We start from the raw sequence: 55,803 nt of genomic DNA, 5'->3' as shown, positions 1-55,803 counted from the left end.
ATTGCACGCTTCAGCCGTCAAACAGTATGCGCAGCAGCACGGCATCGAAGTGCTGCAGCCCTTGTCGCTGCGCATGGGCAGCCGCGACCCGCAGCGCGCGGCCGAAGCCAAAGCCGCCCACGAACGCCTGCTGGCGACAGACTACGATGTGATGGTGGTGGCCGCCTATGGCTTGATTTTGCCGCGCAGCACACTCGACATCAAACCCTGCATCAATATCCACGGCTCCCTGCTGCCGCGCTGGCGCGGCGCCGCGCCTATCCATCGCGCCATCGAAGCGGGCGACGATGAAACCGGCGTGACCATCATGCAGATGGAAGAAGGCCTCGATACCGGCCCGATGCTGGCCATCGAACGCGTGACCATCGAGGCCGGCGACTCGACCGCCACCCTGCACGACAAGCTGGCCGCCCTGGGCGGACAGATGATCGTCGCCACCTTGCGCAAGATGCAGCAAGCGCCACTGGTGGCCGTGCCCCAGCCGGAAGCGGGCGTCACCTACGCGGCAAAAATCGCCAAGGACGAAGCAGCGCTTGATTTTTCACAGGGGGCGCTGGAACTGGGCCTGAAAATCCGCGCCTTCAATCCCTTCCCCGGCGCCTGCGGCCAGGTCGACGGCGTGGCCATCAAGATCTGGGCCGCCGAGGTGCTGGAAGCGGACAGCCCGCAGCCGCCCGGCCAGGTGCTGGCGGCCGACGCCCAGCATGGCATCGTGATGGCCTGCGGCACGGGCGCACTGCGCCTGACGCATTTGCAAAAGCCGGGTGGCAAACGCTTGCCCGCAGTGGAATTCATCAAAGGCTTCCCGCTCGAAGGCAAGCGCTTCGTTTAACAAGCCAGCGCGCCATAACCCCACCGCACCCGCGAAAAAATCGCTGCTTGACATGATCTCGTGCAGTTAGAAAACCTACGCTACCTGTAAACCTGCAAAACGAATTAAAACCTCAGGCGCCCGCACAGGCCCTCCGGGCCAAGCGGACCCGAAAAATGTCGAGGGCAAGGCGCAGCGACGACGACAGTACGCATGTACGGCCAGGAGCTGCAACGCCGCCATCGGCATTTTCTCGGGTTCGCGTCTCCAGCCCGCCGTTTTTACGTTTTTAGCCTTTCAATGCACTGGGCAGCTTAACTGAACCGCATTACCGCTTCTTGCCCTGATTTATTTCCGCGCCACCGCCACCATGCGGCCACGCACGGACGACGACAGGCTCACTTCAAAGCGGCCGCCGGCCGGCAAGGCGCTGACATCAACCGAGGCGCTGCCGCCGGTCAGAGCGCTGGCGACGACGGTCTTGCGACCATCGGCGGCCACGTGCAGCACGGCTGCATACGGCTCGGCCTCGGCATTCCACGAGAGGACCAGCTTGCCGGCACTTTGCGTGGCATCAAGGCTGGCGGCGGTGGCGGCACGGCGTACCTGGCGCTCGAGCTTGCTGACCACCTTGCCATTGGCCAGCACATCGATATCGCTGATGTCGCCCGGATTGGCAAAGCTGACACGGAAGTGGCTGACGTCGGTGCGGCTGTCGGCCAGCATCTGCGCATCGAATGGCACATTAATGGTCTGTCCCGATGCCGTCAATATCCGCAGGCTGTATGTGGCGCTGCTGTCCGTCGCGTAGACACGGGCTGTGGCCGAGGCTACTGCCGGGTGCAGTTGCACGCCATGGGCGGTGATGCGGCCCGAAATCGTCAGGTAGCCATTCTCGGCAGGCATGACGCTGGCGCCGACGGAAGCGCCGCGCTGGTTCAGCGTATTGCGGTTTTCCAGGAATTGCTGGATGCGGGCATAGCTGTAGTCCGAGAACCAGGCCCCGCTGCAATAGCCCATCACGTCCTTCATCTGCCTGGTGCTGCCGTTGCTGGTGTAGGTGGCCTGGCTCAGCTGGCCGATGGCGGTGCCGTAGTTGCTGTTGTACAGTGGCTGGCTGCCCAGGTCACCGTTCGCATACGGATAGTCGGCGGCGGTATTGCTCGCCGAACCGCAGGCGACGTGCTGCAGCGCATGGTTGTGGCCGATTTCATGGATCATCGTCGTCAACCACTCGGGCCAGGCATTGCCAAAGGCATCCCGCGAGGCTGTATTGGTGGCGCTGGCGTCCAGGCCGATCGCCGACGGACTGGCGCGACCCGATGCACGGTCACTGATATAGGCCAGGCCAGCGGTGCGGCTGGCCGACATCTGCGTGGCGAAACCATAGTAAAAGGCGCTGCTGTCTTCCTGGCTGCGCGCCGCTTCGAGCTTCGGCAGGGTCTCGCTCCACCAGGTGTCGAGCGCACTGCTGCCCCCAACGTCGAGCGGCGCGCGCCTGGTGATGGTGATGTCGTCGGGAGCGTACGGATACACGCGCACGATGGCGGCGCGGATCACTTCCGGATCAGGCAGGGCGGAGGTGCCGTCGCTGGTGGTCAACGGCACCAGCACCAGGTGCATCCTGGCGGCCGACGACACCGCCGGCGCGGCTTGCTGGCTCACTTGCGTGCCATCGTTGCCGACGGCAGTCACGCGCACCTGCAGGCCGGGCTGTATCCAGCTGGCCGGCAGGGCCGCGCTGAAGTTGCCGTCGAAACTATACGCATTGCGCGTGGTTGGCAAGGTGGTGGGGCCGGTCAGCACCAGGCTGCCCAGGTTGGCGCCGGTCGACGAGGTGGCCGCCAGCGTGACCGCCGGGCTGCTGCGCCCGGCCAGGGTACCGAGCACCGACACGCGCACGGCGGCAGGCTTGCCACGCGTCAAACGCAGCGCCGCATCGCTGGCGCTCAGGTTCAGCACTTGCGAAAAATCGATGGCGCCCAGGGTGAAGCCGGCCACGGTGCCGGCATTGACGGCGGCGCGCGACGGCGCCGACAGCATCAGGTTGCCGGTGGCCGTGCTGGGCGCCGAGACGCGCAGTTCGGTGGCGCTGGCGCTGACGATGGTGGCACTGGTGGTGCCGATGGTGGCGCCGGTGACCTGATCCAGGTTGCTGCCGGCCACGGTGACGATCACATTGCTGCCGCTGATGGCGGTGCTGATCGAAGTCACGCTAACGGTCGGCAAGACCGTGAAAGCAGCGCTGGTTTGCGCTTCGTTGAAGCTACCGCGCACGGTCAGCTGGCCCGTCACGGCGCCGACCGGCACCACGAAGGTCACGCTGCTGTCGCTGCGGCTTTGCACGGTGGCAGCGCTGCCGTTGGCAAACACCACTGCCGTCACATTGCCCATGCCCGCGCCCGTAATGGTCACGCTGCTGCCCACTTCGCCAGCGCCTGGAGTCAATTGGTTGACCGTCAATGGCAGGTAGACCGTGATGGCCTGGCTGGTGGCCACCGTGCCGCTGGCAGTCACCAGGCTCAAGGCACCGGCCACCGGCGTGGCCGGCATCGCCAGGGTGGCGCTGGTGGCACTGACATTGCTGCTGGCCACGGTCACGCCGCCGATCTGGAAAGCCGTCACGCGGTCAAGGTTGCTGCCAGTGACAGTCACGCTGGAACCGATGGCTGCAGTGTTGGCCGAGACGGCCGTCACGGCGGACACCACCGCCGGGGCGGCCACAGGCGTAGTCGCCACCGCCGTGTCGGCACCACCTCCACCGCCGCCGCAAGCGGACAAACCCAGCATGGCGATCAGTGCAATCAGCAAGTGGTTTTTCATGGCTGGCATCCGTATCTGCGAAACCCGGCGGCAGGACAAGTGAAGGAGGTATCTGGCATATCGGTGGCTTTGGCGAGAATATTGATGCTAGGAATCCATATTATGATTGAATAAAATTCCTATGAACAACTATTAATGCGCTATCCAACATTAACAGCTTTCTCTTCCGGCAAAACAGACCGGCAGTCCTGAAGTGTTGCGCAGATGGCCTGCCGGCAAGCGTCAGGGGCTTTTGCCCGAAACCAAAACTGCCTGATGCCGTATAATTTTAGACCCGGTGTAATCAGGCGATTGCCACCTCCTGCCAGCCTATCCAGCCGGCACACTCCGTCGGCTGACCCTGCTGACCTGCATCGCCTTTCCACCGCGCCGCCGCCCGTTGCCTATTGAAAGCATGAAATGACCGATACCATGATCCCCGCCATGTCCCCGACCGAAGCCTCCCTGCGCGCCATCATGGCGCGCCGGATCATGATCCTCGATGGCGCGATGGGCACGATCATCCAGCAGTACAAGCTCGACGAAGTGGCCTATCGTGGCGGGCCGCAGGGCCGCTTTATCGACTTCGCGGCACCAGCCGACTCGGGCGCGCGCGAATTGTTCGTCAAAGGCAATAATGAACTGTTGACACTGACGCAGCCGCACATCATCCAGGAAATCCACGAACGCTACCTGGCGGCCGGCGCCGACCTGATCGAAACGAATACCTTTGGCGCCACCACCATCGCCCAGGACGACTATCACATGGCGCACCTGGCCTACGAGATGAACGTGCAGGCGGCCAGACTGGCGCGCGCCGCCTGCGACAAGTATTCCACGCCGGACAAGCCGCGCTTCGTGGCCGGCGCGCTGGGGCCGACGCCGAAGACAGCCTCGATTTCACCAGATGTGAACGACCCGGCCGCGCGCAATGTCACCTTTGACCAATTGGTGGCGGCCTATCTGCAGCAAACCCAGGGCCTGGTCGAAGGCGGCGCCGACGTGCTGCTGGTGGAAACCATTTTCGACACCCTCAACTGCAAGGCGGCGCTGTTCGCGATCGACCTGTTCTACGAACAGCACCCGGACGTGCAGCGTTTGCCCCTGATGATTTCGGGCACCGTCACCGACGCCTCGGGCCGCATCCTGTCTGGCCAGACCGTGCCCGCCTTCTGGAATTCCATCCGCCATGCGAAACCGCTGACGATAGGCCTGAACTGCGCGCTGGGCGCGGCCCTGATGCGCCCGTACGCGGAAGAACTGTCGAAAATCGCCGACACCTTCGTTTGCATCTACCCGAACGCCGGCCTACCCAACCCGATGAGCGACACGGGTTTTGACGAGTTGCCGGAAGATACCTCTGCCCTGCTGCGCGAATTTGCCGACGCGGGCTTTTTGAACATGGCCGGCGGCTGCTGCGGCACCACGCCAGAGCACATCAAGGCCATCGGCGAGCTGCTGGCGAACAATACGCCACGCACCATCCCGGCAAAAAGCCACGACCTGCGCCTGGCCGGCCTGGAGCCGTTCGTCATCAATGACGAGTCGCTGTTCGTCAACGTGGGCGAACGCACCAACGTCACCGGCTCGAAGGCGTTTGCGCGCATGATCCTCAACGAGCAGTATGACGAGGCCTTGTCGGTAGCGCGCCAGCAGGTGGAAAACGGCGCCCAGGTGATCGACATCAATATGGACGAGGCGATGCTCGATTCGCTGGCCGCCATGACGCGCTTTTTGAACCTGATCGCCTCCGAACCCGATATTTCACGCGTGCCCATCATGGTCGACTCGTCGAAATGGTCGGTGATCGAAGCGGGCCTGAAATGCGTGCAGGGCAAGGCCATCGTCAACTCGATTTCCATGAAGGAAGGCGAAGCGGAATTCCTGCGCCAGGCCACCCTGTGCCGCCGCTACGGCGCGGCCGTGATCGTGATGGCATTCGATGAAAAGGGGCAGGCGGACACCTTCGAGCGCAAGATCGAGATCTGCGCGCGCGCCTATCACCTGCTGGTTGACGCGCTCGACTTCCCGCCGGAAGACATCATCTTCGACCCGAACATCTTTGCCGTGGCCACCGGTATCGAAGAGCACAACAACTACGCAGTCGACTTTATCAACGCCACGCGCTGGATCAAGGAGAACCTGCCACACGCCAAGATTTCCGGCGGCGTGTCGAACGTATCGTTCAGCTTCCGCGGCAACGATCCGGCCCGCGAAGCGATCCACACCGTGTTCCTGTACCACGCCATCAAGGCTGGCATGACCATGGGCATCGTCAACGCCGGCATGGTCGGCGTGTACGACAACCTGGACCCGGAGCTGCGCGAGCGGGTGGAAGACGTGGTGCTGAACCGCCGCGAAGACTCGACCGAACGCATGATCGAATTTGCCGGCACGCTGAAAGCGGGCGGCGCCAAGGCCGACGCGCAGAACCTGGCCTGGCGCGAAGGCACGGTGCAGGCCCGCCTGTCGCATGCGCTGGTGCACGGCATCACGCAGTTCATCGTCGAAGACACGGAAGAAGCGCGCCAGGAGCTGTTGCACAACGGCGGGCGACCGATCCACGTGATCGAAGGCCCATTGATGGCCGGCATGGACGTGGTCGGCGACCTGTTTGGCCAGGGCAAGATGTTCCTGCCGCAAGTGGTGAAATCGGCGCGCGTGATGAAGCAGGCCGTGGCCCACCTGATTCCGTTTATCGAAGAAGAAAAGCTGCTGGAAGAAAAGCGCACCGGCATCGTTGCCAAGCCGAAGGGCAAGATCATCATGGCCACCGTGAAGGGCGACGTGCACGATATCGGCAAGAATATCGTCACCGTCGTGCTGCAATGTAATAATTTCGAAGTGGTGAACATGGGCGTGATGGTGCCGTGCTCGGAAATCCTGGCGCGCGCCAAGGTGGAAAATGCCGACATTATCGGCCTGTCGGGCCTGATCACGCCGTCGCTGGAAGAAATGGCTTATGTGGCCAAGGAAATGCAGCGCGACGACCACTTCCGCATGCTGAAAATTCCGCTGCTGATCGGCGGCGCCACCACCAGCCGCGCCCACACGGCCGTCAAGATTGCCCACAACTACGAAGGCCCCGTGATCTACGTGCCGGACGCCTCGCGTTCGGTGTCGGTGGCGCAGTCGCTGCTGACACCCGAGCAGCGCGACAAATACGTGGAAGACATCGAACTCGATTACGCGCGCATCCGCGAGCAGCACGCCAACAAGAAGGCGCTGCCGATGTTGTCTTTGGCCAAGGCGCGCGCCAACAAGATGGCGCTGCCGTTTGACGGCGCCTGCACTCCCGTGAAACCGAAGTTCATCGGCCGGCGCGTGTTCAAAAATGTCGACCTGGCCACCCTGGCCCAGTATATCGACTGGGGCCCGTTCTTCCAGACCTGGGACCTGGCAGGCCCCTTCCCCGCCATTCTGACCGATGAGGTGGTGGGCGACGCGGCCACCAAGGTGTATGCGGAAGGCCAGGCGCTGCTGAAAAAGCTGATCGACGGGCGCTGGCTGACGGCCAACGGCGTAGTGGCGCTGCTGCCGGCCAACAGCGTCAACGACGACGATATCGAAGTCTATACGGACGATACGCGCAGCACCGTGGCGTTCACCTACTACGGCATGCGCCAGCAGGGCGTGAAACCGGTGGTCGACGGCGTACAGCGGCCGAACCAGTGCCTGGCCGACTTCATTGCACCGAAGGACTCGGGCGTGAAAGATTACATCGGCATGTTTGCCGTGACGTCCGGCCTGGGCATCGAGAAATACGAAAAGCGCTTCGAAGACGCGCATGACGACTACTCGTCCATCATGCTCAAGTCCCTGGCCGATCGCCTGGCCGAAGCGTTTGCCGAATACCTGCACGAACGCGTGCGTACCGACTTGTGGGGCTATGCCACCGGCGAACAGCTGAGCAATGACGACATGATCGCCGAAAAATACGTCGGCATCCGCCCGGCGCCCGGCTACCCGGCCTGCCCCGAGCATACGGTCAAGCGCGCCATGTTCGACGTGCTGCAGGCCGAAGAGATCGGCATGCAGCTGACCGAATCGTACGCCATGTTCCCCGGCGCAGCCGTGTCCGGCTTTTACTTTGCCCACCCGGAATCGAAATACTTCGTGGTCGGCAAGATCGATGCAGACCAGGTGGACGATATGGTCAAACGCCGCGGCGTGCCCAGGGAGGATATAGAGCGCTGGCTGGCACCGAATTTGTCGTAAGGTGAAAAAAACCCGCACAAAAAACAATGTGCGGGTTTTTTTAAAGACTTTCCGGGACTGCACAGCATCTGACAAAACCGTAGCGAGCGGAAAGGAGAGGTGGCTGAGAAGCGCAACCGTACGAAGGTACGGTGAGCATCGCAGGCCGCCTATACCGACGCGCAGTAGGTTTGGTCAGATGCCATCAGAGCGCATACCTTACTACGTTATCACTCCACTCGAACGCCGCCATTTCCAGCTCGACCAAGTCATCCGGCGACATCGCCAGGTCACGTAGCGTCGGCACGATTTCGCCTTCCATGTCGTCAATGCGTTCAATGCATTCTGCCAGGCGCAGCAAGTCGCCATAGAAGCCGCCGCGCGACAGCAGCGCTTCGGACACTTCGTCGATCACTTCGATACGGCTCAGGATATCGGCCATCGGCACGGCAAACAAAGTATCCATCAGCGACATGATGCCAACCGTAAAGGCGATATCGGCCGAGTGGGCGTGGTTAGGACGCAGTTTGCTTGCCAGCAATTCGAGCAGGCGACCGCGCGTGGTGGCCAGCATCAGCAGCGGCGTCATGCTGTGGCCGCGCTGGCCTGGCTCCGCATACAGCATGATCTGCAGCCAGCGCTGCAACTGGCGGCGGCCCAGCACGCTGACGGCCTGGCTCAGCGAATCGATGCGCTGGCGCGCGCCGACGGCGGGCGTATTGACCAGGCGCAGCAAATTCAGCGCCAGCGACACGTCGCGCTTGATGGCGCGCTCGATGTCCATATTGTCGGCGTCCGAGACGACCAGGGTCATCAGTTCCATTACGGCCAGCTGTGACGGCGACAGCTTCTTGCCCGTCATGATGGCGGGCTTGGCAAAGTAATAGCCCTGGAAGTAATCGAAACCGAGGTCCAGGGTAGACTTGAATTCTTCGCGCGTTTCAACCTTTTCGGCCACCAGTTTCTTTTGCTCGCCCTTGAAGCGCAGCGCCAGGCTGGTCAGGGTGGCAGGTTCGACCTTGCGCATGTCCATCTTGACGTATTGTGCCAAAGGCAGCAGCTCCTGCACTTGCGTCGTATCGGCCACCACGTTTTCCAGCGCAAACACAAAACCATGGCCGGCCAGTTCGCTGATGCGCGTGCGCAGTTCCGGCGTCACCTGCATCGATTCGACGATTTCCAGCACCACTTTTTCGCGCGGCAAAAAACTGAAGATGTCGCTCATGATCACGTCGGCGTCGACATTGACGAAACCGAGCGCGTCACCGACCACCTTTTCCATGCCCAGCTGCGAGGCATGGGCAATCACGCTGGCCGTGGCCGACAGGTCGCTGGTGATATTGGCAGGCCCGACCGGAGCGTTGCGAAATAGCAACTCATAGCCGAACAGGGCCTGGTTGCGGTCGAGGATGGGCTGTCGCCCCAGATAGAACTCGCGCACGCGCAAGGGTTTCGGGGTGATGTCGTTGCTGGAAATATCGATCATTAAATCTTCATCAATCACGTCGAGTGACACTGGCGGCGCCACGCCTGCGTCAGGGTTCACTATTGACCATACCTTGCGCCCGCGCTGTTGACTATTCTGGCAGCATTGCCCGGTATTGTCGTCAACAAATTAAATCACGGGCGCCTCTTGTACCGCGCCGTCTACAAACAGCTTCAATTCACCGGGCGCAAACGCCGTCCACTGCTCGTTGGTCGTCAATGGCTGCGTGACGATCACGGCCACCCGGTCCTGCGGCGTGGTAACCTGGGAAAAGTCCACGCTGAGGTCTTCGTCGGATAGTTTAGCAGTTGGAAACGGATGCTGTCGCACCAGATAGTGCAGGCTGGTCGAGCAATGGGCAAACAACGCCTCGCCGCTCGACAGCATCATGTTGAAGGTGCCGTGCGCTGCGATGCCGGGCAACAACTCGGCCAGCGCCGCATGCAGTTGCGACAAGGCGGGCGGCGCGTCGCCGAAGCGCGCGCGCAGCTCCTGCAGCAGATAGCAGAACGCCCGTTCGCTGTCGGTGCAGCCAACCGGCCGATAGCTGCCGTTCAGCACAGGATTGAATTGTTTCAAGTCGCCGTTGTGGGCAAATACCCAGTAGCGGCCCCACAGTTCGCGCACAAAAGGATGGCAATTTTCCAGCGCCACCTGGCCTTGCGTGGCCTTGCGGATATGCGCGATGACATTGCGCGACTTGATGGGATAGCGTTTGATCAGCTCGGCAACCGGCGAGGCGATGGCCGCCTGGTGATCAACAAAATGGCGCACGCCAGCGCCTTCGAAAAAGGCGATGCCCCAGCCGTCGTGGTGGGTATCGGTATGGCCGCCGCGCATGGCGAAGCCGGTAAAACTAAAGACAATGTCGGTCGGGACATTGCAATTCATTCCGAGAAGTTGGCACATGGTTTGTTTGCAGCACGATAAGCCGCCCACCATACCATGCACCCACGGGAATGGGTATGGCGGCGATAGCCACCAACCCCGAAACGATTAGTGCAGCAGCACCGGCTGGCTCATCAGGGAATCGTAGCTGCCGAGGAATTCATCAATTTCTTCCATCGTCGGTTCGCTGGCGATCAGCTCGCTCACATCGCGGCGAAAGTTTTGCGCCAACACGCCGGCGATAAAGGTTTCGCGCTTGCCGCTCTTGTCGACGATTTCATAGCCGCCGAAACGCAAGGCGTCCAGATTGCGGTCGGCGCCGAATTCCACGACGCTATATTGCTCGCTGTTATAGATCAGGTTCATTGTGCGTCCTTCGCTCAAGCAGGAGGAACTCCTGCGGTTTCAGAACAGAGGTGGGGACCAGGCCACGGCATTTCAAGCGCGATCCCGCTCTGCAGGGAAAGTAGTTGTAACGAGATGCAAACTGCGTGCAAACTGCGATCGGACGGTTACGGCAACAACGGGCTATCGGTGATGACCAGCTCGGGCTCCAGCGCCAGCCAGGCATCGTAAGGACTGGCGGCAAGCCAGTTGCGCAATTGCTCTATATGCGTGGCGTCTGCCAGGCTGATGAACAAATGCGCGGGCGGATGGCGCAGAAGACGATTCAATGTTACACGCAATACCAGATTGCCGCTGCAGCACAGGCAACCGGGTGCAATGCGCAGCAAATCCAAGGCGGCGGGAGGGGAAGTTTGTTCGGCCAGGTCGGCCAGGAGGGAGTTGCCGTCAGCCAATCCTTCGAGGATCACGGCATTGCTTTGCTGCGGTGGCAAGGCTAGGGCAATGATAGCCTCGCGATCGCTGGCGCGGCCACCGCTGACCAGGGTCAGCGGCGTCAAGGGCCGCGCCGGGGCTGTCACAGGTTTTTCTTGGCCAGCTTGCCCGGTTCGACGCCCAGTTGCTTGAGCTTGCGGTACAGATGGGTACGTTCCAGGCCCGTCTTTTCCGCCACGCGGGTCATGCTGCCGCCTTCGCGACCCAGGTGGTGTTCGAAATACATGCGTTCGAAGGCGTCGCGCGCCTCGCGCAGCGGCAGGTCGAACGACAGATTGTAGCCATGGCCTTCGGCCTGGGCCGGTGCGGCGATACCTGGACGCACCATCATCTGTTGCGGCGCGCTGCCGCCAAAGCTCGGCACGGGATGGCTGCTGCTTTCTTCGACCGGAGCGCTGACTACCGGGCGCGGCGCAGCGGCCGGCGCGCGCACGGTTTCCTGGGCGCGGCTCAGGCCTTGCTGCACGGCTTTCAACAATTTTTGCAGGGCAATCGGTTTTTCCAAAAAGTTGAGCGCGCCGATGCGCGTCGCTTCGACCGCCGTATCGATTGTGGCGTGGCCCGACATCATGATCACCGGCATGGTCAGCAAGCCATCGCGCTGCCATTCCTTGAGCAGTGTCACGCCGTCGGTATCGGGCATCCAGATGTCCAGCAGCACCAGGTCGGGCGCACCGGCGGCGCGTGCTTCGCGCGCCTGCTGCGCATTTTCGGCCAGCTGGATAGCATGGCCTTCGTCACCCAGTATCTCCGAGAGCAACTCACGGATACCCATTTCATCATCCACTACGAGTATGTTTGCCATTCGTGTCTTGCCTTCCTCATTTCGCCGCCCCGCGCACCCAAACGGCACGCGGCGGACAACTATGATTTTATTGGTGTTTTAGATACTAAACCAGACGTGTTCGCCAGCAACATGCTATGCCACAGCGTCGGGAGCTAACTTTAACAGCAAAATGACAACTGAAGCGCCACTGCTGTCCTCGCGATTCTCGATATCGATGCGCCCACCGTGCTCATCGATAATTTTCTTCACCATCGCCAGGCCCAGGCCCGTGCCGCGCGCCTTGGATGTGACATACGGCTCAAACGCGCGCGCCAGGATCTTTGGTGCGAAACCGGGGCCGTTATCGGTGATGGCCATGCGCACGGCGACGTTCACGCCACCGTCCGCACTGCGATAATGAATTGCTTCGGTGCGTACGTCAATGCGGGGACGGGGACTACCCTGAGGCAAATCCGTCATCGCGTCCTGCGCGTTCTGCAGCAGGTTGTGGATCACCTGGCGCAGCTGGGTCGGATCGCCCATTACCATCGGCAGCTCAGGCGCCAGCACCGGGTGGATAATGTCGCCGTCGTCGCCGCCCAGGTAGAGGTTCAGTATCTCTTCGATCAGCTCGTTCAGGCGCAGCGGCGCAAGCACTGCCGGCGGCGTACGCGCGTAGTCGCGGAAGTCGTCGACCATGCGCTTCATCGCATCGACCTGCTTGACGATGGTGCTGGTGGCGCGGCCCAGCAGGTCGGCGTCACTTTGCTCCAGCTTGCCTTCGAGCTTCATCTGCAAGCGTTCGGCCGACAGCTGGATCGGCGTCAGCGGGTTCTTGATTTCATGCGCCAGGCGGCGCGCCACCTCGCCCCAGGCGATCGAACGCTGGGCCGAAATCACGTCGGAAATATCATCGAACACGACAATATAGCCGCTGCCGGACTCCACCGGCAGGCGCGAGCCGCGCGCCAGCAAGGTAATGTCGTGCTCGTCAGCACTGCTGCCCGGACGGCGTGGAATCTCGATCTGGCGCTGCCAGTGCAATCGCTGCTGCAGGTTGCGCCCGGACGCTGACTGCGCGCTCTGCGCCGAAAAGGCGCTGACGATGGCCGTGCCGAATTCCTCGATGCCGGAAATACTCGTCAGGGGCTGGCCCACCATCGTCACACCCGCGTGCTGCAAGATACGCTCCACCGAATCATTGCAGGTAACGAGCTTGAAGTCACCATCGAGCACCATGACGCCGGCCGACATATTGGCCAGTACCGATTCCAGGTGAGCCTTGGCGTTTTGCAAGGCAGTGCGATTGCTTTCCACTGCCGTGCGTGCGTCGAGCAGCTGGCGCGTCATGATATTGAACGACTGCGTCAGGGTGCCCAGCTCGTCGCGCGAGGCAACGATAGGACGCGGCGACAGGTCGCCCTCGGCTACCGCGCGCGTGCCTTCGGCCAGCAGCAGCAGCGGCTGGGCCAGCTTGCTGGCAATCAGGAAAGCGCTGCCGATGGCGCCGAAAATCGCCAGCAGCAAAGTAAGGGTAAGAATTTCCATGTACATCTTGCGCAAGCCCTCGCGCGCCACAAAACGTTCCTTGTATTCGCTGTAGGCGCCGCGCAGCATCTCGCCATTGGTGGCCAGCTTGGGCGGCACCGTTTGCAGCAATTGCAGGTAGCGTGGCGATACGGATGGCCCCGGCACGGCCACCAGCACCCGCAGGCGCAGGCTGGCAGTTGCGTCCGTCCCCTGCGGGGCGGGGCGCATGCCACCACCGCCCGATTCCGTGCCATCGTCATGCAACTCGGGGCCGCCCTCGGCCGAGGCATAGCCAGCCGGCAACGCTGCCTGCGCCAGCATGGCCGAGCTGGGCAGGTCAGCGCCACTGTGCGGGCCGGCGCTGGCCAGCAGCACGCCGTCACCGCTGACGATCATGACGTTCTGCATGCCCTCTTCGCGCAGCAGGCTGGTCAGCACAGCGGGCGCGGCAGCGGGGTCGCTGCGCATGTCGGCCACCGCCTTCTTGCCGCGCTGGTCCAGTTCGACCAGCGCCGCGTCCAGCCCGGCGCGTCCCAGTTCCAGGCCCGATTCCAGCGCAGCTTCAATCTTCACGTTGAACCACGATTCGATCGAGTGCGAGACAAACTGCAGGGAAACCAGAAAGATGACCAGGCCGGGCAGGATGCCGACGGCGGCAAACAGCATCACCAGACGCATCATCAGCCTGGAGCCGAACTTGCCGCTTTTGTAGCGGGCATACAGCCGCGCCAGTGAAATGCTGACCAGCGCCAGCAAGGACACGGCAACGGCAGCGTTCAGGCCCAGCAGCCAGGTGTAATAGCGGTCGAAAAAACCGGAATTGTCGGAAGCCGACGCCAGCAGGAACAGCAGGATGCTGACGATGCCGCCGCCCACCACCAGCAGATAGCGCAATGCCTGGGTCACTACTCGGCCGTATACAAAAAGGTTTTTTTGTTCGAAGCCAGGCGCCAGTCGCTGTTGTTGAAGGCGTTGACCTGGATCGGCTTGGGCAGGTAATCGCGGTCCATGCCCATGCGCAAGGTGACGTTATAGGTCTGCCCCACTTTCAGCGCGCCGCGCGCCGCCACCAGCCAGCGGCTGGGCCGCCGGATCAGGAACAGCGCGTCGTCCAGGGTGGCGAAGCTTTGCTGCAAGCCGCCCAGCGACACGTGATACTGGCGCGTCAGCACGTTGTACGACAGCCGGCTGGTCTGGCGCGCAACAATCGCCTTCTCGTCGAACCAGTACCAGCGCGGCCGGGTCAGTTCGATTTCCGTCGTGAAAAACAGCGGCACGCCATGCTGCACAGCGTCGTCGAGGTCGTGATTGAGGTCGAAGGAATAACTGGCCGCCAGCTTGTAGCCTTCGTCGCTCGCTTCGATATAGGCACGGGTGATCTCGACCACATCGGCGGCATGCGCGCGTGGCGCCAGGCATGCCAGCATCAGCAACAGAGTCAGGAGGCGGAAAAATGTCACAAGCGTGCCGGTCGTATCCGTGGAAAAAGGGGCGACAAATCGCTCAAGCCGCATTTTTTTGAAATAGCGCATAGAACAAACCGTCATGGTCCTGTTCCGCGCTGCCGGTCGGCAACAGCTGGCCAGGGGCTGTCAAACGGGTCGCATTATTGCGCACCGCAAATGCTGCCGCTTGTGCTTCGGACTCTTGCGGCCACAATGAACAAGTCACGAACAACAATTTACCATCGGGGCGCAGCATCTGCCACAGATTGTCCAGAATTTTCGAGGAAAGTGTTGCAAGTTGCAAAGCGTCACCCTTGCGGCGCAGCCAGCGGATATCCGGGTGGCGGCGCACGATGCCCGAGGCCGTGCACGGCACGTCGGCCAGGATGCGGTCGTACTGCTGGCCGTCCCACCAGGCGCTCGATTGCGCATCCTGCGCCTTGAGGGTGGCGTGCAGGCCCAGGCGTTCCAGGTTTTCGGCGATGCGCGGCAGGCGCTTGGCGTCGGCGTCGATGGCCGTGACGTGTACGTCAGCCAGTTCCAGGAGATGGCAGGTCTTGCCGCCGGGCGCGGCGCAGGCGTCAAGCACGCGCATGCCGTCCTGCAGATCGAGCAGCGGCGCGGCCAGCTGCGCGCCGGCATCCTGCACCGACACCACGCCCTGCTCGAAACCGGGGATCAGGGCCACGCCGACCGGCTTGTCCAGGCGCACGGCAAACGGCCCCACCTGGCGCGCAGCGATGCCGGCGTCAGCCAGCACGGCCAGGTAAGCTTCCACCGTGCTCTTGCGGCGATTCACGCGCAGGGTCAGTGGCGGCACCGCATTGCCGGCCGTCAAAATGGCTTGCCAGTCGCGCGGATAGGCCACGCGCAGCGCGTCGATCCACCACTGCGGATAATTCCATTGTGCCAGCGGCTGCTGCAAGGCCGCCTCGAGCAGGGATTTGCGTTCTCGCAGAAAACGGCGCAGCACGGCGTTGACCATGCCCTTGGCGTGCGCCAGGTCGGGGTGCGAGGTGGCCACCGTGACGGCCTGGTCGACCACCGTAAATTCTTCATACGGCTGCTCGCCGGGCTCGGCCGACATCAGGGACAGTGCGCAGCACAGCAGCGCGGCCAGCATCGGCGGCTCGGGCGCCTTGGAAGTCATCAGGCCGACCAGGGTTTCGCTGCGGCCCAGCTGGCGCATGGTGCGATACGAAATATCCTGGATCGCGCCGCGCGCCTGGGCGCTGGCGTCAGACTGTGCAAACACCTTGGCCAGCGCTTGCGGCAGGGCCGTGCCGGTGCGCACTTGCGCCACGGCATTGGCCGCGCCCAGCAGGCAAAAAGCCAGCGAATCGGCGCGCAGGTCGGGTTGGAAGCCTGGCTGCAAGACAGGTTTCAGGTCAGGGTGGTAGCTGGGACGCAATTTTGCGGCGACTGGCGCGGCGGCAGGCGCTGGCCTGGTTTTCAGTTTCAGCGTGGGGCGCTTGTTCATAAATTATCCGGTGTGGCTGCGCGCGGCGGAATCATCACGGCCGCGCGTCATCGTAAAGGAACGATTGTAGCGTTTGTCAGGCCCTCTGCACCAAGCGATTGCAGCGATCCGGGCAATTCGCTGCAAAAAAGTGCATATATACAAGCGGAACTGGCCAGGTTGATGTTTTCATGCACCAGTGAACGACGCGCCACCCTGCCCTGCGGCGTATTGTTCCAGCCGGCAAACCAGTATAATTACTGCAGTCCGGGCGACGGCATCGACCTTCGTCCGTTTTGCTTTCTGATTCATTCTATTCAATCTTAACGCGGTTCCACCGCCATCCTGCTCATGCTCGCCCAACAGAAACAAGAAATCATCGCCCTGTTCCAGGCCGCCCTCGCTCCCGTCCTGGCCGGCACTTCGCTTGCGCCTGCCGTGGTGCTGGAGCGACCACGCGACGCATCGCATGGCGACGTCGCCTGCAATATCGCCATGCAACTGGCCAAGCAGCTGAAACAGAATCCGCGCGAACTGGCGCAAACCATCGTCACGGCCGTGCTGGCCAACCCGGCCGGCAAGGGCCTGGTCGAGGCGGTGGAAATCGCCGGCCCCGGCTTTATCAACGTGCGCGTGTCGAACGCGGCCAAGCAGGCGGTCGTCAAGACCATTCTCGCCGAAGGCGCCAATTACGGGCGCAGCACGGCAGGTGCCGGCAAGCAGGTGATCCTGGAATTCGTCTCGGCCAATCCGACCGGCCCGCTGCACGTCGGCCACGGCCGCCAGGCGGCGCTGGGCGACGCGCTTTCTTCCTTGTTCGACGCCCAAGGCTACCAGGTCACGCGCGAGTTCTATTACAACGACGCCGGCGTGCAGATCCAGACCCTGGCTACCTCGGTACAGGCGCGCGCACGCGGCTACAAACCGGGCGACGCCGAGTGGCCCGAGTCAGCCTACAACGGCGACTACATCCTGGAAATCGCCGACGATTTCAAGGCCGGTAAAACGGTCTCGGCCAGCGACGGCCAGCCTGCCACCGCGAATGGCAATATCGAGGACATTGATTCGATCCGCCCGTTTGCCGTCACCTATTTGCGCAACGAACAGGACATCGACCTGCAGGCCTTTGGCGTGAAGTTCGACAATTACTATCTTGAATCGTCGCTGTACAAGGACGGCAAGGTCAACAGCGCCGTGGAGACTCTGGTCAAGGCCGGCCACACCTATGAACAGGACGGCGCGCTGTGGCTGCGCACCACCGACTATGCGGACGACAAGGACCGCGTGATGCGCAAGACCGACGGCACCTACACGTATTTCGTGCCGGACGTGGCGTATCACCTGGTCAAGTGGCAGCGCGGTTTCGTGCAGGCGATCAATATCCAGGGCAGCGACCACCACGGCACCATCGCACGCGTGCGCGCCGGCCTGCAGGCGCTCGACATGGGCATCCCGCAAGGCTACCCCGACTACGTGCTGCACAAGATGGTTACCGTGATGAAGGATGGCGAAGAGGTGAAAATCTCGAAACGCGCCGGCTCCTATGTCACCGTGCGCGACCTGATCGAATGGTCGGGCGGCGGCGATATCGCCAAGGGCCGTGACGCCGTGCGCTTCTTCCTGATCTCGCGCAAGGCCGACACCGAATTCGTGTTCGACGTCGATGTGGCCTTGAAAACCACCGATGAAAATCCGGTCTATTACGTGCAGTATGCGCATGCGCGCATCTGCCGCATCCTGGAAAACTGGGGCGGCGACGAGGCCACCATCGCTGGCGCCGATTTGTCGTGCCTGAGCGCGCCGACCGAAGCGACGCTGCTGGCAACCCTGGCCGCCTACCCGGAAATGCTGGCGCGCGCGCAAGCCGAACTGGGGCCGCACCAGGTGGCGTTCTACCTGCGCGACCTGGCCGCCAACCTGCACAGCTTCTATTTCGCGGAAAAAGTGCTGGTCGAGGACGAGGCCGTGAAAATGGCTCGGCTGGCGCTGGTACTGGCCGCGCGCCAGGTGTTGCGCAACGGCCTGGCACTGATCGGCGTCTCCGCGCCAAACAAAATGTAATTACAAAGGTCTGAACCTTCATGAATCAAGCTTCCCGCTTCATTTCGAGCCGCCGCCAGCAGGGCAACACGCTGGTCGGCATCATTATCGGCCTGGTGGTCGGCCTGGGCATCGCCGTGGTGGTGGCGCTGGTGATCTCCAAAGGCAATTCGCCGTTCACCGACAAGTCGGGCAAGGCTGGCAAGTCAACCGAGCCTACGCCAGGCCAGATTGCCGACCCGAACAAGCCGATGTATGGCAACAAGGAAGCGGCGCGGGAAGCGGCGCGCGATTTCTCGAAGGAGCCACGCGAACTGGCCTTGCCGGGCCAGATCACGGCGCCGGCCGCACCACCTACCACGCCACGGCCACCTCCACCGGACGCGCTGCAGGAATTGATCGGCACCCTGAAAGACAAGCCGGCGCCGAAAGCCACGGTGGCAACGGCGCCGGCGGCAACTGCGGCGCCAGCAGCAGCACCGGCACCAGCCACAGCGCCGGCGCAGGCCAAGGCCGATGCCGCCAGCGACAAATGGATTTATTATCTGCAGGCTGGCGCCTTCCGTGACATGGACGACGCTGAAAGCACGCGCGGCAAACTGGCTTTGCTGGGCTTTGAAGCAGCCATCAGCGACCGCAGCACCGATGCCGGCGTGCTGCACCGCGTGCGTATCGGCCCCTTCAACCAGGTCGATGCCATGAACCGCGCGCGCACCAAACTGTCCGACAACGGCATCGATGTCGCCGTGGTCAGGAATTCCAAATAAGCCGAAAGAAGGAAGCAGCATGCGTTTTCTGAAAAAAGTATTGTTGGCCGCCGCCCTGTGCGGCGCCGCTGCGGGCGCCTTTGCCTCGCCGGCCGAGCCGAAAAATGGCGTCGAATATGAAACCCTGGCCACCGCGCAGCCGACCGAAGCGGGCAAGAAGATCGAGGTGACGGAATTCTTCGCCTATTACTGCCCGCATTGCAATGCGCTGGAACCGCAACTGGCGGCGTGGGTGAAGAAACAGGGCGACAATATCGTCTTCAAGCGCGTGCACGTGTCGCGCGACCCCAGCGTGGCGCCGCAACAGCGGCTGTTCTTCACCTTGCAGGCGATGGGCTTGCTTGATCAGTTGCATGCCAAGGTGTTCCACGCCATGCATGTGGAGCACAACCGCCTGAACACCGATGAGGCCGTGTTCGACTTCGTTGCCAGGCAGGGCGTGGACCGCCAGAAGTTCATCGATACCTACCGCTCGATGGGCATTTCCGGCCGCATTCGCCACGCCGACTCCATGATGCAAGGCTATAACGTCACCTTCTGGCCGATGATCGCCATCGATGGCCGCTACATCACTTCGCCATCGCAGGCCGACCAGGCCAGCCAATCGGCGAAGAACGAAGAACAGCTGAACGCCCAGGCCTTGACGGTCATGGACGTGCTGGTGGCCAAGGCCAAAGCGGAAAAGAAATAGACGTGAGCATCAGCTGATGCAAAGCGTCTTCATCACCGGCGCATCGAGCGGCCTGGGCGCCGCGCTGGCGCGCCAGTACGCCAGCGAAGGCGCGCAACTGGGCCTGCTGGCCCGCCGCGGCGAGGCGCTCGATCAACTGATCGCGTCCCTGCCCCGACCCGGGTTGCACCGCGCCTACGCCGTTGATGTGTGCGACCACGCCGCCGTGCAGCAGGCGGCCGATGCGTTTCTGGCCCATGCAGGGCGCATTGACGTGGTGATCGCCAGCGCCGGCGTCTCGGTGGGCACCCTGACCGAACATGCGCAAGACCTGTCGGTGTTTGCCCGGGTCATGGCCATCAACGTCACCGCCACCGCAGCCACCTTCGCGCCGTTCATCGCCGCCATGAAGGCACAAGGCAGTGGCCGCCTGGTCGGTATCGCCAGCGTGGCCGGCATCCGCGGCTTGCCGGGCGCCGAAGCCTACAGCGCCTCGAAAGCGGCCGTGATCAGCTACTGCGAATCGCTGCGCCTGGAACTCAAACCGGCCGGCATCAGGGTGGTCACCATTACGCCCGGCTATATCGACACGCCGATGACGCGCCACAACGCCTACCGCATGCCGTTCCTGATGCCGGCCGAAGCGTTTGCGCTGCGCGCTGCACGCGCGATTCGCCGTGGCGACAGCTATCGCGTGATTCCCTGGCAGATGGGTGTGGTGGCCAAGCTGCTGCGCCTGCTGCCCAATGCCGTCTACGACCTGGCGTTTGCCAACGCCCCCCACAAAGCGCGCCAGTCTTCGACGGACAAGCAGCCACTCCCATGACCTTTCACTCTGATCTGAACAGCGCAGCCATCGCCGCGCTTTGCGCCGCCGGCGCGTCCCATGTCGCCATCGAAGTGGTAGCCGAAACCGGCTCGACCAATGCCGACCTGCTGGCGCGCTGCGCGCAGCTGGCCGGCCCCACGCTGCGCATCGCCGGCCAGCAAACGGCGGGCCGGGGCCGCGCGGGAAGGCCGTGGCTGTCGCAGGCTGACGCCAGCCTGATGTTCTCGCTGGCCTGGCGCTTCAAGGGGCCGCTGCACGCGCTGGTCGGCTTGCCCCTGGCCGTCGGCGTGGCGCTGGCCGAAACCATAGGCGCACTGGGCGTGGCGGTGCAACTCAAATGGCCGAATGACTTGCTCAAGGACGGCAGCAAGCTGGCCGGCATCCTGGTCGAAACCCGGCAGGCAGAAGACGACGGCGTGTGGGCCGTGATCGGCTGCGGCATCAACCTGACCATGCCCGATGCGCTGGAACAGCAGATCGGGCGCAGCGTGTCGGCCGTGCCCTGGCTGGCGCAGATGGAGCGAAACGCGCTGGTTGCCGCCTTGCTCAGCCGCCTGGCCGGCGTGCTGGCTGAATTTGACGATACCGGTTTTGCGCCGTTTGCCGAACGCTGGAACGCCTTGCATGCCTGGCAGGGCCAGGAAGTGAAAATCCTCGACAACGGCCAGCCGCTGCAGCAAGGGAAAGCTGCCGGCGTCGACCGGCTGGGCCGGCTGCAGCTGCAAACCGAGGCCGGCCTGGCAGACATCATGTCCGGCGATGTCTCCTTGCGCCTGGTGCAGGAGTAAGCGCATGCTATTGCTGATCGACGCGGGCAATACCCGCATCAAATGGGCGCTGGTAGCGCACGGCGCACCGCTGGGCGGCTGGCTGGCCAGCGGCGCGGTGGCGCATGCGCAGCTCGATACCCTAAGGCCGCATTGGGCGCCACTTGCCATCACCGAGGTGCTGCTGTCGAACGTGGCAGGTGCATCGATCGGTTCGCGCCTGCGCGCCATGCTGCCCGTTCCAGCCCATGATTTTGTATCGCTGCCGCAACTGGCCGGCGTGCGCAACGGCTACCGCAACCCGGCCCAGCTCGGTTGCGACCGCTTTGCCGCCGCCATCGGTGCGCGCACGCTGGCGCCGGATCAAGCCGTGATCGTCGCCAATTGCGGCACCGCCACCACCATCGATGCCATCACCGCAGACGGCGTGTTTTTGGGCGGCATGATACTGCCGGGACTGGCCCTGATGGCCAGCTCGCTGGCGCGCAATACGGCGCAGTTGCCGCAGATCGCCGATGCCGCCCCGCTGCCAGCCGGCTTTGCCGACAATACCGACGACGCCATCCTGTCGGGCTGCCTGGCGGCGCAAACCGGCGCCATCGAGCGCGCCGTGCGCATGCATGGCGCGCAAGCCTGTCTGCTGTCGGGGGGCGCCGCGCCACGCATCGCCCGGACGCTGGCATTGCCGTTTCAACTGGTGGACAATATCGTCATGCTCGGCTTGCAGACAGCAGCCAGGGCAAACCGTGCGCAAGGAACACAACCATGCTGAAATTCGTCTTCTGGCTGCTGGCCGCCATCAACCTGCTGGTACTGGCCATCGGCCAGGGCTACCTGGGCAGCTTTCGCACCGAAACGCGCGAACCGGCACGCCTGAAAAACCAGTTGCACGCCGAAAAATTCACCTTGCTGACACCAGCCCGGGCGACCATGCCGGCCGAAGCTGCAACGCCGGCCCCGGCACCCGCCGCGCCGCAGGTGTTCGCATGCACCGAAGTGGGCAACTTCGTGCTGGCCGATGCACGCAAGTTCGAAGCCATGCTGGAACCGTTGAGCCTGGGCGAGCGCCAGTCGCGCTACAACGTGGCCGGCCAGGATATTTCCAGTTATATGGTGTTCATTGCGCCGCAAGGCAGCAAGGAAGGCGCCGACCGCAAGGCCGGTGAACTCAAGCAGCTGGGCGTGACGAATTACTTCATCATGGGCGAAGGCAGCCCACAGCGCTGGGGTATTTCACTGGGTGTGTTCAAGTCGGAAACCAGCGCACAAAGCCATCTGGCGTCGCTGCAGAAACAGGGCGTGCACAGCGCCCGAGTGGCGCCGCGCTACAGCGCCAGCAAGCAGCTCGCCTACCAGTTCCGCAACCTCGACGCGGCCACGCGCACGCGGCTGGCCGAGATCACGAAACAGTTCGACCAGCAGGAACTGCGCAGCTGCAAATAAGTACCTGATCAAACCTACTGCGCGTCGGTATCGACAGCCTGCGATGCTCACTGTGCTCCAGCACAGTTGCGCTTCTCAGCCGCCGCTCCCTTGCGCTCGCTACGGTTTGATCAGGTACTTGTACACCATCAACGTTCAATCACGATCGGCTTGACGCCCGCCGATGCCGGCAGGCTGGCCGCCGCGCGCGCCGCATCGGCGCGGCTGGTGAAGGGGCCGCCGTACAAACGGAACAGAGGGCCGGCCGGCACCACATCGAGATTGCCCAGCATCTGCGCATACGGCGCCAGCTGCGCGCGGCCCGCTTCCGCATTGTCTGCACGCGAGTAGGCGCCCAGCTGCAGATAAAAGCCGGTGGCGAGCGCGCTGGGCGCGGGCGCCGCCACGGTCGAGTCGACCATCGCCATGCTGGTGATTTCCGGCTGTACGACGGCACCCATTTCCGGTTCGCTCTCAGGCGGCGTATCGATCGACCTGGCCACCACCGACGGCACCGGTTTCGGCGCAGCGCGGACCGCCAGGATGGCATCGATCTGGGCCGGCAGCAGCCGCTCGACGAGCACCTGGTGGCTGCCCTTGCCGAGGAAACCCAGTTTCAGCGCCGCCGTGTACGACACGTCGATCACGCGCGTGGGGTGGAACGGCCCACGGTCGTTGATGCGCACGATCACCTGTTCGCCGCTTTCGAGGCTGGTCACGCGCGCATACGACGGAATCGGCAAGGTCGGGTGGGCGGCCGTCATCTTGTACATGTCGTAGATTTCGCCTGACGAAGTGCGCTGGCCGTGGAATTTCTTGCCATACCAGCTACCCGTGCCGCGCTGGGTAAATGGCTCGTTGTCGGTGATCGGCGTATAGGTCTTGCCGAACACCACGTAGGGACGATTCGAGCGCGTCGAATAGGGCTCGTTGCGCACTTCCGCATCGGGCACGTCGCGCAGGTTGGCCGGCGGATTGTCGCCCGGGCCATCGTCCTTGTAATAGCCGCCACGGCCGGAGCCGGCGGCCGGCAAGACCGGCATGGTCGGGTCCTGGCGCACGGGAATCTTCACCTTGCCAGCGTGCGGCATGCTGACATTGCCGGACTTTTGCGGCGCCGTGCCGCAGGCAGCCAGTGTCAGCAGCACCGCCAGCTGCATGGCAAGACCCGGACCGCGCGCATGCAAGGTGTCGAGAGGCGCGCGCATCACGTCTGCACCAGCTTGCGGTGGCGTTGTATGCTCATCAGGATGCCGGTGGCCACGCCCAGCGTGATCAGGGCGGTGCCGCCATAACTGAGGAAAGGCAAGGGCACGCCGACCACCGGCAGGATGCCGCTGACCATGCCCATGTTGACGAAGGCGTAAGTAAAGAAAATCATGGTAATCGCTCCTGCCAGCAGGCGAGTGAAAAAACTGGGGGCATTGGCGGCGATCATCAGGCCGCGGCCCACCAGCAGCAAATACATCAGCATCAGGATCAGATTGCCGACCAGGCCGAATTCCTCGGAATACACGGCAAAAATAAAGTCGGTGGTACGTTCTGGCACGAAATCCAGGTGGGCCTGGGTGCCGTGAGTCCAGCCCTTGCCCGTGATGCCGCCCGAACCGATACCGATAATCGACTGGATGATGTGAAAACCCTTGCCCAGCGGGTCCTTGGTCGGGTCGATCAGCATCATCACGCGGTCGCGCTGGTAGTCATGCATGTGCGACCAGGCGATCGGCAGGTAGCAGCTGACGGCAATCGCCAGCCCCAGCATGATACGCCACGGCAGGCCGGCCAGGAAAATCACCGTAAAGCCGGCCGCCACCACCAGCAGCGAGGTGCCCAGGTCGGGCTGGCGCGCAATCAGGTAAACAGGCGCGAGCAGCAGCACGGCCGCAATGGCGAACGACTGCCAGCGCAGGGCGCCCGCATTGTGCTGGAAGAACCAGGCCAGCATCAGCGGTGCGGCGATCTTCAAAAATTCCGACGGCTGGATATCGATCACGCCGATATGCAGCCAGCGCCGCGCACCGAGCTTGATGGTACCGAACAGCGCCACGGCAATCAAGAGCAGCACCGCAATCGTATACGCGGGCACGGCGATGCGCATCATCATCTGCGGCGTCACATTGGCCGTCAGCCACATGACGAAAAAGCACAGCACGATATTGCGCAGGTGGTCTTCGATCTTGCCCGGAATGCCGAGACTGGCCGACGCCAGCGTCAGCAAGCTCGTTGCCAGCAGCATCAGGATGATCAGCATCAGCGGCGGATCGAATACCGCCAGATAAGGTTTGGCGCGCCGCCACAGCGAGCGCCGTTCGTTAATGGACATGCGTTTCCTTATTGCGTCGCAGGCGGCGTGCCGCCCTGTTCATCCGTGATTTCTTCGAGCGTGCGCACTTCGTCGACGTCTTCCTTCGGCACCTTGGTGGTGTCCCGGTCCTTTTCGCCCGGGCGCTTGCCCAGCAAATAGTAGTCGAGCGCCTTGCGCGCGATTGGCGCGGCCACGCCGGCGCCAAAGCCGGCGTTCTCGACCACGATGGTCAGTGCGATGCGCGGCTTGTCGGCTGGCGCAAAGGCGCTAAACAAGGCGTTGTCGCGCAGCCGCTCGGCCAGCAACTTGGCATTGTACTTCTCGTTCTTCTTGATGCCCACGACCTGAGCGGTACCGGTCTTGCCACCCACCGTGTACTGCACACCGGCAAAGATCTTGGCAGCGGTGCCGCCAGCCTCGCTGGTCACGCCGACCATGGCGCGCTTGATGACGTCGATGTTTTCCTGTTTCAGGGGGATGCGATAGCTTTCCTTCGCCACCGTCAGGGTGCGCGCGCGCGTGGCGGGGTCTTCGATGATCTTCACCAGGTGCGGCTTCATCACCACGCCGTTATTGGCCAGTACCGCCGTCGCGTGGGCGATCTGCAGCGGCGTATAGGAATTGTAGCCGGAGCCATTGCTGACCGAAATCGTGTCGCCGCCCACCCATTTCTTCTGCTGCGCCGTCTTGAAGCGGTTGCGCTTCCACTCCGTCGACGGCAGCACGCCGGTCTTTTCGTTATTCAGGTCGATGCCCGTCAGCTGGCCGAAGCCGAACGGCTTCATGAAGTCGTGGATGGCGTCGATGCCCATGTCGCGGCCCAGCTGGTAATAATAGGTATTGCACGACACGACGATGGACTTGTGCATGTCGACCGTGCCATGGCCGCCGACCTTGTCGTCCCTGAACTTGTGGCCACCCAACATGAAAAAACCGGGATCCGAGATAGACTGGCTAGGCGTGCGCTTGCCCAGTTCCAGCGCAGCGAGCGCCATGAAGGGCTTGAAGGTGGAACCGGGCGCATAGGTGCCGGACAAGGGCCGGTTGACCATCGGCCGGTCCAGCGAAGTATTCAATTCATTCCAGCTTTGCTGATCGATGCCGTCGACGAACAGGTTCGGGTCATAGCCGGGCTTGGACACATAGGCCAGGATATCGCCGGTGACCGGGTCGATCGCCACGGCCGCGCCGCGCCATTCGCCGAACGCTTCTTCCATCACTTTCTGCAGCTCGATATCGATCGACAGGATCAGATTCTTGCCGGGCACCGCAGCCGTACGCGACAAGGTGCGCATGGCGCGCCCGCCGGCCGACACTTCCACCTCTTCGTAGCCGGTGGTGCCGTGCAGCTGCTTCTCGTAGCTTTTTTCCAGGCCTTCCTTGCCGATATGATCGGTGCCGTTGTAGTTGGCGGCGTCGTCGCCCTCTTCCAGCGCCTTCGATTCATTGCGGTTGATGCGGCCGATAAAACCCACCACGTGCGAGGCCACTTCGCCCATCGGATACTGGCGGAACAAGCGCGCCTGCACTTCGACACCGGGAAAGCGGAAGCGGTTGGCCGAAAAACGCGCCACCTCCTCTTCGGTCAGGCGGGTGCGCAGCGGCACGCTGACGAAGTTTTTCGATTCTTCCAGCAGCTTCTTGAAGCGGCGGCGATCCTTGATGTCAACCTGCACCAGGGTCGAGAGTTCATCGATTACGGAGTCCAGACTGGCGCTCAGTTTGGAGGGCGTAATTTCCAGCGTAAACGCCGAATAATTGCGCGCCAGGACCACGCCGTTGCGGTCGAGGATCAGGCCGCGCGTGGGCACGATGGGCACCAGTGCAATGCGATTGTCCTCGGCCTTGGTGGCGTAGTCTTCGTGCTTGATCACCTGCAGCCAGATAAAGCGCGCCAGCAGCAGAGAAAAGCAGACAAACACCAGCGCGCCCAAAATCGTCAGGCGCAGCCGGAAGAAATGCAGTTCGCGCTCGGTATTTTGAAGTTCAGTCATGACGGCTCACGGTCAGATCGGCCGGTTATGGTCGCGGTCCACGGCGCGGCGTTGTGGCGCCAGCAGCATCCAGGTAATGATGGGCCACAGGATCACGGCGATAAAGCTCTCGATGAAATTGAGCCAGCCCGGGGAGCGTCCCGAGACGATCAGCCGCGTCACCAGTTGCAGTGCCTGCGTCAGCAGCAGCAGCGGCAACACGTGCAGCGCCTGCGTCATGACGGGAAACCACAGCACGCGGCGGTGCATCATGATGGCGAAATAGGACAGCAAGGTATAGGCCAGCGCATTTTCACCGAGCAGTGTCGAATCGTGCACGTCCATCATCAGGCCCATGAAGAAGGCTACGCCGATGCCGACCTTGCGCGGCTGGTGGATGCCCCAGAACACCAGCACCAGCGCGACAAAATCGGGCACGCCGACAAAATGCCCCCAGGGCAGCAGGTTCAGCAGGAAAGCGCACAGCAGCGAAAAGCCGATAAACAGAGGGCTGACCGGCAGCAGGATGTAATGCGGGCGGTTCATCGCGTGGTCTCCGTCGGCGCGGTGGCCGGCTTGGCAGCCGGTGCCGGTGCCGTGGCCGCAGGTGCAGTGGCCGCCGGTGCGGTGCCTGGCGTGGTGGATGGGGCAGCGGCCGGCTTGGGTCCCTCCTTGATCGGCGCCATCTTGCCGGCGATCTTGCGGCCGACCTTGATTTCTTCGACCGGCGGGCGCGGCGGGATGTCGGGCGACGAGGTCAATATCAGCAACTGCGTATTGCGCTCGATGCCGGCCAGCGGCTGGCACACCACGCGGCCGAACGGACCGTGCGCATTGCGCTCGACCAGGGTCACGCGCGCCACCGCCAGGCCGGCCGGGTACAGGCCGTCGAGGCCGGACGTAATCACGATATCGCCGATCTGGATATCGGCCGTCGGTTCGGTAAAGCGCAGCTCCATGGTGCCGGACTTGCCGCGACCGTAGGCCACGCTGCGCACGCCGGTGCGCAGCAGCTGCACGGGAATCGCCTGCTCTTCATCGGTCAGCAGGGTCACTTCGGAGGTAAACGGGAAGACGCGCGTAACCTGGCCCACCACGCCCAGGTTGTCGATCACGGGCCGGCCCAGCTCCACGCCGTTCTGGATACCGCGGTCGAGCACGATCTTGCGGCTGGCCGCATCGCGCGTGTCGTACAGAATTTCGGCCAGCATGGATTTGACCGGCACGCGCTCGCGCGCTTCCATCAACTTGCGCAGATGGTTGTTTTCCACGATATTGAGCTGCGCCTGCTGCAGGATCTGCGCCGAGGCAATCTGTTCATGCTTGAGGTCGCGCACCTGTTTTTCCAGCGCCGACAGCGAGGAAAAATACGTGCCGACACCAAGCGCCACGTCGCGCGGCACCAGCGCCGCCATCTGCACCGGATACAGCACGGTGCCGACCGCCTGGCGCACGGCGGTCAGCGCGTGCATGCGCGAATCGACCAGCAGCAAGGCGATCGAAATGCCGGCGAACACCATCATCTTGACGCGGGCGGAGGCGCCCTGTTTGAAAAGTGGCGGAGGACTGTATTCCATGACTTCCAATAATCAGGCCAGGCGCAAAGCGCCAACGTGCGGACCCCGGTGCAACCCCGGCGCCAGAACCGGGCCGGATACTGTTCCGGCCTTTTCCGTCAGATTATTCGTAGGAGAAGATCGAGCCGAGCTTGTCCATACGTTCCAGCGCCATGCCGGAACCGCGCACCACGCAGGTCAGCGGGTCTTCGGCCACCAGCACCGGCAGGCCGGTTTCTTCCATCAGCAAGCGGTCCAGGTCGCGCAGCAGTGCACCGCCGCCGGTCAGCATCATGCCTTTTTCGGCGATGTCGGCGCCCAGTTCCGGCGGTGTCTGTTCCAGTGCGTTTTTCACGGCCGAGACGATATTGTTCAGCGGGTCGGTCAGCGCTTCGAGAATCTCGTTGGACGAAATGGTAAACGAGCGCGGGATGCCTTCGGACAGATTGCGGCCCTTGACTTCCATCTCTTTCACTTCCGAACCCGGGAAGGCCGAACCGATGGCCTTCTTGATCGCTTCGGCCGTCTGTTCGCCGATCAGCATGCCGTAGTTGCGGCGGATGTAATTGACGATGGCTTCGTCAAACTTGTCGCCACCGACGCGCACCGAACCTTTGTACACCATGCCGCCGAGCGAAATAATGCCCACTTCGGTGGTGCCGCCGCCGATGTCGACCACCATCGAGCCGGTCGCTTCCGACACCGGCAGGCCGGCGCCGATGGCTGCAGCCATCGGTTCTTCGATCAGATAGACCTGCGAAGCGCCGGCGCCCAGCGCCGATTCGCGGATCGCGCGGCGTTCCACCTGGGTCGAGCCGCACGGCACGCAAATGATGATGCGCGGCGACGGGCGGAAGAATTTCGAGTCGTGCACCATGCGGATAAACTGCTTGAGCATCTGTTCGGTGACGGTGAAATCGGCGATCACGCCATCTTTCATCGGACGGATCGCTTCGATATTGCCCGGTACCTTGCCCAGCATCTGCTTGGCTTCCTTGCCGACCGCCTGGATGGTTTTCTTGCCATTCGGGCCGCCTTCCTGGCGAATTGCGACCACTGACGGTTCGTCCAGGACGATGCCGAGGCCGCGTACATAAATCAGAGTGTTGGCCGTGCCCAAGTCAATGGCCAGATCGGTGGAGATATACCTGCGTAAAAAACCAAACATGAGTGTCCTGTAGCGCATCGAGCTGCGCAAAAGCTGTTTATGGGGAGTTTCAAAGCGGGCGCTTTCAGGCTCCTTCGAAAACCCGTACAGGCGTTTTTCGGCGGTTCGCTTGGCGCTTGCGCAATCGTTTCTATGCTGCGGCAGCAGTCCATCAGCGCCGGCAACGCATTAACCCGCCATTCTACCTTATAATTTGAATGCGATTTGCCCAAAAACCATGGAAAAGTGCGACTCCAGCCGCCGCGAGTTAGGCGGCATTCCGGAGTTTTTGTGAGCAAAAGAGCAGTAAATACCCGCGCTTTATCAAAGCGCCAACTTAAATTCTATGAGCGTCCCCGCGCGCCTTTCGCCATGTCCCTGACACTCTCCGATGTAAAACGCATTGCCCATTTGGCACAACTTGACATGGCCGACGACCAGGCCGCCACGTCCTTGGCCCAATTGAATAAAATTTTTGCGCTGGCAGAACAAATGCAAGCCGTCGATACCGATGGCGTGGCGCCGCTGAGCCACCCGCTGGCCGCCCATATGGACAATATCGCGCTGCGTCTGCGCGAAGACCAGGCCACCGAAACCAATCACCGCGACGACTACCAGGCCGTGGCGCCGAAAGTCCAGGACGGGCTGTACCTGGTACCGAAAGTGATTGAATAAGGCGGCGCTCGCCCTTTACGCTCCCGCTCTCGCCCATTTGCTCAATACACCAACTAGAAACGCCATGCATACAAAATCCCTCAAACAGCTGTCCGCGCTCTTGCAGAACAAGGAAATTTCCGCCGTGGCACTGGCGACGCATTTCCTCGACCGCATCGCCGCCGACGGCTCGAACGCCTTTTTGCACGTCGACCGCGCGCTGACCCTGGCGCAAGCCGAAGCGGCCGATGCGCGCATCGCCGCCGGCACCGCCACCGCCCTGACGGGCGTGCCGATCGCCCACAAGGATTTGTTTGTAACGAAAGGCTGGCGCACCACGGCCGGCTCGACAATGCTGGCCGATTACGTCAGCCCGTTTGACGCCACGGTGGTGGAAAAATGCCTGGCGGCCGGCATGGTCAGCCTGGGCAAGGTCAATTGCGACGAATTCGCCATGGGTTCCGGCAATGAAAACTCGGCCTTCGGCGCTGTGAAAAACCCGTGGGACGCCACCGCCGTGCCGGGCGGCTCGTCCGGTGGGTCGGCCGCCGCCGTCGCTGCACGCCTGACGCCGGCCGCCACCGGCACCGACACGGGCGGCTCGATCCGCCAGCCGGCGGCCTTTTGCGGCATTACCGGCATCAAGCCCACCTATGGCCGCGTGTCGCGCTTCGGCATGATCGCGTTTGCCTCCTCGCTGGACCAGGGCGGCCCGATGGCCCAGACTGCCGAAGACTGCGCGCTGCTGCTGAACGTGATCGCCGGCTTCGACGAACGCGATTCGACCAGCCTGACGCCGGAACAGGGCGGCGTGGCAGAAGACTTTACGCGCCAGCTCGAGCAACCATTGACGGGCCTGCGCATCGGCGTACCGCGCGAATACTTCGGCGAGGGACTGGCAAAAGACGTGGAAGCGGCCGTGCGCGGTGCGCTGGCGCAATACGAACAACTGGGCGCGACCCTGGTCGACATCTCGCTGCCAAACACGGCGCTGTCGATTCCTGCCTACTACATGATCGCGCCGGCCGAAGCATCGTCCAACCTGTCGCGCTACGACGGCGTGCGCTACGGCCACCGTGCCAGTACCTACAAAGACCTGCAGGACATGTATAAGAAAAGCCGCGCTGAAGGCTTTGGCGCCGAGGTCAAGCGCCGCATCATGGTCGGCACCTATGTGCTGTGCCACGGCTATTACGACGCCTACTACCTGAAAGCGCAAAAGATCCGCCGCCTGATCGCGCAGGACTTCGACGCCGTGCTCAATGGCCCGAACGCCGTGTGCGACGTGATCATGGGGCCAGTCGCACCGACCGTGGCCTGGGACCTGGGCGACAAGACCGATGACCCGGTGGCTGCCTACCTGGCCGACATCTACACCCTGTCGACCAGCCTGGCCGGCCTGCCCGGCATGTCGATTCCGTGCGGCTTCGGCGCTGGCGAGAAGAACAGCCGCCGTCCGGTGGGCCTGCAAATCATCGGCAATTACTTTGGCGAAGCCAGGCTGCTGAACGTGGCCCACCAGTACCAGCTGGTAACGGACTGGCACACGCGCGCGCCTGCCGGCGTTTAACTAGAAAAAAGCGAGAACACTATGCAATGGGAAGTCGTCATCGGTCTTGAGAACCACGTGCAGCTCACGACCGACTCCAAAATTTTCAGCGGTTCGCCGATCAAGTATGGCGCCGAAGCCAACACCCAGGCCAGCCCGGTTGACCTTGCGCTGCCGGGTGTGCTGCCGGTCATGAACAAGCAGGCGGTCGACCGCGCCATCCGTTTCGGCCTGGCCGTGGGCGCCACCGTCGCACCGCATTCGGTCTTCGCGCGCAAGAACTATTTTTACCCGGATTCACCAAAAGGCTACCAGATCAGCCAGTTCGAAGACCCGGTGGTGATCGGCGGCGCCCTCACCTTCGGCTACGAAAAGGATGGCGAATTCGTCACCAAGACCGTCAACCTGACGCGCGCCCACCTGGAAGAAGACGCCGGCAAGTCGCTGCATGAAGACTACGCGGGCATGAGCGGCATCGATTTGAACCGCGCCGGCACGCCGCTGCTGGAAATCGTTTCGGAACCGGAAATTCGCAGCGCCGCCGAAGCCGTGGCCTACGCCAAGGCCCTGCACTCGCTGGTGATGTGGCTTGGTGTCTGCGATGGCAATATGCAGGAAGGTTCGTTCCGCTGCGACGTCAACGTCTCGGTGCGCCCGGCAGGCCAGAAGGAATTCGGCACCCGCTGCGAAATCAAGAACCTGAACTCGTTCCGCTTTATCGAAGACGCCGTGCACGTCGAAGTGCGGCGCCAGATCGAGCTGATCGAAGACGGCGGCAAGGTGGTGCAGGCGACGCGCCTGTATGACCCGGACCGCAAGGAAACGCGCGAAATGCGCAGCAAGGAAGACGCCCAGGATTACCGCTACTTCCCCGACCCGGACCTGCCACCGCTGGTCATTTCGCCCGAATGGATCGCCCGCGTCAAGGCCGATATGCCGGAACTGCCGGCCGCCATGCGCGCCCGTTTCATCAGCGAATACGCGCTGCCCGAATACGACGCGCTGGTGCTGACGCAATCGAAAGCGATGGCCACCTATTTTGTCGCGGTAGTGGAAAAAGCCGGCAAGGACAACGCCAAGGCCGCCGCCAACTGGCTGATGGGCGACGTCGCCTCGACCGTCAACCGCGAAGGCGTGGATCTCGATGCAGCACCGGTATCGCCAGCCCAGCTGGCCGCCATGCTGAAACGCATCGCCGACGGCACGATTTCCAACAAGGCGGCAAAAGAAGTCTTTGCCGGCATGTGGGAAGCCAAATCGAGCGACGAACACCTGGTCGACGCCATTATCGACGCCAAGGGCCTGAAACAGATTTCGGATACGGGCGCCCTGGCAGCGATTGTCGACCAAGTACTGGCGGCGAACGCCAAATCGGTCGAGCAGTACCGCGCCGGCAAGGAAGCGGCCATCAATGCGCTGATCGGCCAGGCCATGAAGGCCTCGAAAGGCAAGGCCAACCCGGCCCAGCTGACGGAGCTGCTGAAGGCCAAGCTGGCTGCCTGATCTGAATCAGAACGACATGAAAAGGACGCTGCGGCGTCCTTTTTTTCGTCTTTCAGACAATTTTGTCTGACCGATTTTCCATCAAATGAAGGCACTTGAACGCCACTAAAAATTAAAGTATACATTTTTGTCTACAACGTATATTCTGATTCCATCGAATTTCACGCAAGAGAAAACCATGGCCAGACCTCCCGCTATTCCAAGACCAACGGCAGCCGAACTCGATCTGCTGCAAGCGTTGTGGCCACTCGGCGCCGCCACCGCCAAGCAGGTGCATGAGGCGATGGCGGTGGAGAAACCGGCCATCAACTATGGCACCGTGTTGCGCCTGATGCAGATCATGCATGGCAAGGGCTTGCTGATCCGCGACGAAAGCGCGCGCTCGCACGTGTATGCGCCGGCACAGGCACAGGACAGCCTGCAGACCAATCTGTTGAAGGACCTGATGCAGAAAGCGTTTGCCGGCTCGGCCAAGGCGCTGGTGCTGGCAGCCCTGCGCACCGGCGTGTCGCGCGCCGAGCGCGAGGAAATTGAAAAAATGCTCAGGGACGAGCAATCATGAATACCTTTGTGCAGGCACTGGGCTGGACCTTGCTGCACTTTTTGTGGCAGGGCCTGCTGATCGCTGGCGCCACCGCACTGGTGCTGGCCGTTTTGCGCAATGCGCGGCCTGAAGCGCGCTATGCGGTGGGCTGCGGCGCCCTGCTGGCCTGCCTGGCCTGGCCGGCGGCCGGCCTGTACCTGCGCCTGGCAGGCAGCGACAGCGCGATGGACATGTATGCGGGCGGGCTGCTGCCGGCCGCGCTGCTGGCGCCAAACAGCCTGCCCGACATGTCCACGCTGCTGCGCGCCGTGGTCGGCGTATGGGCCTTGTGCGCGGCCCTGCTGGCCGCCCGCATGGCGCTGGGCATGCTGTGGATACAGCGCAGCACCAGCCAGCCGGTGGGCAGGAACGCGCATTGGCAGGCGCGCTTGTCCGACCTGGCGCTGGACGCCGGCATCACACGACCGGTCCGGCTGCGCGTGGTACGCGATATCGCCAGTCCGCTGGCGGCTGGTATCTGGCGGCCGGTGGTGCTGCTGCCGGCGTCGCTCGTAACGGGCATGCCGCCCGAGCTGATCGAAGCGCTGCTGGCACATGAACTGGCGCATGTACGCCGCCACGATTATCTGATCAACCTGCTGCAAAACGTGATCGAGTCGCTGCTGTTCTTCCACCCTGCCGTCTGGTGGATTTCACGCGGCGTGCGCACCGAGCGCGAACATATTGCAGACGATTTCGCAGCAAGACAACTGGGCGAACCGCGGCGCCTGGCACTTGCACTTTCCGAACTGGAGCGTCTCCAGTTCTCCACCCACCACCTGGCCATTGCGGCCAACGGAGGAGTTCTTATGTCACGTATCACACGATTGCTGCGCCCCGCACCACAAGCACTGAACTGGAAGGCGGCCGTGCTGCTGCTGGCCCTGGCCGGCGCCTGCCTGGGCATTTATGGCCAGGCGGTGGCCGCCGACACGGCCCGCAAGGCCGATGGCCGCCCTGTGCTCGATTTCGGCACCTGCGCCAAGCCGCAGTATCCTGCCGATGCGCTGCAGGCGAAGCAAACCGGCACCGTCAACTTGTCGTTCCAGGTCAACGCCGCCGGCAAAGTCGAGGATTCGAGTGTGGTGCGCAGCAGCGGGCACCCAGCGCTGGACGAGGCAGCTCGCAGCGGCATTGCCAAATGCACGTTCAAGCCGGCACTTGCCGCCGGCAAGGCGGTCAGTTCGCCGGTGCAAATACAGTATGTCTGGACGCTTGAATAAGCAGGTGGGCCAGATGCGGGCGACACACCATCGTGACGATGTGTGTGTCCGCTTGCAGGTATGATCATGGCTATTGACACGCTCATAGACATTGCCATGAATAAAATCAAAACTGGTCTGGTCGGCTACGGCTTTGCCGGCTCCACCTTTCACGCACCCGTGCTGTCCACCGTCGACGCATTGGCACTGACAGCCGTCGCTTCCAGCAAGCCCGACCTGGTGCATAAGGACTGGCCCCATGCGACTGTCTACGCCGAACCGGCGCAGCTGTTTGCGGACGACTCCATCGAACTGGTAGTGATCGCCGCGCCCAACGAAGCGCATTTCAGCTTGGCCAAGGCGGCGCTCGAAGCGGGCAAGCATGTGGTGGTCGACAAACCCTTCACGATTACCAGCGTTGAGGCGCAGACGCTGATCGACCTGGCCAAACAACGCAAGCTGGTACTCAGCGTGTATCACAACCGCCGCTGGGATGGCGATTTCCTCACATTGAAGTCCTTGCTGGCGCAGGGCAAGCTGGGCCGCGTCACAAGCTTTGAATCGCATTTCGACCGTTTCCGCCCCGAGATACGACAGCGCTGGCGCGAGTCCGCCGCGCCCGGTGGCGGCCTGCTGTATGACCTGGGGCCGCATATGCTGGACCAGGCAGTGCAGCTGTTTGGCACACCCGAAAAAATTTATGCCGATATTGCCCTGCAACGCGATGGCGCCGAAGCGGTCGACTATCTGCATATTGTGCTCTACTACGAGCGGCTGCGTGTGGTGCTGCAGGCCGGCTGCCTGGTCAAGGCGCCGACGGCCCGTTTTGCCGTACATGGCGACCAGGGCAGCTTTGTGAAATTCGGAATCGATCCGCAGGAAGATGCGTTAAAGGCGGGCGGCAGGCCGGGCCAGCCAGGCTGGGGCGAGGATGGCGTGCGTGGCGCACTGCACCTGGGTACGCAGGCGGACGGCCAGTTCGACCATCTGGAGATGCAGCCGGGACGCTATCAGGACTTCTACCAGGGCATGGCCGAGGCTATCCGCAACGACAAGCCGGCCCCGGTAGCGGCCGAGGATGCGCTGCTGACCATGCGCCTGATCGAACTGGCGCTGCAAAGCGCCGGCGAAGGCCGCGTGCTGAAGGTCAGCGCCGAGGTTTAATCTCAGGCAGGGTGCTGGTTGGTTCCCGCCGGCCAGACCAGTTCGACTTTTGCGGAACTGCCGGCCTTCACCTGCACCTTGCGCTCCAGCGTTTTGCCGTCCAGGGTGGCGCGCACGGTGTAGCTGCCAGGCGCCAGGCGCGCCAGCAGATAGGGACCAGTGGCGGTGACGTCCAGCGCCAGCGCGCCTTTGGCGTCATGGATGGCCAGCTTCACGTCCGAAGCAAACTGCGCGGCCCCGCCGGCCTGCACGGAAAACACCAGGCTCAATGGCCACTGGCTGCTGGCGCTCTTGATGGCCGTCGATTCGTCGAGGCCCACGCCACCGCTCAGGTACTCCACCACGCCGCTCTTCTGCACGGCCGGCAGCGCGCCTTGTGCATGGGCCGGGCCATGCATCACGACAGACAATACAATCGCATTCAGTACAGCAGTGGCGCCAAGGGCGAGTCGGTGGTTTTGCATGGGGGTCTCTTCAATCTCGGGGTTGGCTGGGTTGGCTTAATACCGGCGCGTGGCTTCGGCAATCTTCTGGTCAGTCTTGAACTGGCTCAGTGCATACACCGCCCAGATGGTCGCTGGCAGCCAGCCGATCAGGGTGATTTGCAGGATCAGGCAGATGAAGCCGGCGATCGGGCGACCGATGGTGAAAAAGGTCAGCCATGGAAAAATCAGGGCTATCAATAAACGCATGGTGTTGTCCTCGTAGGTGCCTGTGTGTACTGTACAAGCCTCATTCTACGTGCACCGGATCGGCTTGTCCGCGCGCCACCGCACACTACTACGCCTTCAGATGCTCGATCAGCTGGCGCGCGTACAGGGGTAATTCACTGAACTGGCGCACGCAGATCGTCAGATTGCGTACGGACCAGAGATCAAGCAATGGCATGCAGCGCAGCGCCATCGTCTGCTGGCAGCGGCGCGCGGCCGACTGCGGCACCACGCTGATGCCCACGCCACTGGCAACCATGCGGCAGACTGCATCGAAACTGCGCAGGCGCACGCGCACCTTCAAGGGCCGGCCCAGGCGCGCCGCTTGCAGGGCAAGGTATTGCTGCAGCGCGCTGTCGTCGGCCAGGCCGATAAAGTCATGCTCGAGCAGGCTGGCAAAATCGATCTCGCCCTGCTCGCCGATGGCGCGTTGATGCACACCGTCCGCCGCCGCAATCGCCACCAGGCGGTCGGGCCGGAACAAAAACGTTTGCAAGCCGCGCATGTCGACCGAGTCGGAAACGATGCCGAGGTCGGCCAGGCCTTCCGAGACGCACTTGACGATATCGTAGCTGAGGCGCTCTTCCAGGTCGATGGTGAGCTTGGGATGGCTATCGAGGAAAGTGCCGAGCGCTTCGGGCAAAAATTCGCTGAGCGCCGAGGTATTGCACAGCAAACGCAGCTGGCCTTTCAGGCCGTGCGCAAATTCACCGAGGTCGCCGCGCAGCTTGTCCATTTGCAGCAGTACCAGCCGCGCGTGGTGCAGCAGGGTCTGGCCAGGCGGCGTGACTTCCACGCCGCGCCGCCCGCGCAGCAGCAGCGGCATGCCCAGCGCGTCTTCCATGCCGCGCACGCGGGCACTGGCCGACGCCAGCGCCAGATGGCTGCGCGCAGCGCCCGCTGTCAGGCTGCCCTCTTCCACCACGTGCACGAACAGCTGCAAATCAACCAGGTCAAAACGCATGGCCACCTCCTGCCACCATCTTATCAGCCTTCGTTTCAAACTGAGGCTGGCGCTGCGAAATCGCGCTTTTCACTATCGCGCCTGGCGCGCAGAATTTCGCCACCTTCATTCTGATTGAACCACCATGCAGACTTCATTTTTACTGGCCGTCGGCGCCAGCTTTATCCTCGCCGGCTTCGTCAAGGGCGTAGTGGGCCTGGGCTTGCCGACGGTGGCCATGGGCATGCTCAGCCTGGTGATGCCTCCCGTGCAGGCAGCGGCCCTGCTGATCGTGCCGTCGATGGTGACCAATCTGTGGCAACTGGCGGCCGGTCCGGGCTTGGCGAGCTTGCTGCGGCGCCTGTGGCCGCTGCTGGCCTGGTCCATGACCGGCACGCTGCTTGGGGGCGCGCTGCTGCCGCGTGACAGCGGCGCGTGGGCGGTGGTGGCATTGGGGGTGGCACTGATGGCCTACGCACTGGCGGGACTGTGCTCGCTGCGCCTGAATGTGGCGCTGCGCCATGAACGCTGGCTGGCGCCGCTGGTCGGTGCGCTAACGGGCCTGGTCACGGCCGCTACCGGCGTATTCGTGATTCCGGCCGTGCCGTATCTGCAGGGGCTGGGCCTGAAACGCGATGAACTGGTGCAGGCGCTGGGCATGGCGTTTACAGCATCGACGATGGCGCTGGCCGCCAGCCTGGCGCTGCTTGGCGATTTTCACCTGGGCGACGCCCGGGCATCCGCCTGGGCGCTGCTACCGGCTTTGGCCGGCATGCTGGCCGGCCAGTGGCTGCGCGGACGCATCGCGCCGGAGCTGTTCAAAAAGTGCTTTTTTGCTGGCCTGTTTGCGCTGGGACTGCATTCGGTGGCGAAGGCATGGCTGGGCTGATCATGCATCAACCATGGCACCCGCCATGCACGCTTCAAATACCGTAGCGCGTGCGGTAGGCAGAGACGGCTTCTTTGTACTTGAGCAGTTCCGGATCGGCGCCCTCGCCGTTCAGGTAGCCGAACAGGTCGTCGAGGTTGCCGATCGAGATGACGGGAATGCCATATTGTTTCGTCACTTCCTGCACCGCCGATGAGGGCGAGAGCTGGCCATCCGGGCCTGAACGCTCCATGCGGTCCAGTGCGATCAGCACGGCGCACGGTTCGGCACCGGCGGCGCGTATCATGTCCACCGATTCGCGCACCGAGGTACCGGCCGAAATCACATCGTCAATAATGACGACCTTGCCGGCAAGTTTGGCGCCGACGATGGTGCCGCCTTCGCCGTGGTCCTTGGCTTCCTTGCGGTTGAAGGCGAATGAGGTGTTGCGGCCCTTGCCGGCCAGCGCCACGGCAGTGGCCGAGGCCAGCGTGATGCCTTTGTAGGCGGGGCCGAACAGCATGTCGAATTGAACGCCGGAATCGAGCAGGGTCTGCGCGTAGAACTGGGCCAGTTCGGCCAGGGTGGCGCCGTCATGGAACAGGCCCGCGTTGAAGAAGTAAGGCGACTGGCGGCCGGCCTTGGTGGTGAACTCGCCGAACCGCAAGACTCCCTTGGATACCGAAAACGCGATAAACTGCTGGCGTAAATTATTCACATGAGCCTCATTTTTTAAAAGTGCCTGTATTTTAATCCGCGCGCAGCAGCGAGACAATCGCCACTTTTGCCCCTTTTCCTTTCCCTCCTATGCCAAAAATTATCTCCGCCAACCTGAACGGCATCCGTTCCGCCGCCAAAAAAGGCTTTTTCAACTGGATGGGCACGCAGACGGCCGACTTTATCTGCGTGCAGGAACTGAAGGCGCAATTGCCCGACATGACGCCGGAGTTTCTCAACCCGCACGGCTACCATGGCCATTTCCACTATGCCGAAAAGAAGGGCTATTCGGGTACCGGCGTGTACAGCAAGGTGCAACCCGATGCGGTGCATATCGGCTTTGGCTGCCCTGAATTCGACGCCGAAGGCCGCTATGTGCGTTGCGACTTCGGCAACCTGACCGTCATTTCCGTCTACTGCCCATCCGGTTCGTCCGGCCCCGAGCGCCAGGAAGCCAAGTTCCGTTTCATGGACGTATTCCTGCCGCATTTGCTGACGTTAAAGGCGCTGGGCCGCGAGGTGGTGATCTGCGGTGACTGGAATATCGCCCACCACGAGATCGACCTGAAGAACTGGAAGGGCAACAAGAAGAACTCGGGCTTCCTGCCGGAAGAAAGAGCCTGGCTCACGCGCGTGTTCGATGAGGTGGGCTTTGTCGACGTGCACCGTGGCCTGGACAAGCGCGAAGACCAGTACACCTGGTGGAGCAACCGTGGCCAGGCCTATGCGAAAAACGTCGGCTGGCGCATCGACTACCATGTGGCCACGCCGGGCATCGCGGCGCAGGCGCATACGGTCAGCGTGTACAAGGATGAAAAGTTTTCGGATCACGCGCCATTGATCATCGACTACACGATCCGCGCGTAAGAGTTACAGGTTGCGCCGGCTGTCGAATTGGCGCTGTTCGCCGCTCAAGGGGTCGACAAAACTGATCGCCCGCGCCATCAACTGCAGCGGCTGCGACATATCGTCCTGCTTGCACGGCAGCGCCACCGGATAAAACGCATCGTTGACAATCGGGATGCCCAGCGCGGCCAGGTGCACGCGCAGCTGGTGCTTGCGGCCCGTGTGTGGCTGCAAGCGGTACAGGGCCAACTCGCCACGTTCTTCGATGATGTCGATAATGGTTTCCGAGTTCGGCTCGCCCGCTTCCTCGCGCATGAGGAAGAACTTGTCGCCATCGACCATGCGGCTGCGGTAGGTAAACGGAAAATCGTGGCCGTGCAGGCGCGGCGCCAGCGCTTCATAGACTTTATGGATTTCACGGCGCTGGAACAGGGTCTGGTAGGCGCCGCGACTGGACGGTCGGCGTGAGAAAATCACCACGCCGGCCGTTTCGCGGTCCAGGCGATGCACTGGCGTCAGGTCGGCGCAATCGAGCTTCTTCTTCAGCCGCGTCAATAGCGTTTCTTGCACAAAGCGCCCGCCCGGGGTCATCGGCAAAAAATGCGGCTTGTCGACCACCAACAGATGCTCGTCTTCGAACAGTATCTGTTCCTGGAACGGTATCGGCGTTTCACGTTCCAGTTCGCGGTAATAAAAGATGCGCATGCCGCGCCGGCAGGCACTGCCGGGCAGCAGTACCTGGCCATCGCCGTCAACCACCTCGCCGCGCGCCATGCGGTCCAGCCATTGCGTGGCACTGATCTGCGGATAGCGCTCCACCAGGAACGCCAGCATGTCGGGCCACTGCCCTTGCGGCAGCCACAGGTAGCTGGCGGCTACGCCATCGCGCATCGGCAGTGGTGGCGCCGTCATGTGCTTAGCGCGAAGCGACGCCGTTGCTGCGGTAGGCCGGCAAGTCGTTGACCGACACGCCCTTGCTGCGCGCGTACAGCGGCAGCACCTGCGCCATATGGCTGTTCATCTGCGAAATGCGGTCCTTGCCCGACGGGTGGGTCGACAGGAACTCCGGCGGCGCACCCTTGTTCAGCGCAGCCATTTTCTGCCACAGGATAACACCGGCACGCGGATCGAAGCCGGCGCGCGCGGCCAGGTCCATGCCGATCAGGTCCGCTTCGCGTTCGTCGTCGCGCGAGAACTTCAGCATCACGCCCTGCGCCGCCATATTGGTGGCAGTGCCGGTGATGTTCGGGTCCACGCCCAGCCAGGCCGACAGGCCGGCGCCGGCCAGCTTGGCGCCGACGGCGGCCAGGTTGCCCTTGCCTGCCTGCGCCTGCGAGTGCTCGCGCAGCGCATGCGAGATTTCATGGCCCATGACGATGGCCACTTCGTCGTCGGTCAGGTTCAGCTTGGTGATGATGCCGCTGTAAAAGGCGATCTGCCCGCCCGGCATGCAAAAGGCGTTGACCTGGTCGGAATTGAGCAGGTTGACCTGCCAGTTCCAGCTGGCAGCCGCCTCGTTCCAGCGCGTGGCGAACGGGATGATGCGCTGGGCGATGGCGCGCAGGCGCTTGACCTGCGGGTCGCTGTCGGGCACCAGGGCATTTTTTTCCTTGGCTTCGTTGACCAGCTGCGTATATTGCTGCTTCGATTGTTCATTGAAGTCGACGCCGCCGGCAAACATGCGCGTGCTGGACAAGGGACGTACCTTGATGCCGTCCTGGACCACGGCCTGTGCCAGCGCCGGCAGTGGCGACAGTGCGGTGGCGACGCACAAGCTGGCAGCGATAGTAAAACGTTTGAACGAGTGGGGGTAGTGCGTCATGTGGGAAGTCTCCGTAAAACAATGTCATACATTAGCATACAGGCCGTCCGCCATATTGCACTATCGCAACACTCGTGCAGCATCTTACTGCGCCTTCTTCTTGCGCAGGCGGAAAACGGCCAGGTCGCCGCGCAGGTTCGGCAGCACCGATACCATCTTGCCTTCGGCCAGCGCCACGCAATCGATCACTTCCAGGCCGCATTCCTCAGCCAGCTCGCGGAAGTCATTGATGGTGGCACAGCGTACGTTGGGCGTATCGTACCATTGGTAGGGCAAGGACTTCGACACCGGCATGCGGCCCTTGAGCAAGGAAACGCGGTGCGGCCAGTAGGCAAAATTCGGGAACGAAACGATGGCCTCGGTACCGACGCGCACGATGTCGCGCAGCAGCGGCTCGACCTGCTTCATCATCTGCAGCGACGACAGGCACAACACCGTGTCGAAACTGTTGTCGCCGAAGATAGCCAGGCCTTTTTCCATGTCCTGCTGTATCACCTGCACGCCACGGCGGGTGCTGGCCAGCACCTTGTCGTCGGCGATTTCCAGGCCGTAGCCGCTGCAGCCCTTGCCGCTGCTTTGCAGGTATTCCAGCATCACGCCATCGCCGCAGCCGACGTCGAGCACGTGAGCCTGGTCCGGCACCCAGTGGGCGATAAAGGCCAGGTCGGGGCGCAGCGCGCTCAGTTCTTCGAAATTCATGCGATCTCCCCGGCGCCCTGACGCAGCTGATGGTTCTGTACGGCCGGCACGCCGGCCTTGATCTCGTTCCACACCTGGCCGTAATAGGCACGCACCATGTTCATGTAGCGCGCATCTTCCAGCAAGAAGGCGTCGTGGCCGTGCGGTGCATCGATCTCGGCGTAGGTCACCTGGCGCCGGTTGCACACCAGCGCCTCGACGATTTCGCGGCTGCGCTCGGGCGAAAACCGCCAGTCGGTGGAAAACGAGGCCAGGAAAAACTTGGCACGAGTACCGGCCAGCGCCCTGGCCAGGTTGCCTCCATGGGCGCGCGCCGGGTCGAAATAATCGAGCGCCTTGGTGATCAGCAGATACGTGTTGGCGTCAAAATACTCGGAAAATTTGTCGCCCTGGTAGCGCAAATACGATTCGATCTCGAAGTCGATGCCGAAGCCGAATTTGTAGTCGCCCGTCTGCGCCGCATCGCGCAGCTTGCGGCCAAATTTTTCGGCCATGTCGTCATTCGACAGGTAGGTGATATGGCCGACCATGCGCGCCACGCGCAGGCCGTTCTTTGGCACCACGCCGTGTTCGTAGAAGTCGCCGCCACGGTAATCAGGATCCGACAAAATGGCCTGGCGGGCGACGTCGTTGAAGGCGATATTCTGTGCCGACAGCTTGGCCGTCGACGCGATCACCACGCAGTGACGCAGCCGCTCGGGGTACATGATGCTCCAGGCCAGCGCCTGCATGCCGCCCAGAGAGCCACCCATCACGGCGGCGAACTGAGTGATCCCCAGCTCGTCGGCCAGGCGCGCCTGCGCGCTGACCCAGTCTTCCACGGTCACGACTGGAAACGCCGCGCCATATGGCTTGCCGGTGGCAGGGTTGGTGTGCATCGGGCCCGTCGAGCCGAAGCAGGAACCGAGGTTGTTGACGCCGATGACGAAGAACTTGTCGGTATCGAGCGGCTTGCCCGGCCCCACCATATTGTCCCACCAGCCGATGCTTTTAGGCTCGTCGGCATAGGTGCCAGCCACGTGGTGCGAGGCGTTCAGCGCATGGCAGACCAGCACCGCGTTCGATTTGTCGGCGTTCAGGGTGCCGTAGGTTTCATACATCAACATATAGTCCTGCAGCGAGGCGCCGCTTTGCAGCTGCAGGGGGTGCGCAAAATACATGGTTTGCGGCGAAACAATTCCAATGGATGACATGGTGTGTCGGTTTATCTAGGGGGGCGGCCCCGCGGGCCATGATCGATGCGGAGTCGCGATGAAAGGCTCCGCAGCTTCAGCGGGACGCATTTTGCCGCGCGCAATGCGTCCCGCTGGTGTTGATCCGACAGTTTACATCAGCTGCAGTTGTTCGACAGCTTCGGCGATCACATTTGGCTCCATCGAGCGCATGATTTTGCGCATTTGTGGCGCAATCAGCGCCAGGTCGCTATTGAGTATCTCCTGCTTGACGGCCAGCAACTGGGCCGGATGCATGGAAAACTCGCGCAGGCCCAGGCCCAGCAGCAAGCGCGTGAGTTTCACGTCGCCCGCCATCTCTCCGCAGACAGCGACGTCGATGCCCGCCTTGTGGCCGGCCGCAATCGTCATCGAGATCAACTGCAGCACGGCCGGATGCAACGGGTTGTACAGATGCGCCACTTCGTAGTCGACCCGGTCGATCGCCAGCGTGTACTGGATCAAATCATTGGTGCCGATCGACAGGAAATCGAGCCGCTTGACGAACATCGGCAGCGCCAGCGCGGCGGCCGGGATCTCGATCATGGCACCCACTTCAACCGCATCGTCGAACTTCACGCCCTCTTCGCGCAGGGCAGCCTTGGCTTGCGCGATCATCGCCAGCGACTGGTCGATCTCGAAGGCATGCGCCAGCATCGGGATCAAAATGCGTACCTTGCCGTAGGCCGAAGCACGCAAAATCGCGCGCAGCTGGGTCAAAAACAGCTGCGGCTCGGCCAGGCAATAGCGGATCGCGCGCAAGCCCAGCGCCGGATTCAAGGCCGTATGGTCGGACTGGTCGAGCGGCTTGTCGGCGCCGATGTCGAGCGTGCGGATGGTAACCACCTTGCCCTTCATCGACTGCACTGTCTTGCGGTAGGCCTCGAACTGCTCGTCTTCGGAGGGAATCTTGTGGGCGCGGCCCATGAACAGGAATTCGGAGCGGAACAGGCCCACGCCGACGGCGCCGGACTCCAGCGCAAAAGCGCAGTCATCGGGCAGCTCGATATTGGCCAGCAGGGTGATGGCGGTGCCGCACCTGGTGACGGCCGGGGTTTTCTTCAGCTTGCCCAGCTTCTTGCGCGCACGCTGCATCGCCACCTGGCGCTCGCGGTACTGTTCCAGCACCAGCGGGCTGGGGTTGGCGATTACCACGCCGGCGTCGCCGTCGATGATCAGCCAGTCGTCCTGCTCGATCAGGGTCGAGGCCTGCGACATGCCGACTGCTGCAGGAATGTCGAGGCTGCGCGCGACGATGGCGGTATGCGAGTTCTGGCCGCCGACGTCGGTAATGAAGCCGACAAACGAGCGGTCGCGGAACTGCAGCATGTCGGCCGGCGAGATATCATGCGCGACGACGATCATCTGCGCTGTGAATTCGTCTTCGGCGGCCGCCTTGGGCAGCAGTTGCTCGGTGCCGAGCAACACTTTCAGCACGCGTTCGGCTACCTGCTGGATGTCGGCCTTGCGCTCGCGCAAATACGGATCTTCGATTTCGTCGAACTGGGCAGACAGTTCATCGATCTGCGTCAGCAACGCCCATTCGGCGTTGTAATGGCGCGAACGGATAATGTCGAGCGGCGCTTCGGAAATCATCGGGTCGGACAGGATCAGCACATGCACGTCGATAAAGGCGCCCAGCTCGGTGGGGGCGTCTTTCGGCAGTTCGTTCCACAGGGTTTGCAATTCCTTGTGGACGGCGGCGATCGCGTTTTGCAAGCGCAGCACCTCGGCTTCGATCTGCTCCTGGGCCACCAGGTAATGCTTGACGTCCAGGGCCGCCGGCGCCAGCAGGTGCGCGCGGCCGATGGCGATGCCGCGCGAAACGGGAATGCCGTGGAGCGTGAAGGAAGCCATGGGATGACCTGTGGGAAAGCGGCTGCGGCTGCGTTCGGCGGGCATTACTCGCCTTCGCCAAACCTGTCGTTGATCAGGGCGGACAGCGCCTCGACGCATGCCTGCTCATCTGGGCCTTCCGCTTCCAGGGTCACTTTCGCGCCCTTGCCGGCGGCCAGCATCATCACGCCCATGATGGATTTGGCGTTGATGCGGCGCGCATTGCGAGTCAGCCATACATCGCTTTTGTAGCGGGCGGCCATCTGGGTAAATTTGGCCGAGGCGCGTGCATGCAGGCCCAGTTTGTTGATGATTTCGAGTTCTTTTTGTATCATTTTTATCTAGTCTCTATCCCTGAAAAAAACTTGCGCCGCCTTCAGGGCGGCGGCCATGTCATGCTTTATTCACCCACACGAATGCGGTTGTCGACGCGCACGGCGCCGCTTTGCGCACCGGCCAGCGCCATCTCGACCACCACGTCGAGCGTGTCGCGGCGATACGTGATGGCGCGCAGCAGCATCGGTAGGCTGATGCCGGCGATCACTTCCACGCGCCCCGCATCGGCCAGCTTGTTGCAGCAGTTCGACGGCGTGCCGCCTTTCACATCGGTGATCACCAGCACGCCGGAACCGTCGTCGAGGCGGCAGATGGCGGCCGAGGCGAGCTTCTGCACTTCGGCCAGGTCCTGGTCGGCCAGCACGTCAATCGCCTCGAAACGCTCGGTCGGTCCGCGAAACACATGCGCGCAGGCGGCAATGAATGCCTGGCCCAGCGGTGCGTGTGTCATGAGCAAAATCCCTACCATATCTGTTCCTTATACCGTCGCCGCAGGTGACTGCGCCACGCCCTGCTCGACCGCGTCGATAAACATGGCGGCCACGTCAAAACCGGTCTGCTGCGCAATTTCCTGGAAACAGGTCGGGCTGGTGACGTTGACTTCCGTCAGGTAGTCGCCGATCACGTCCAATCCTACCAGCATCAGGCCACGCCCGGCCAGGATGGGGCCGAGCTTTTCGGCGATTTCCTGGTCGCGCGCCGTCAATGGCTGGGCCACGCCCTTGCCGCCGGCGGCCAGGTTGCCGCGCACTTCGCCGTTTTGCGGGATGCGCGCCAGGCAATATGGCACCGGCTTGCCGCCGATCACCAAAATACGCTTGTCACCCTTGTCGATATCGGCAATGAAACGCTGCGCCATGATGGTCTGCGCGCCGTTGCCGGTCAGCGTCTCGATGATGGCGCCGAGGTTCAGGGCGTCAGCCTTGACACGGAAAATGCCGGTGCCGCCCATGCCGTCGAGCGGCTTGAAGATCACGTCCTGGTGCTTGGCGTGGAAAGCGCGCAGGCGCGCCTCGTTCGACGTCACCAGAGTGGGTGAAGTGAATTCCGAAAACTGCGCGATCGCCAGTTTTTCATTGTTGTCACGGATTGCCGACGGCTTGTTGAACACGCGCGCGCCCTGCTTTTCGGCCAGTTCCAGCAAATAGGTGCCATACACATATTCCATGTCGAACGGCGGATCCTTGCGTTCGATAATGGCATCAAACACGGACAGGCGCACTTCTTCGGTCGACACAACCTTGTACCAGTCATGCTCGTCGCCGGTCAGGGTGATTTGCTGCACTTGCGCCGTGACGATGCCTTCTTCCAGCGCCATGTTCTTCTGTTCGAAGGCGTACACGGCGTGGCCGCGGCGGGCCGCTTCGCGCATCATGGCGAAAGTGGAATCTTTGTAGGTCTTGAAGCCTGCCAGCGGATCGGCAAGGAATGCAATTTTCATGAGGCGGTCCAGTCGGAATGCGGGAAGAAGAAGGCTTGATTCTAGCCGAGATCGACAGGCGGGGTGCTGCCCCCGCCTGGCCGGCCCGGCGTCAGCGTATCAATACACTTCGGGGTTCGGGTCCGTGCGTTCCATTTCCAGCGACGCGGCCAGCAAGGCCAGACGCGCCACCACGCCATACACATAGAAGCGGTTCGGCGCAGCCGTGCCCGGCTTGGCCTTCAGGTCCGGTACCGCATGCTGCTGGGCAAACGCCAGCGGCACATATTGCGAGCCCGGCGCATTCAGGTTCTGGTCCACGCCCTTTTCAGCGTGCACGCGGTAAAAGCCACCCACCACATAGCGGTCTATCATGTAGACGACCGGCTCGGCCACCGCATCCTTGATGCTTTCAAAGGTCGGTACGCCTTCCTGGATGATGACGTCGGTGACCAGATGGCCATCCTTGACGATGGACATGGTTTCGCGCTGCTTGCGCGACAGGTCGCGCACTTCGCTGGCGTCGCGCACCGTCATGACGCCGGTGCCATACGTGCCCGCGTCGGGCTTGACGATCACGAACGGTTTTTCCTTGATGCCGTATTCCTTGTACTTTTTGCGGATCTTGGCCAGCAGCACGTCGACGCTAGCGGCCAGTGCATCTTCGCCCTCGCCTTCCTGGAAGTTCACGCCGCTGCACTTGGCGTGAAACGGGTTCAGCATCCAGGGATCGACGTCGATCATCTTGCCAAATTTCTTCACTACTTCATCGTAAGCCGTGTAGTGATTGCTCTTGCGGCGCAAGGCCCAGCCCGCATGCAAGGGCGGCAGCAGGCTTTGCTCATGGATGTTTTGCAGGATGTCGGGAATGCCGTCGGACAAATCGTTGTTCAGCAAGATCGTGCACGGATCGAAATCCTTCAGGCCCAGGCGGCGGCCATTGTTCAGGCGCACCAGCGGCTCGATCACCAGCATATTGCCGTCCGGCAGGGCCAGCGGCGTCGGCTGGGTAATTTCGGGCGACCAGGAGCCGAAGCGCACGTGCAGCCCCGTCTGGCGGAAGATCTGCATCAGGCGCGCCACGTTCTGCAGGTACTGCGGCGTGGTGTTGTGCAATTCCGGCACGATCAGCAAGTTGCGGGCGTCAGGGCAATATTTGTCGATGGCGGCCATCGCGGCCTGCACCGACAGCGGTAGCATTTCGGTCGCCAGGTTATGGAAACCGCCAGGGAACAGATTGGTGTCGACAGGCGCCAACTTGTAGCCGGCATTGCGCAAATCGACCGAGCAATAAAACGGCGGCGTGTGTTCTTGCCATTCCATGCGGAACCAGCGCTCGATGGCGGGCGTGGCGGCGAGAATCTTCTTTTCGAGGTCGAGCAGCGGTCCGGTCAGGGCCGTGACGAGATGGGGAACCATGGTTACATCCTTAAATTATGTGCAGTATTCAAAAAAGCACACAGAACTGCCGACTATATTACCGTGTAAGTAGCCCAAATCGGGGCAAAAGCCTTGTTTTAAAGACCTCTACCGCTCCACCAACGAAAAAAAGGCGCCTCAACGAGGCGCCTTTCCGGCAAAACAGCTCAGAACTTCAACAATCCATTGCAGGATCAGTTGTGATAAGCCTGCTCGCCATGGCTGGTGATGTCCAGGCCTTCGCGCTCTTCTTCTTCCGGTACGCGCAGGCCGATGACGATATCGACCAGCTTGTAGGCGATCATGGAAACGAGTGCCGACCAGAGGATCGTGGTGCCGACCGCTTGCGCCTGTACCCAGACCTGGTGGCCGATCGAATACGGGTCGGTCGAGATCTTGTTGGTGACGTAGTCCATGATGCCCTGGCCGCCCAGTTGTGGCGCAGCGAACACGCCGGTCAGGATGGCGCCCAGGATACCGCCGACGCCATGCACGCCGAACACGTCGAGCGAATCATCGGCGCCGATCATGCGTTTCAGACCAGTCACGCCCCACAGGCAGACAATACCGGCCAGCAGGCCGATCACCAGGCCACCCATCGGGCCGACAAAGCCGGCCGCCGGGGTGATCGCTACCAGGCCGGCAACCGCGCCGGAAGCGCCGCCCAGCATCGAAGGCTTGCCTTTGGTGATCCATTCGCCGAAGACCCACGACAACGTTGCAGCGGCAGTGGCCAGCAAGGTGTTGACAAACGCCAGGGCAGCCAGGTCGCCCGCTTCCATCGACGAGCCGGCATTGAAACCGAACCAGCCCACCCACAGCAGGGAAGCGCCGATCATGGTCATCGTCAGCGAGTGTGGCGCCATCGATTCGCGGCCGTAGCCAACGCGTTTGCCGATCATGATTGCGCCAACCAGGCCAGCAACGGCGGCGTTGATGTGCACCACGGTGCCGCCGGCGAAGTCCAGCGCGCCTTTTTGATAGATCCAGCCAGCCTTGGCGGCTTCAACTGCCACCGAAGCGGCGTCGGTGATCATGTCGGGACCAGTCCAGAACCACACCATGTGGGCTGCTGGCAGGTAGGCAAAGGTGAACCACAGAACCACGAAGGCCAGCACGGCGGAAAACTTGGCGCGCTCGGCAAAGGCGCCGACGATCAGTGCGCAGGTAATCGCGGCAAACGTGCCCTGAAAGGCGACGAACACAAATTCAGGAATCACCACGCCCTTGGTAAAGGTGGCGGCAACGGCGAAGGTGCCGGTGGCAGGATTCCAGATACCGTTCAGGAAGGAGCGCCCGAAGGTGCCGAAGAACGCGTTGCCTTCGGTAAAGGCCAGCGAGTAGCCGTAGATGCACCACAGCACGATCACCAGCGCAAACACCACGAACACCTGCATCAGGATCGACAGCATGTTCTTGGAACGCACCAGGCCGCCGTAGAACAGGGCCAGGCCGGGTATCGTCATCAGAATCACCAGGATGGCGCAGACCATCATGAAACCGGTGTCGCCTTTATTGGGAACCGGTGCGGCGACGGGCGCGGCAGCGGGTGCCGGGGCAACAGCTCCGGCGGCGGCCGGCACAGGTGCCGCTGCGGGCACGGCCAATGGCGCCACCTCCGGTGTCGCCACGGCGGCGGTGGTGGCAGCCACCGGTTCGGTTTTTGCAGGTGCATCGGCAAAGCTTGGCGCAGAGACGCCAAAGGCAAACAGACAGGCTACCCCAGCTAACAATTTTGTTATATTTTTACGCATCAATATTCCCCTTAGAGCGCTTCGTTGCCGGTTTCACCGGTACGGATGCGGATGACTTGTTCCAGAGTGGTGACAAAAATCTTGCCGTCGCCGATCTTGCCGGTGCGCGCGGCGCCTTCGATCGCTTCGATGGCCTGGTCGACGATGGCGTCATCAACCGCTGCTTCGATCTTGGTTTTTGGCAGGAAGTCGACCACATACTCAGCGCCACGATACAGTTCCGTGTGGCCTTTCTGACGGCCGAAACCCTTCACTTCCGTGACAGTAATGCCTTGTACATTAATAGCCGACAAGGCCTCACGCACCTCGTCCAGCTTGAAGGGCTTGATGATCGCGGTAATCATTTTCATGGCAATCTCGCTTAAAAAGTTTTGGAAACAGACAACACCACGCCGGTTTTGGCCAGGTTCTTGCCATTCGGCGCGAACGAGTCGATATTCGCCTTGACGGCTGCCAGCGAGACGGTAGCCACGCCGTAGTCTTTCGTGACGCCAATCTTGAAATCGTTGTAGCTGAGGGAATCGTTGTGCTCGACCTTCTGGCGACCTGCATGCAGATTCAACATGTAGCCGTCATGCACCTCGACGTTCGCGCCGACGTCGAGGTAGCCGCTGTTCTTGCTGTCAGCCACGCCAAACAGATTGGTGGTCGAGTGCGAGTATTTGATGTAGACAGGGCCATAGCCAACCTGACCATAGAGTTCAAACGTATTGGCGTTGGTGGAGAGGCCATTGGACGGATAAAAATAATACAGGCCGCCTACGTCGTAGGTGAAATCGCCGGTGATAGTACCGCGTTTGCCGCCATAAACATCCCATTCAAAATTGGTGTCACCGCCACCATCCTTGATCCACTTGATGCTCGACAGCCACGTGCCGAGGTACAAGCCGGTCGGATTGTTGGTGTAGTCGGCGCCGCCGCTGATGGCCGGTTTCAACCGCGTTTGCGACACGCCACGATAGCGGTAGTCGGTGGTCAGGCCCACGTTGTACGCCACCACATTGTCAGGTACTGCCTCCGCTGCGGCTGGTGCTGCGGCCGCTTCTTGGGCCATGGCAGTGCCACACATGGCGGACATCGCAAATGCCAGCGTAGCTGCTACAGTCATGCTCTTGGACAGATTCTTCATGGCGATTCCCTTTTATTGAACTTTTAAAGCGGTTGAGGTTTAAAATCTGGTCTGGCGATCACAAAGCGTCTATTAACTCATTAGCAGAATGCGTGCCAGCTTCATTGCCACCTTGACAGCTGCATTTCCGTCCATACATACGCTACAAGCCCCTCGAAGTGCGGAACCTGGTTGAGGGATCTTGTTGAAGTTTTCACTTTCGCACCACATTAAAGCTGACGTGCACCGTAATGGTGCGATGCACTTGCAGCACCACTAAGGACATACCATGGACATGAATACTTTCTTTAACGATTTGCAGGGCAAGATCCACCAGGCCATCGAAAATTCGCCAGCCAAGGATATCGAGAAGAATGTGAAGTCGATGATGACCCAGGGCTTCGCCCGCCTGGACCTGGTCACGCGCGAGGAGTTCGATATCCAGACGCAAGTGCTGGCCAAGACGCGCGCCAAGCTCGATGCGCTGGAACTGCGCGTGATCGAACTGGAAGCACGCCTGAACGACAGCAAAACCGTGGACATCGGCAAACCGCTGTAAAGCAACACAACAGTACTGGCGAAGATCAAGCGTCCTGCCAGGAACAAGGGCTAGACTGGCCCTGCCCGCGCCAGCGGAGCAGGGAGATGCCATGAGCCTGGCAGTATTAAAAAGTCGCGCCCTGGCCGGCATGGAGGCGCCCGAGGTCAACGTCGAGGTGCACCTTGCCAACGGCTTGCCCTCGTTTACCATCGTCGGCCTGCCCGATACCGAGGTCAAGGAGTCGCGCGACCGCGTGCGCGCGGCGCTGCAAAATTGCGGTTTCGATATGCCGGCCCGGCGCATCACGGCCAACCTGGCGCCAGCGGACCTGCCGAAGGAATCTGGGCGCTTCGACCTGCCGATTGCACTGGGCATCCTGGCCGCCTCGGGCCAACTGCCCGCCGAACAATTACATGCATATGAATTTGCCGGCGAGCTGTCGCTGTCGGGACAGTTGCGTCCCATCCGTGGCGCACTGGCGATGACGTTTGCCATGCAACGCAGCAAGAATGGCGCGCCGCGCGCGTTCATTTTGCCGCACGCCAATGCCGACGAGGCGGCGCTGGTCCCGAACGCCAGCATTTATCCAGCCCATACCCTGCTTGAAGTGTGTGCCCATTTCGCCGCGCGCGATCAGTGTACCGCCCTGCAGCGGCACCAGCCGGCCTTGCTGGCGGCGCATTTTTCCTATTCCGACTTTGCCGAAGTACAAGGCCAGCACCATGCGCGGCGAGCACTGGAGGTAGCGGCCGCAGGAGGCCACAGCCTGCTCATGGTGGGCCCGCCCGGCGCCGGCAAGACCATGCTGGCCAGCCGCTTTCCCGGCATTCTGCCACCGATGAGCGATGAAGAAGCACTGGAAGCGGCGGCCGTGCATTCGCTGAGCGGCAGCTTCAAGGTGGAAAACTGGAAACGTCGGCCGTATCGCGCACCGCACCAGACGGCCTCCGGCGTGGCCCTGGTCGGTGGCGGCAATGTACCGCGCCCCGGTGAAATTTCGCTGGCACATTGCGGTGTGCTGTTTCTCGATGAAATCGCCGAATTCGACCGCCGGGTACTCGATGTGCTACGCCAGCCGATGGAGTCCGGCGTCATCAGCATTTCGCGTGCCGCGCGCCAGGCCGAGTTTCCAGCCCGTTTTCAATTGATCGCCGCCATGAATCCTTGTCCCTGCGGTTATCTGGGCCATGCCTCCGGGCGCTGCCGCTGCACGCCGGACGCCGTGCTGCGCTACCATGGCCGGCTGTCGGGTCCGCTACTCGATCGCATCGATTTGCAAATCGAAGTGCCGGCCATGGCGCCGGCAATGCTGGGCGCCAAAGCAGTCGCCGGCGAAAGCACGGCGGCGATCGCCGCGCGCGTGGCAGCCGCGTTTGCGTTGCAGCTGGCGCGCCAGGGCAAAGCCAACCATCAACTGGACAACCACGAAATTGCGCTGCATTGCCAGCTCGACGCATCTGGCGAACAATTGCTGCATGGCGCCATGCTGCGCCTGCACTGGTCGGCACGTACTTATCACCGCGTATTGCGCGTGGCCCGCAGCATCGCCGACCTGGCGGGCGGCACGCCGATAGAGCGAGCGCATATTGCCGAGGCCATACAATACCGGCGCGTACTGCATGTTGCCTGAGCCGGCGCGCGTGTGCGTTTGCATGCAGCAAGCAGCACTGCTACCATCGCCTGATGAAAAAAACATCATCCACCGCCATCGCCTGCCTGCTGGCCAGCGCTGCCATCCTGGCTGCCTGCAGCCCCAGGTTTGACTGGCGCGAATATCGCAGTCCCGATGCACATTTCACGGCACTGTTCCCCGGCAAGCCTGCGGTGCTGACGCGCGAGATCGATCTCGATGGCAAGAAAGTCAGCATGACCATGACGGCCAGCGAAGTCGATGGCAACACCTTTGCCGTCGGCGGCGCCGAGCTGGGCAGTGCAGAACAGGCGCAAGCAGCCTTGCCTGCCATGAAAACGGCCCTGCTCAACAATATCAAGGGCACGGTGCGCAGCGAAAAGTCGTCAGCGACTGCCAGCAGCACGCGGGCCGGCACACACCAGAAAAGCAGCGTCAGCATAGAGGCCACCGGCACCCGGCAAGGCCAGCCAGCCTTGCTGGTCGGACGCTTCGTGGCGCAAGACAAACGTATCTACCAGGTCATTATCCTCGGGCAGGAAAGCAAGCTGTCGCGCGAGACTATCGACACCTTTATGGACTCGGTCAAAATCGAATAAAGCATTTCTGCTTAGTCCAAACTTAAAATCACGATCCTCGCCCTTGTAAATAAGTGTCCTGTCCAACAAATGTTGCTGTCCGGCTTGCAGAAGCCCTGTGCAAAAAGCCAAGTCGTGATATGGTTTCGTCACTAACAACAAGAATTATTCAGAAAGTCTATTATGTTGATCTCATTCAAGTCCAAATCCTCCCCTGAAGTGTTGATGTACCAGGAGCACGCCCAGCGTATCCTTGACATCCTGCACAAGAACCCGACGCGCGGCGTGATCACGCCGGCCGAAGCCGGTCACGCGCTGGAATTGCTGGAAAAAGAAGTGGCCGATACCAAGGCCCACCCGGAAAACGACATCGAGCACGATGCACACACGCCGGAAACTCTGGAAGACGGCGAGTCGGGCGAGCACGCGCGTGCGCAAAAAGTGCATTTTTCGCAGCGCGCCTTTCCCTTGATGGAAATGCTGCGCTCGGCCAAGGCCGAAGGCGAGAGCATTATCTGGGGTGTCTGATACCTTACCAGAAAATAACGGACGAAAAAAAACCCGCTAGCAGCGGGTTTTTTTATATAACAAGCCTGACGATAACCTACTTTCACACTGGTTGCAGCACTATCATCGGCGCAGAGTTGTTTCACGGTCCTGTTCGGGATGGGAAGGGGTGGTACCAACTTGCTATGGTCATCAGGCATAACTTTTTCAACAAGCTGCTCCCAGTGGGGCAGCAACTCGTCTGGTCTGAGGAGACGGATTATATAATAGTTTGCCTGACGATGGTGGATAAACGCAGGCTTTCATGGCAGATAAAATCTCCAGGCGAAAAAAAACCCTCCAGGCCACTAGATGACATCATGGCATCTAGGCACTGGAGGGGTTTTTCTCTACTACGAATAACAAGCCTGACGATAACCTACTTTCACACTGGTTGCAGCACTATCATCGGCGCAAAGTTGTTTCACGGTCCTGTTCGGGATGGGAAGGGGTGGGACCAACTT

52 protein-coding genes and 2 rRNA genes (1 of these 54 only partly in view) are annotated in these 55,803 nt (G+C 62.0%); 21 read left to right on the top strand and 33 right to left on the bottom strand.

Annotated elements, in window-relative coordinates:
* Nucleotides 1-832, top strand: the 3' portion of a protein-coding gene (gene fmt / locus ACQ4WM_RS17760) for a methionyl-tRNA formyltransferase (RefSeq protein WP_436547986.1). 125 nt of this gene lie to the left of the window's left edge; the window shows 832 of its 957 coding nt (coding positions 126-957); its start codon lies off the left edge, out of view; it ends in the stop codon at nucleotides 830-832.
* A gap of 327 nt (nucleotides 833-1,159) precedes the next feature.
* Here the strand turns inward: fmt and ACQ4WM_RS17755 are convergent, their stop codons facing one another.
* Nucleotides 1,160-3,634, bottom strand: coding sequence for an IPT/TIG domain-containing protein (locus ACQ4WM_RS17755; RefSeq protein ID WP_436547985.1), 2,475 nt, complete (start codon nucleotides 3,632-3,634; stop codon nucleotides 1,160-1,162).
* Between the two features lie 423 nt (nucleotides 3,635-4,057).
* Here ACQ4WM_RS17755 and metH point away from each other — a divergent pair, with 423 nt between their 5' ends.
* The gene (gene metH, locus ACQ4WM_RS17750; RefSeq protein ID WP_436547984.1) at nucleotides 4,058-7,831 is read left to right on the top strand and encodes a methionine synthase; all 3,774 of its coding nucleotides are present in this window, start codon (nucleotides 4,058-4,060) and stop codon (nucleotides 7,829-7,831) included.
* A gap of 184 nt (nucleotides 7,832-8,015) precedes the next feature.
* Here metH and ACQ4WM_RS17745 read toward each other — a convergent pair whose 3' ends face one another.
* From ACQ4WM_RS17745 to rsmB, 8 genes are all read right to left on the bottom strand, one after another.
* Nucleotides 8,016-9,296, bottom strand: coding sequence for an EAL and HDOD domain-containing protein (locus tag ACQ4WM_RS17745; RefSeq protein ID WP_436548157.1), 1,281 nt, complete (start codon nucleotides 9,294-9,296; stop codon nucleotides 8,016-8,018).
* 129 nt (nucleotides 9,297-9,425) lie between these two features.
* A complete protein-coding gene (locus ACQ4WM_RS17740) occupies nucleotides 9,426-10,205 on the bottom strand; it encodes a class II glutamine amidotransferase (RefSeq protein ID WP_436547983.1) in 780 nt (259 codons plus the stop codon).
* An 87-nt stretch (nucleotides 10,206-10,292) separates the two neighbouring features.
* Nucleotides 10,293-10,550: a BTH_I0359 family protein gene (locus tag ACQ4WM_RS17735; protein ID WP_308923806.1), complete on the bottom strand. Its 258-nt coding sequence runs from the start codon at nucleotides 10,548-10,550 to the stop codon at nucleotides 10,293-10,295.
* A 146-nt stretch (nucleotides 10,551-10,696) separates the two neighbouring features.
* The gene (locus ACQ4WM_RS17730) at nucleotides 10,697-11,110 is read right to left on the bottom strand and encodes a GTPase (protein ID WP_436547982.1); all 414 of its coding nucleotides are present in this window, start codon (nucleotides 11,108-11,110) and stop codon (nucleotides 10,697-10,699) included.
* Entirely contained in the window at nucleotides 11,107-11,829 is a 723-nt protein-coding gene (locus tag ACQ4WM_RS17725; protein ID WP_436547981.1) for a response regulator, read from the bottom strand. Before ACQ4WM_RS17725 ends, ACQ4WM_RS17730 begins: the two co-directional genes overlap by 4 nt.
* 114 nt (nucleotides 11,830-11,943) lie before the next feature.
* Nucleotides 11,944-14,226, bottom strand: a complete 2,283-nt coding sequence (locus ACQ4WM_RS17720) for a sensor histidine kinase (RefSeq protein ID WP_436547980.1) — start codon at nucleotides 14,224-14,226, stop codon at nucleotides 11,944-11,946.
* Nucleotides 14,226-14,747 (bottom strand): DUF4390 domain-containing protein, encoded by a 522-nt coding sequence (locus ACQ4WM_RS17715; RefSeq protein ID WP_436548156.1) that lies wholly within the window; start codon nucleotides 14,745-14,747, stop codon nucleotides 14,226-14,228. The genes ACQ4WM_RS17720 and ACQ4WM_RS17715 overlap by 1 nt, the downstream gene beginning before the upstream one ends.
* A gap of 76 nt (nucleotides 14,748-14,823) precedes the next feature.
* On the bottom strand, nucleotides 14,824-16,245 hold the full coding sequence (gene rsmB, locus ACQ4WM_RS17710) for a 16S rRNA (cytosine(967)-C(5))-methyltransferase RsmB (protein WP_436547979.1): 1,422 nt from the start codon (nucleotides 16,243-16,245) through the stop codon (nucleotides 14,824-14,826).
* Nucleotides 16,246-16,575: 330 nt separating this feature from the next.
* Between rsmB and argS the strand changes: the two genes are divergently transcribed.
* The 7 genes from argS to ACQ4WM_RS17675 are packed head-to-tail and all read left to right on the top strand — an operon-like array spanning nucleotide 16,576 to nucleotide 22,740.
* Nucleotides 16,576-18,285, top strand: coding sequence for an arginine--tRNA ligase (gene argS, locus ACQ4WM_RS17705; RefSeq protein ID WP_436547978.1), 1,710 nt, complete (start codon nucleotides 16,576-16,578; stop codon nucleotides 18,283-18,285).
* 20 nt (nucleotides 18,286-18,305) lie between these two features.
* On the top strand, nucleotides 18,306-19,031 hold the full coding sequence (locus ACQ4WM_RS17700; RefSeq protein WP_436547977.1) for an SPOR domain-containing protein: 726 nt from the start codon (nucleotides 18,306-18,308) through the stop codon (nucleotides 19,029-19,031).
* A 19-nt stretch (nucleotides 19,032-19,050) separates the two neighbouring features.
* Nucleotides 19,051-19,722, top strand: a complete 672-nt coding sequence (locus ACQ4WM_RS17695) for a thiol:disulfide interchange protein DsbA/DsbL (RefSeq protein ID WP_436547976.1) — start codon at nucleotides 19,051-19,053, stop codon at nucleotides 19,720-19,722.
* Between the two features lie 16 nt (nucleotides 19,723-19,738).
* The gene (locus tag ACQ4WM_RS17690) at nucleotides 19,739-20,527 is read left to right on the top strand and encodes an SDR family oxidoreductase (protein ID WP_436547975.1); all 789 of its coding nucleotides are present in this window, start codon (nucleotides 19,739-19,741) and stop codon (nucleotides 20,525-20,527) included.
* Complete coding sequence (locus tag ACQ4WM_RS17685; RefSeq protein WP_436547974.1) at nucleotides 20,524-21,318, top strand: biotin--[acetyl-CoA-carboxylase] ligase; 795 nt, start codon at nucleotides 20,524-20,526, stop codon at nucleotides 21,316-21,318. Before ACQ4WM_RS17690 ends, ACQ4WM_RS17685 begins: the two co-directional genes overlap by 4 nt.
* A gap of 4 nt (nucleotides 21,319-21,322) precedes the next feature.
* Nucleotides 21,323-22,069, top strand: a complete 747-nt coding sequence (locus tag ACQ4WM_RS17680) for a type III pantothenate kinase (RefSeq protein ID WP_436547973.1) — start codon at nucleotides 21,323-21,325, stop codon at nucleotides 22,067-22,069.
* On the top strand, nucleotides 22,063-22,740 hold the full coding sequence (locus ACQ4WM_RS17675; protein ID WP_436547972.1) for an SPOR domain-containing protein: 678 nt from the start codon (nucleotides 22,063-22,065) through the stop codon (nucleotides 22,738-22,740). Before ACQ4WM_RS17680 ends, ACQ4WM_RS17675 begins: the two co-directional genes overlap by 7 nt.
* A 128-nt stretch (nucleotides 22,741-22,868) precedes the next feature.
* On the opposite strand, the gene ACQ4WM_RS17670 is transcribed toward ACQ4WM_RS17675, so the two are convergent.
* The 6 genes from ACQ4WM_RS17670 to ACQ4WM_RS17645 all read right to left on the bottom strand — a co-directional run bounded on the left by ACQ4WM_RS17670 (nucleotide 22,869) and on the right by ACQ4WM_RS17645 (nucleotide 29,721).
* Nucleotides 22,869-23,927 carry a septal ring lytic transglycosylase RlpA family protein gene (locus ACQ4WM_RS17670; RefSeq protein WP_436548155.1) on the bottom strand — a complete coding sequence of 353 codons (1,059 nt, stop codon included), beginning with the start codon at nucleotides 23,925-23,927 and terminating at the stop codon, nucleotides 22,869-22,871.
* Nucleotides 23,927-25,042: a rod shape-determining protein RodA gene (rodA, locus tag ACQ4WM_RS17665; protein WP_436547971.1), complete on the bottom strand. Its 1,116-nt coding sequence runs from the start codon at nucleotides 25,040-25,042 to the stop codon at nucleotides 23,927-23,929. Before rodA ends, ACQ4WM_RS17670 begins: the two co-directional genes overlap by 1 nt.
* A gap of 8 nt (nucleotides 25,043-25,050) precedes the next feature.
* Nucleotides 25,051-27,018 carry a penicillin-binding protein 2 gene (mrdA, locus tag ACQ4WM_RS17660; protein WP_436547970.1) on the bottom strand — a complete coding sequence of 656 codons (1,968 nt, stop codon included), beginning with the start codon at nucleotides 27,016-27,018 and terminating at the stop codon, nucleotides 25,051-25,053.
* Between the two features lie 12 nt (nucleotides 27,019-27,030).
* Nucleotides 27,031-27,543: a rod shape-determining protein MreD gene (gene mreD, locus ACQ4WM_RS17655; protein WP_436547969.1), complete on the bottom strand. Its 513-nt coding sequence runs from the start codon at nucleotides 27,541-27,543 to the stop codon at nucleotides 27,031-27,033.
* Nucleotides 27,540-28,574, bottom strand: a complete 1,035-nt coding sequence (gene mreC / locus ACQ4WM_RS17650; protein ID WP_436547968.1) for a rod shape-determining protein MreC — start codon at nucleotides 28,572-28,574, stop codon at nucleotides 27,540-27,542. Before mreC ends, mreD begins: the two co-directional genes overlap by 4 nt.
* Nucleotides 28,575-28,677: 103 nt before the next feature.
* On the bottom strand, nucleotides 28,678-29,721 hold the full coding sequence (locus ACQ4WM_RS17645; protein ID WP_010393186.1) for a rod shape-determining protein: 1,044 nt from the start codon (nucleotides 29,719-29,721) through the stop codon (nucleotides 28,678-28,680).
* A 351-nt stretch (nucleotides 29,722-30,072) separates the two neighbouring features.
* On the opposite strand from ACQ4WM_RS17645, the gene gatC reads away from it, so the two are divergent.
* The 6 genes from gatC (at nucleotide 30,073) to ACQ4WM_RS17615 (ending at nucleotide 36,355) form a co-directional block, all read left to right on the top strand.
* Nucleotides 30,073-30,375, top strand: a complete 303-nt coding sequence (gene gatC, locus ACQ4WM_RS17640) for an Asp-tRNA(Asn)/Glu-tRNA(Gln) amidotransferase subunit GatC (protein ID WP_436547967.1) — start codon at nucleotides 30,073-30,075, stop codon at nucleotides 30,373-30,375.
* A 64-nt stretch (nucleotides 30,376-30,439) separates the two neighbouring features.
* On the top strand, nucleotides 30,440-31,924 hold the full coding sequence (gene gatA, locus ACQ4WM_RS17635; protein WP_436547966.1) for an Asp-tRNA(Asn)/Glu-tRNA(Gln) amidotransferase subunit GatA: 1,485 nt from the start codon (nucleotides 30,440-30,442) through the stop codon (nucleotides 31,922-31,924).
* A 21-nt stretch (nucleotides 31,925-31,945) separates the two neighbouring features.
* Nucleotides 31,946-33,406, top strand: coding sequence for an Asp-tRNA(Asn)/Glu-tRNA(Gln) amidotransferase subunit GatB (gene gatB / locus ACQ4WM_RS17630; RefSeq protein WP_436547965.1), 1,461 nt, complete (start codon nucleotides 31,946-31,948; stop codon nucleotides 33,404-33,406).
* A 178-nt stretch (nucleotides 33,407-33,584) separates the two neighbouring features.
* A complete protein-coding gene (locus ACQ4WM_RS17625; RefSeq protein ID WP_436547964.1) occupies nucleotides 33,585-33,968 on the top strand; it encodes a BlaI/MecI/CopY family transcriptional regulator in 384 nt (127 codons plus the stop codon).
* Entirely contained in the window at nucleotides 33,965-35,212 is a 1,248-nt protein-coding gene (locus ACQ4WM_RS17620) for a M56 family metallopeptidase (protein WP_436547963.1), read from the top strand. The genes ACQ4WM_RS17625 and ACQ4WM_RS17620 overlap by 4 nt, the downstream gene beginning before the upstream one ends.
* A gap of 96 nt (nucleotides 35,213-35,308) precedes the next feature.
* Nucleotides 35,309-36,355, top strand: a complete 1,047-nt coding sequence (locus ACQ4WM_RS17615) for an oxidoreductase (protein ID WP_436547962.1) — start codon at nucleotides 35,309-35,311, stop codon at nucleotides 36,353-36,355.
* Between the two features lie 2 nt (nucleotides 36,356-36,357).
* Here ACQ4WM_RS17615 and ACQ4WM_RS17610 read toward each other — a convergent pair whose 3' ends face one another.
* From ACQ4WM_RS17610 to ACQ4WM_RS17600, 3 genes are all read right to left on the bottom strand, one after another.
* Nucleotides 36,358-36,819 carry a carboxypeptidase regulatory-like domain-containing protein gene (locus tag ACQ4WM_RS17610; protein ID WP_436547961.1) on the bottom strand — a complete coding sequence of 154 codons (462 nt, stop codon included), beginning with the start codon at nucleotides 36,817-36,819 and terminating at the stop codon, nucleotides 36,358-36,360.
* A gap of 36 nt (nucleotides 36,820-36,855) precedes the next feature.
* Nucleotides 36,856-37,047: a YqaE/Pmp3 family membrane protein gene (locus ACQ4WM_RS17605; protein ID WP_436547960.1), complete on the bottom strand. Its 192-nt coding sequence runs from the start codon at nucleotides 37,045-37,047 to the stop codon at nucleotides 36,856-36,858.
* A gap of 88 nt (nucleotides 37,048-37,135) precedes the next feature.
* Nucleotides 37,136-38,029, bottom strand: coding sequence for a LysR family transcriptional regulator (locus tag ACQ4WM_RS17600; protein WP_436547959.1), 894 nt, complete (start codon nucleotides 38,027-38,029; stop codon nucleotides 37,136-37,138).
* A gap of 124 nt (nucleotides 38,030-38,153) precedes the next feature.
* On the opposite strand from ACQ4WM_RS17600, the gene ACQ4WM_RS17595 reads away from it, so the two are divergent.
* The gene (locus ACQ4WM_RS17595) at nucleotides 38,154-38,897 is read left to right on the top strand and encodes a sulfite exporter TauE/SafE family protein (RefSeq protein WP_436547958.1); all 744 of its coding nucleotides are present in this window, start codon (nucleotides 38,154-38,156) and stop codon (nucleotides 38,895-38,897) included.
* Nucleotides 38,898-38,931: 34 nt separating this feature from the next.
* On the opposite strand, the gene pyrE is transcribed toward ACQ4WM_RS17595, so the two are convergent.
* Nucleotides 38,932-39,594, bottom strand: coding sequence for an orotate phosphoribosyltransferase (gene pyrE, locus ACQ4WM_RS17590; RefSeq protein ID WP_436547957.1), 663 nt, complete (start codon nucleotides 39,592-39,594; stop codon nucleotides 38,932-38,934).
* 89 nt (nucleotides 39,595-39,683) lie between these two features.
* Between pyrE and ACQ4WM_RS17585 the strand changes: the two genes are divergently transcribed.
* Complete coding sequence (locus ACQ4WM_RS17585) at nucleotides 39,684-40,460, top strand: exodeoxyribonuclease III (RefSeq protein ID WP_436547956.1); 777 nt, start codon at nucleotides 39,684-39,686, stop codon at nucleotides 40,458-40,460.
* A gap of 3 nt (nucleotides 40,461-40,463) precedes the next feature.
* Here ACQ4WM_RS17585 and ACQ4WM_RS17580 read toward each other — a convergent pair whose 3' ends face one another.
* The 12 genes from ACQ4WM_RS17580 to ACQ4WM_RS17525 form a co-directional block, all read right to left on the bottom strand.
* A complete protein-coding gene (locus ACQ4WM_RS17580) occupies nucleotides 40,464-41,351 on the bottom strand; it encodes a pseudouridine synthase (RefSeq protein WP_436547955.1) in 888 nt (295 codons plus the stop codon).
* A gap of 4 nt (nucleotides 41,352-41,355) precedes the next feature.
* Nucleotides 41,356-42,261, bottom strand: a complete 906-nt coding sequence (locus ACQ4WM_RS17575) for a M48 family metallopeptidase (RefSeq protein WP_436547954.1) — start codon at nucleotides 42,259-42,261, stop codon at nucleotides 41,356-41,358.
* Between the two features lie 84 nt (nucleotides 42,262-42,345).
* Nucleotides 42,346-42,960 carry a methionine biosynthesis protein MetW gene (gene metW, locus ACQ4WM_RS17570; protein WP_436547953.1) on the bottom strand — a complete coding sequence of 205 codons (615 nt, stop codon included), beginning with the start codon at nucleotides 42,958-42,960 and terminating at the stop codon, nucleotides 42,346-42,348.
* A complete protein-coding gene (metX, locus tag ACQ4WM_RS17565) occupies nucleotides 42,957-44,153 on the bottom strand; it encodes a homoserine O-succinyltransferase MetX (protein ID WP_436547952.1) in 1,197 nt (398 codons plus the stop codon). The genes metW and metX overlap by 4 nt, the downstream gene beginning before the upstream one ends.
* Nucleotides 44,154-44,285: 132 nt before the next feature.
* On the bottom strand, nucleotides 44,286-46,028 hold the full coding sequence (gene ptsP / locus ACQ4WM_RS17560; RefSeq protein ID WP_436547951.1) for a phosphoenolpyruvate--protein phosphotransferase: 1,743 nt from the start codon (nucleotides 46,026-46,028) through the stop codon (nucleotides 44,286-44,288).
* Between the two features lie 44 nt (nucleotides 46,029-46,072).
* A complete protein-coding gene (locus ACQ4WM_RS17555; RefSeq protein WP_436547950.1) occupies nucleotides 46,073-46,342 on the bottom strand; it encodes an HPr family phosphocarrier protein in 270 nt (89 codons plus the stop codon).
* Between the two features lie 65 nt (nucleotides 46,343-46,407).
* Nucleotides 46,408-46,812 carry a PTS sugar transporter subunit IIA gene (locus tag ACQ4WM_RS17550; RefSeq protein WP_065308191.1) on the bottom strand — a complete coding sequence of 135 codons (405 nt, stop codon included), beginning with the start codon at nucleotides 46,810-46,812 and terminating at the stop codon, nucleotides 46,408-46,410.
* Nucleotides 46,813-46,821: 9 nt separating this feature from the next.
* A complete protein-coding gene (gene gshB / locus ACQ4WM_RS17545; RefSeq protein ID WP_436547949.1) occupies nucleotides 46,822-47,784 on the bottom strand; it encodes a glutathione synthase in 963 nt (320 codons plus the stop codon).
* A gap of 99 nt (nucleotides 47,785-47,883) precedes the next feature.
* Nucleotides 47,884-49,182: a glutamate--cysteine ligase gene (gene gshA, locus ACQ4WM_RS17540; protein ID WP_436547948.1), complete on the bottom strand. Its 1,299-nt coding sequence runs from the start codon at nucleotides 49,180-49,182 to the stop codon at nucleotides 47,884-47,886.
* Nucleotides 49,183-49,376: 194 nt separating this feature from the next.
* Nucleotides 49,377-50,936, bottom strand: coding sequence for an ammonium transporter (amt, locus tag ACQ4WM_RS17535; protein ID WP_436547947.1), 1,560 nt, complete (start codon nucleotides 50,934-50,936; stop codon nucleotides 49,377-49,379).
* Between the two features lie 11 nt (nucleotides 50,937-50,947).
* Nucleotides 50,948-51,286 carry a P-II family nitrogen regulator gene (locus tag ACQ4WM_RS17530; RefSeq protein ID WP_065308187.1) on the bottom strand — a complete coding sequence of 113 codons (339 nt, stop codon included), beginning with the start codon at nucleotides 51,284-51,286 and terminating at the stop codon, nucleotides 50,948-50,950.
* Nucleotides 51,287-51,297: 11 nt separating this feature from the next.
* Nucleotides 51,298-52,065 (bottom strand): TorF family putative porin, encoded by a 768-nt coding sequence (locus ACQ4WM_RS17525; RefSeq protein WP_436547946.1) that lies wholly within the window; start codon nucleotides 52,063-52,065, stop codon nucleotides 51,298-51,300.
* Nucleotides 52,066-52,333: 268 nt separating this feature from the next.
* Here ACQ4WM_RS17525 and ACQ4WM_RS17520 point away from each other — a divergent pair, with 268 nt between their 5' ends.
* From ACQ4WM_RS17520 to ACQ4WM_RS17505, 4 genes are all read left to right on the top strand, one after another.
* Complete coding sequence (locus ACQ4WM_RS17520; RefSeq protein ID WP_436547945.1) at nucleotides 52,334-52,603, top strand: accessory factor UbiK family protein; 270 nt, start codon at nucleotides 52,334-52,336, stop codon at nucleotides 52,601-52,603.
* Between the two features lie 91 nt (nucleotides 52,604-52,694).
* Nucleotides 52,695-54,215 carry a YifB family Mg chelatase-like AAA ATPase gene (locus ACQ4WM_RS17515; protein WP_436547944.1) on the top strand — a complete coding sequence of 507 codons (1,521 nt, stop codon included), beginning with the start codon at nucleotides 52,695-52,697 and terminating at the stop codon, nucleotides 54,213-54,215.
* A gap of 53 nt (nucleotides 54,216-54,268) precedes the next feature.
* Nucleotides 54,269-54,814, top strand: a complete 546-nt coding sequence (locus ACQ4WM_RS17510; RefSeq protein ID WP_436547943.1) for a hypothetical protein — start codon at nucleotides 54,269-54,271, stop codon at nucleotides 54,812-54,814.
* Nucleotides 54,815-54,976: 162 nt separating this feature from the next.
* The gene (locus tag ACQ4WM_RS17505; protein ID WP_436547942.1) at nucleotides 54,977-55,321 is read left to right on the top strand and encodes a DUF1840 domain-containing protein; all 345 of its coding nucleotides are present in this window, start codon (nucleotides 54,977-54,979) and stop codon (nucleotides 55,319-55,321) included.
* Between the two features lie 63 nt (nucleotides 55,322-55,384).
* On the opposite strand, the gene rrf (ACQ4WM_RS17500) is transcribed toward ACQ4WM_RS17505, so the two are convergent.
* Nucleotides 55,385-55,497 (bottom strand): 5S ribosomal RNA (gene rrf, locus ACQ4WM_RS17500).
* A gap of 208 nt (nucleotides 55,498-55,705) precedes the next feature.
* A 5S ribosomal RNA gene (gene rrf, locus ACQ4WM_RS17495) occupies nucleotides 55,706-55,803 on the bottom strand; the annotation flags it as partial.

The sequence above is a fragment of the Janthinobacterium longum genome, assembly GCF_051380735.1.
In the GTDB taxonomy this organism is placed as follows: domain Bacteria; phylum Pseudomonadota; class Gammaproteobacteria; order Burkholderiales; family Burkholderiaceae_D; genus Janthinobacterium.
The sequence above is the reverse complement of the archived record's forward strand: the minus strand, read 5'-3'. Positions and strand labels throughout refer to the sequence as shown.

What these genes read in the sequence shown, in the direction of transcription:
- ACQ4WM_RS17755 (WP_436547985.1), bottom strand. Translation starts at nt 3,634, where the DNA reads ATGAAAAACCACTTGCTGATTGCACTGATCGCCATGCTGGGTTTGTCC.
- metH (WP_436547984.1), top strand. Translation starts at nt 4,058, where the DNA reads ATGTCCCCGACCGAAGCCTCCCTGCGCGCCATCATGGCGCGCCGGATC.
- ACQ4WM_RS17745 (WP_436548157.1), bottom strand. Translation starts at nt 9,296, where the DNA reads ATGATCGATATTTCCAGCAACGACATCACCCCGAAACCCTTGCGCGTG.
- ACQ4WM_RS17740 (WP_436547983.1), bottom strand. Translation starts at nt 10,205, where the DNA reads ATGTGCCAACTTCTCGGAATGAATTGCAATGTCCCGACCGACATTGTC.
- ACQ4WM_RS17735 (WP_308923806.1), bottom strand. Translation starts at nt 10,550, where the DNA reads ATGAACCTGATCTATAACAGCGAGCAATATAGCGTCGTGGAATTCGGC.
- ACQ4WM_RS17725 (WP_436547981.1), bottom strand. Translation starts at nt 11,829, where the DNA reads ATGGCAAACATACTCGTAGTGGATGATGAAATGGGTATCCGTGAGTTG.
- ACQ4WM_RS17715 (WP_436548156.1), bottom strand. Translation starts at nt 14,747, where the DNA reads ATGCTGGCATGCCTGGCGCCACGCGCGCATGCCGCCGATGTGGTCGAG.
- rsmB (WP_436547979.1), bottom strand. Translation starts at nt 16,245, where the DNA reads ATGAACAAGCGCCCCACGCTGAAACTGAAAACCAGGCCAGCGCCTGCC.
- argS (WP_436547978.1), top strand. Translation starts at nt 16,576, where the DNA reads ATGCTCGCCCAACAGAAACAAGAAATCATCGCCCTGTTCCAGGCCGCC.
- ACQ4WM_RS17700 (WP_436547977.1), top strand. Translation starts at nt 18,306, where the DNA reads ATGAATCAAGCTTCCCGCTTCATTTCGAGCCGCCGCCAGCAGGGCAAC.
- ACQ4WM_RS17695 (WP_436547976.1), top strand. Translation starts at nt 19,051, where the DNA reads ATGCGTTTTCTGAAAAAAGTATTGTTGGCCGCCGCCCTGTGCGGCGCC.
- ACQ4WM_RS17690 (WP_436547975.1), top strand. Translation starts at nt 19,739, where the DNA reads ATGCAAAGCGTCTTCATCACCGGCGCATCGAGCGGCCTGGGCGCCGCG.
- ACQ4WM_RS17685 (WP_436547974.1), top strand. Translation starts at nt 20,524, where the DNA reads ATGACCTTTCACTCTGATCTGAACAGCGCAGCCATCGCCGCGCTTTGC.
- ACQ4WM_RS17680 (WP_436547973.1), top strand. Translation starts at nt 21,323, where the DNA reads ATGCTATTGCTGATCGACGCGGGCAATACCCGCATCAAATGGGCGCTG.
- ACQ4WM_RS17675 (WP_436547972.1), top strand. Translation starts at nt 22,063, where the DNA reads ATGCTGAAATTCGTCTTCTGGCTGCTGGCCGCCATCAACCTGCTGGTA.
- ACQ4WM_RS17670 (WP_436548155.1), bottom strand. Translation starts at nt 23,927, where the DNA reads ATGCGCGCGCCTCTCGACACCTTGCATGCGCGCGGTCCGGGTCTTGCC.
- rodA (WP_436547971.1), bottom strand. Translation starts at nt 25,042, where the DNA reads ATGTCCATTAACGAACGGCGCTCGCTGTGGCGGCGCGCCAAACCTTAT.
- mrdA (WP_436547970.1), bottom strand. Translation starts at nt 27,018, where the DNA reads ATGACTGAACTTCAAAATACCGAGCGCGAACTGCATTTCTTCCGGCTG.
- mreD (WP_436547969.1), bottom strand. Translation starts at nt 27,543, where the DNA reads ATGAACCGCCCGCATTACATCCTGCTGCCGGTCAGCCCTCTGTTTATC.
- mreC (WP_436547968.1), bottom strand. Translation starts at nt 28,574, where the DNA reads ATGGAATACAGTCCTCCGCCACTTTTCAAACAGGGCGCCTCCGCCCGC.
- ACQ4WM_RS17645 (WP_010393186.1), bottom strand. Translation starts at nt 29,721, where the DNA reads ATGTTTGGTTTTTTACGCAGGTATATCTCCACCGATCTGGCCATTGAC.
- gatC (WP_436547967.1), top strand. Translation starts at nt 30,073, where the DNA reads ATGTCCCTGACACTCTCCGATGTAAAACGCATTGCCCATTTGGCACAA.
- gatA (WP_436547966.1), top strand. Translation starts at nt 30,440, where the DNA reads ATGCATACAAAATCCCTCAAACAGCTGTCCGCGCTCTTGCAGAACAAG.
- gatB (WP_436547965.1), top strand. Translation starts at nt 31,946, where the DNA reads ATGCAATGGGAAGTCGTCATCGGTCTTGAGAACCACGTGCAGCTCACG.
- ACQ4WM_RS17625 (WP_436547964.1), top strand. Translation starts at nt 33,585, where the DNA reads ATGGCCAGACCTCCCGCTATTCCAAGACCAACGGCAGCCGAACTCGAT.
- ACQ4WM_RS17620 (WP_436547963.1), top strand. Translation starts at nt 33,965, where the DNA reads ATGAATACCTTTGTGCAGGCACTGGGCTGGACCTTGCTGCACTTTTTG.
- ACQ4WM_RS17615 (WP_436547962.1), top strand. Translation starts at nt 35,309, where the DNA reads ATGAATAAAATCAAAACTGGTCTGGTCGGCTACGGCTTTGCCGGCTCC.
- ACQ4WM_RS17610 (WP_436547961.1), bottom strand. Translation starts at nt 36,819, where the DNA reads ATGCAAAACCACCGACTCGCCCTTGGCGCCACTGCTGTACTGAATGCG.
- ACQ4WM_RS17605 (WP_436547960.1), bottom strand. Translation starts at nt 37,047, where the DNA reads ATGCGTTTATTGATAGCCCTGATTTTTCCATGGCTGACCTTTTTCACC.
- ACQ4WM_RS17600 (WP_436547959.1), bottom strand. Translation starts at nt 38,029, where the DNA reads ATGCGTTTTGACCTGGTTGATTTGCAGCTGTTCGTGCACGTGGTGGAA.
- ACQ4WM_RS17595 (WP_436547958.1), top strand. Translation starts at nt 38,154, where the DNA reads ATGCAGACTTCATTTTTACTGGCCGTCGGCGCCAGCTTTATCCTCGCC.
- ACQ4WM_RS17585 (WP_436547956.1), top strand. Translation starts at nt 39,684, where the DNA reads ATGCCAAAAATTATCTCCGCCAACCTGAACGGCATCCGTTCCGCCGCC.
- ACQ4WM_RS17580 (WP_436547955.1), bottom strand. Translation starts at nt 41,351, where the DNA reads ATGACGGCGCCACCACTGCCGATGCGCGATGGCGTAGCCGCCAGCTAC.
- ACQ4WM_RS17575 (WP_436547954.1), bottom strand. Translation starts at nt 42,261, where the DNA reads ATGACGCACTACCCCCACTCGTTCAAACGTTTTACTATCGCTGCCAGC.
- metW (WP_436547953.1), bottom strand. Translation starts at nt 42,960, where the DNA reads ATGAATTTCGAAGAACTGAGCGCGCTGCGCCCCGACCTGGCCTTTATC.
- metX (WP_436547952.1), bottom strand. Translation starts at nt 44,153, where the DNA reads ATGTCATCCATTGGAATTGTTTCGCCGCAAACCATGTATTTTGCGCAC.
- ptsP (WP_436547951.1), bottom strand. Translation starts at nt 46,028, where the DNA reads ATGGCTTCCTTCACGCTCCACGGCATTCCCGTTTCGCGCGGCATCGCC.
- ACQ4WM_RS17555 (WP_436547950.1), bottom strand. Translation starts at nt 46,342, where the DNA reads ATGATACAAAAAGAACTCGAAATCATCAACAAACTGGGCCTGCATGCA.
- ACQ4WM_RS17550 (WP_065308191.1), bottom strand. Translation starts at nt 46,812, where the DNA reads ATGGTAGGGATTTTGCTCATGACACACGCACCGCTGGGCCAGGCATTC.
- gshB (WP_436547949.1), bottom strand. Translation starts at nt 47,784, where the DNA reads ATGAAAATTGCATTCCTTGCCGATCCGCTGGCAGGCTTCAAGACCTAC.
- gshA (WP_436547948.1), bottom strand. Translation starts at nt 49,182, where the DNA reads ATGGTTCCCCATCTCGTCACGGCCCTGACCGGACCGCTGCTCGACCTC.
- amt (WP_436547947.1), bottom strand. Translation starts at nt 50,936, where the DNA reads ATGCGTAAAAATATAACAAAATTGTTAGCTGGGGTAGCCTGTCTGTTT.
- ACQ4WM_RS17530 (WP_065308187.1), bottom strand. Translation starts at nt 51,286, where the DNA reads ATGAAAATGATTACCGCGATCATCAAGCCCTTCAAGCTGGACGAGGTG.
- ACQ4WM_RS17525 (WP_436547946.1), bottom strand. Translation starts at nt 52,065, where the DNA reads ATGAAGAATCTGTCCAAGAGCATGACTGTAGCAGCTACGCTGGCATTT.
- ACQ4WM_RS17520 (WP_436547945.1), top strand. Translation starts at nt 52,334, where the DNA reads ATGGACATGAATACTTTCTTTAACGATTTGCAGGGCAAGATCCACCAG.
- ACQ4WM_RS17515 (WP_436547944.1), top strand. Translation starts at nt 52,695, where the DNA reads ATGAGCCTGGCAGTATTAAAAAGTCGCGCCCTGGCCGGCATGGAGGCG.
- ACQ4WM_RS17510 (WP_436547943.1), top strand. Translation starts at nt 54,269, where the DNA reads ATGAAAAAAACATCATCCACCGCCATCGCCTGCCTGCTGGCCAGCGCT.
- ACQ4WM_RS17505 (WP_436547942.1), top strand. Translation starts at nt 54,977, where the DNA reads ATGTTGATCTCATTCAAGTCCAAATCCTCCCCTGAAGTGTTGATGTAC.